The organism is Actibacterium sp. MT2.3-13A (assembly GCF_018139985.1).
In the GTDB taxonomy this organism is placed as follows: Bacteria; Pseudomonadota; Alphaproteobacteria; order Rhodobacterales; family Rhodobacteraceae; genus JAGSOU01.
Window position 1 is genome coordinate 221,117 of record NZ_JAGSOU010000002.1, and the last position, 54,660, is coordinate 275,776.

55 protein-coding genes (2 of these 55 only partly in view) are annotated in these 54,660 nt (G+C 67.9%); 24 read left to right on the forward strand and 31 right to left on the reverse strand.

Annotation, left to right across the window (positions count from 1 at the left end; genetic code table 11):
- Positions 1-405, reverse strand: partial view of an HpcH/HpaI aldolase/citrate lyase family protein gene (locus tag KCI33_RS03135; protein WP_212523293.1) — the 5' portion only. It extends 372 nt beyond the left edge of the window; the window shows 405 of its 777 coding nt (coding positions 1-405); it begins with the start codon at positions 403-405; its stop codon lies beyond the left edge, outside the window.
- Positions 406-551: 146 nt separating this feature from the next.
- Here KCI33_RS03135 and KCI33_RS03140 point away from each other — a divergent pair, with 146 nt between their 5' ends.
- From KCI33_RS03140 to KCI33_RS03155, 4 genes are all read left to right on the forward strand, one after another.
- Positions 552-1,571 (forward strand): C4-dicarboxylate TRAP transporter substrate-binding protein, encoded by a 1,020-nt coding sequence (locus KCI33_RS03140; protein WP_212523294.1) that lies wholly within the window; start codon positions 552-554, stop codon positions 1,569-1,571.
- Between the two features lie 76 nt (positions 1,572-1,647).
- Positions 1,648-2,280, forward strand: a complete 633-nt coding sequence (locus tag KCI33_RS03145; RefSeq protein WP_212523295.1) for a TRAP transporter small permease — start codon at positions 1,648-1,650, stop codon at positions 2,278-2,280.
- 11 nt (positions 2,281-2,291) lie between these two features.
- Entirely contained in the window at positions 2,292-3,692 is a 1,401-nt protein-coding gene (locus KCI33_RS03150) for a TRAP transporter large permease (RefSeq protein WP_212523296.1), read from the forward strand.
- A gap of 191 nt (positions 3,693-3,883) precedes the next feature.
- Positions 3,884-4,843 (forward strand): ROK family protein, encoded by a 960-nt coding sequence (locus KCI33_RS03155; RefSeq protein ID WP_212523297.1) that lies wholly within the window; start codon positions 3,884-3,886, stop codon positions 4,841-4,843.
- Between the two features lie 4 nt (positions 4,844-4,847).
- On the opposite strand, the gene KCI33_RS03160 is transcribed toward KCI33_RS03155, so the two are convergent.
- From KCI33_RS03160 to pcaQ, 4 genes are all read right to left on the reverse strand, one after another.
- Positions 4,848-6,203: a TRAP transporter large permease gene (locus tag KCI33_RS03160; protein WP_212523298.1), complete on the reverse strand. Its 1,356-nt coding sequence runs from the start codon at positions 6,201-6,203 to the stop codon at positions 4,848-4,850.
- Complete coding sequence (locus KCI33_RS03165; RefSeq protein WP_212523299.1) at positions 6,196-6,717, reverse strand: TRAP transporter small permease; 522 nt, start codon at positions 6,715-6,717, stop codon at positions 6,196-6,198. Before KCI33_RS03165 ends, KCI33_RS03160 begins: the two co-directional genes overlap by 8 nt.
- Positions 6,717-7,760 (reverse strand): TRAP transporter substrate-binding protein, encoded by a 1,044-nt coding sequence (locus KCI33_RS03170; RefSeq protein ID WP_212523300.1) that lies wholly within the window; start codon positions 7,758-7,760, stop codon positions 6,717-6,719. The genes KCI33_RS03165 and KCI33_RS03170 overlap by 1 nt, the downstream gene beginning before the upstream one ends.
- A 198-nt stretch (positions 7,761-7,958) precedes the next feature.
- On the reverse strand, positions 7,959-8,873 hold the full coding sequence (pcaQ, locus tag KCI33_RS03175) for a pca operon transcription factor PcaQ (RefSeq protein ID WP_212523301.1): 915 nt from the start codon (positions 8,871-8,873) through the stop codon (positions 7,959-7,961).
- A 93-nt stretch (positions 8,874-8,966) separates the two neighbouring features.
- Between pcaQ and pobA the strand changes: the two genes are divergently transcribed.
- The 7 genes from pobA to KCI33_RS03210 are packed head-to-tail and all read left to right on the forward strand — an operon-like array spanning position 8,967 to position 14,630.
- A complete protein-coding gene (pobA, locus tag KCI33_RS03180; RefSeq protein WP_212523302.1) occupies positions 8,967-10,136 on the forward strand; it encodes a 4-hydroxybenzoate 3-monooxygenase in 1,170 nt (389 codons plus the stop codon).
- Complete coding sequence (gene pcaD / locus KCI33_RS03185; RefSeq protein WP_212523303.1) at positions 10,136-10,924, forward strand: 3-oxoadipate enol-lactonase; 789 nt, start codon at positions 10,136-10,138, stop codon at positions 10,922-10,924. Before pobA ends, pcaD begins: the two co-directional genes overlap by 1 nt.
- The gene (gene pcaC, locus KCI33_RS03190; RefSeq protein ID WP_212523304.1) at positions 10,917-11,294 is read left to right on the forward strand and encodes a 4-carboxymuconolactone decarboxylase; all 378 of its coding nucleotides are present in this window, start codon (positions 10,917-10,919) and stop codon (positions 11,292-11,294) included. Before pcaD ends, pcaC begins: the two co-directional genes overlap by 8 nt.
- A gap of 38 nt (positions 11,295-11,332) precedes the next feature.
- A complete protein-coding gene (gene pcaH / locus KCI33_RS03195) occupies positions 11,333-12,061 on the forward strand; it encodes a protocatechuate 3,4-dioxygenase subunit beta (protein WP_212523305.1) in 729 nt (242 codons plus the stop codon).
- Complete coding sequence (gene pcaG / locus KCI33_RS03200) at positions 12,061-12,681, forward strand: protocatechuate 3,4-dioxygenase subunit alpha (protein WP_212523306.1); 621 nt, start codon at positions 12,061-12,063, stop codon at positions 12,679-12,681. The genes pcaH and pcaG overlap by 1 nt, the downstream gene beginning before the upstream one ends.
- A gap of 45 nt (positions 12,682-12,726) precedes the next feature.
- Positions 12,727-13,563 carry a 3-keto-5-aminohexanoate cleavage protein gene (locus tag KCI33_RS03205; RefSeq protein ID WP_212523307.1) on the forward strand — a complete coding sequence of 279 codons (837 nt, stop codon included), beginning with the start codon at positions 12,727-12,729 and terminating at the stop codon, positions 13,561-13,563.
- A complete protein-coding gene (locus KCI33_RS03210) occupies positions 13,563-14,630 on the forward strand; it encodes a 3-carboxy-cis,cis-muconate cycloisomerase (protein ID WP_212523308.1) in 1,068 nt (355 codons plus the stop codon). The genes KCI33_RS03205 and KCI33_RS03210 overlap by 1 nt, the downstream gene beginning before the upstream one ends.
- Here the strand turns inward: KCI33_RS03210 and KCI33_RS03215 are convergent.
- From KCI33_RS03215 to KCI33_RS03235, 5 genes are read right to left on the reverse strand one after another with little or no spacing between them, the layout of a single operon-like run.
- Positions 14,627-15,562: a hypothetical protein gene (locus KCI33_RS03215; RefSeq protein WP_349252169.1), complete on the reverse strand. Its 936-nt coding sequence runs from the start codon at positions 15,560-15,562 to the stop codon at positions 14,627-14,629. The two genes, KCI33_RS03210 and KCI33_RS03215, sit on opposite strands and share 4 nt — an antisense overlap.
- On the reverse strand, positions 15,559-16,068 hold the full coding sequence (locus KCI33_RS03220) for a winged helix DNA-binding protein (protein ID WP_249138878.1): 510 nt from the start codon (positions 16,066-16,068) through the stop codon (positions 15,559-15,561). The genes KCI33_RS03215 and KCI33_RS03220 overlap by 4 nt, the downstream gene beginning before the upstream one ends.
- Before the next feature lie 17 nt (positions 16,069-16,085).
- The gene (locus KCI33_RS03225; RefSeq protein ID WP_212523310.1) at positions 16,086-17,390 is read right to left on the reverse strand and encodes a TRAP transporter large permease subunit; all 1,305 of its coding nucleotides are present in this window, start codon (positions 17,388-17,390) and stop codon (positions 16,086-16,088) included.
- Positions 17,390-17,941: a TRAP transporter small permease gene (locus tag KCI33_RS03230; RefSeq protein WP_212523311.1), complete on the reverse strand. Its 552-nt coding sequence runs from the start codon at positions 17,939-17,941 to the stop codon at positions 17,390-17,392. Before KCI33_RS03230 ends, KCI33_RS03225 begins: the two co-directional genes overlap by 1 nt.
- 57 nt (positions 17,942-17,998) lie before the next feature.
- The gene (locus KCI33_RS03235) at positions 17,999-18,967 is read right to left on the reverse strand and encodes a TRAP transporter substrate-binding protein (protein ID WP_249138879.1); all 969 of its coding nucleotides are present in this window, start codon (positions 18,965-18,967) and stop codon (positions 17,999-18,001) included.
- 153 nt (positions 18,968-19,120) lie between these two features.
- On the opposite strand from KCI33_RS03235, the gene KCI33_RS03240 reads away from it, so the two are divergent.
- Positions 19,121-22,759 (forward strand): hydantoinase B/oxoprolinase family protein, encoded by a 3,639-nt coding sequence (locus KCI33_RS03240; RefSeq protein ID WP_212523312.1) that lies wholly within the window; start codon positions 19,121-19,123, stop codon positions 22,757-22,759.
- 69 nt (positions 22,760-22,828) lie between these two features.
- Here KCI33_RS03240 and KCI33_RS03245 read toward each other — a convergent pair whose 3' ends face one another.
- The 11 genes from KCI33_RS03245 to KCI33_RS03295 all read right to left on the reverse strand — a co-directional run bounded on the left by KCI33_RS03245 (position 22,829) and on the right by KCI33_RS03295 (position 34,703).
- Complete coding sequence (locus tag KCI33_RS03245; RefSeq protein WP_249138880.1) at positions 22,829-24,007, reverse strand: M20 aminoacylase family protein; 1,179 nt, start codon at positions 24,005-24,007, stop codon at positions 22,829-22,831.
- 5 nt (positions 24,008-24,012) lie between these two features.
- A complete protein-coding gene (locus KCI33_RS03250) occupies positions 24,013-24,609 on the reverse strand; it encodes a carbon monoxide dehydrogenase subunit G (protein WP_212523313.1) in 597 nt (198 codons plus the stop codon).
- Position 24,610: 1 nt separating this feature from the next.
- On the reverse strand, positions 24,611-25,504 hold the full coding sequence (locus KCI33_RS03255) for an NAD(P)-dependent oxidoreductase (RefSeq protein ID WP_212523314.1): 894 nt from the start codon (positions 25,502-25,504) through the stop codon (positions 24,611-24,613).
- Entirely contained in the window at positions 25,501-27,960 is a 2,460-nt protein-coding gene (locus KCI33_RS03260) for a xanthine dehydrogenase family protein molybdopterin-binding subunit (protein WP_212523315.1), read from the reverse strand. The genes KCI33_RS03255 and KCI33_RS03260 overlap by 4 nt, the downstream gene beginning before the upstream one ends.
- Positions 27,957-28,445, reverse strand: coding sequence for a (2Fe-2S)-binding protein (locus KCI33_RS03265; protein WP_212523316.1), 489 nt, complete (start codon positions 28,443-28,445; stop codon positions 27,957-27,959). Before KCI33_RS03265 ends, KCI33_RS03260 begins: the two co-directional genes overlap by 4 nt.
- The gene (locus tag KCI33_RS03270; RefSeq protein WP_212523317.1) at positions 28,442-29,317 is read right to left on the reverse strand and encodes a xanthine dehydrogenase family protein subunit M; all 876 of its coding nucleotides are present in this window, start codon (positions 29,315-29,317) and stop codon (positions 28,442-28,444) included. Before KCI33_RS03270 ends, KCI33_RS03265 begins: the two co-directional genes overlap by 4 nt.
- Before the next feature lie 12 nt (positions 29,318-29,329).
- Positions 29,330-30,430 carry an ABC transporter ATP-binding protein gene (locus KCI33_RS03275; protein ID WP_212523318.1) on the reverse strand — a complete coding sequence of 367 codons (1,101 nt, stop codon included), beginning with the start codon at positions 30,428-30,430 and terminating at the stop codon, positions 29,330-29,332.
- 15 nt (positions 30,431-30,445) lie between these two features.
- The gene (locus KCI33_RS03280; protein WP_212523319.1) at positions 30,446-31,408 is read right to left on the reverse strand and encodes a carbohydrate ABC transporter permease; all 963 of its coding nucleotides are present in this window, start codon (positions 31,406-31,408) and stop codon (positions 30,446-30,448) included.
- Between the two features lie 2 nt (positions 31,409-31,410).
- The gene (locus tag KCI33_RS03285; RefSeq protein ID WP_212523320.1) at positions 31,411-32,331 is read right to left on the reverse strand and encodes a sugar ABC transporter permease; all 921 of its coding nucleotides are present in this window, start codon (positions 32,329-32,331) and stop codon (positions 31,411-31,413) included.
- Between the two features lie 95 nt (positions 32,332-32,426).
- Complete coding sequence (locus KCI33_RS03290; protein WP_212523321.1) at positions 32,427-33,758, reverse strand: extracellular solute-binding protein; 1,332 nt, start codon at positions 33,756-33,758, stop codon at positions 32,427-32,429.
- A 243-nt stretch (positions 33,759-34,001) separates the two neighbouring features.
- Positions 34,002-34,703, reverse strand: a complete 702-nt coding sequence (locus KCI33_RS03295; RefSeq protein ID WP_212523322.1) for a TetR/AcrR family transcriptional regulator — start codon at positions 34,701-34,703, stop codon at positions 34,002-34,004.
- Positions 34,704-34,887: 184 nt separating this feature from the next.
- Here KCI33_RS03295 and KCI33_RS03300 point away from each other — a divergent pair, with 184 nt between their 5' ends.
- Positions 34,888-35,214, forward strand: a complete 327-nt coding sequence (locus KCI33_RS03300; RefSeq protein WP_212523323.1) for an NIPSNAP family protein — start codon at positions 34,888-34,890, stop codon at positions 35,212-35,214.
- Between the two features lie 61 nt (positions 35,215-35,275).
- On the opposite strand, the gene speB is transcribed toward KCI33_RS03300, so the two are convergent.
- The 6 genes from speB to KCI33_RS03330 form a co-directional block, all read right to left on the reverse strand.
- Positions 35,276-36,244 carry an agmatinase gene (gene speB / locus KCI33_RS03305; RefSeq protein ID WP_212523324.1) on the reverse strand — a complete coding sequence of 323 codons (969 nt, stop codon included), beginning with the start codon at positions 36,242-36,244 and terminating at the stop codon, positions 35,276-35,278.
- Between the two features lie 14 nt (positions 36,245-36,258).
- Positions 36,259-36,990, reverse strand: coding sequence for a 3-oxoacyl-ACP reductase family protein (locus tag KCI33_RS03310; protein WP_212523325.1), 732 nt, complete (start codon positions 36,988-36,990; stop codon positions 36,259-36,261).
- Complete coding sequence (locus KCI33_RS03315) at positions 36,987-37,754, reverse strand: SDR family oxidoreductase (RefSeq protein ID WP_212523326.1); 768 nt, start codon at positions 37,752-37,754, stop codon at positions 36,987-36,989. Before KCI33_RS03315 ends, KCI33_RS03310 begins: the two co-directional genes overlap by 4 nt.
- Before the next feature lie 28 nt (positions 37,755-37,782).
- Positions 37,783-38,577 (reverse strand): ABC transporter ATP-binding protein, encoded by a 795-nt coding sequence (locus KCI33_RS03320; protein ID WP_212523327.1) that lies wholly within the window; start codon positions 38,575-38,577, stop codon positions 37,783-37,785.
- Positions 38,577-39,293 (reverse strand): ABC transporter permease, encoded by a 717-nt coding sequence (locus tag KCI33_RS03325; protein WP_349252170.1) that lies wholly within the window; start codon positions 39,291-39,293, stop codon positions 38,577-38,579. The genes KCI33_RS03320 and KCI33_RS03325 overlap by 1 nt, the downstream gene beginning before the upstream one ends.
- A gap of 154 nt (positions 39,294-39,447) precedes the next feature.
- On the reverse strand, positions 39,448-40,506 hold the full coding sequence (locus KCI33_RS03330; RefSeq protein ID WP_212523329.1) for an ABC transporter substrate-binding protein: 1,059 nt from the start codon (positions 40,504-40,506) through the stop codon (positions 39,448-39,450).
- A gap of 150 nt (positions 40,507-40,656) precedes the next feature.
- Here KCI33_RS03330 and KCI33_RS03335 point away from each other — a divergent pair, with 150 nt between their 5' ends.
- The 3 genes from KCI33_RS03335 (at position 40,657) to KCI33_RS03345 (ending at position 43,264) form a co-directional block, all read left to right on the forward strand.
- Positions 40,657-41,271: a TetR/AcrR family transcriptional regulator gene (locus tag KCI33_RS03335; RefSeq protein WP_212523330.1), complete on the forward strand. Its 615-nt coding sequence runs from the start codon at positions 40,657-40,659 to the stop codon at positions 41,269-41,271.
- Positions 41,272-41,333: 62 nt separating this feature from the next.
- Entirely contained in the window at positions 41,334-42,185 is an 852-nt protein-coding gene (locus KCI33_RS03340) for a polysaccharide deacetylase (protein ID WP_212523331.1), read from the forward strand.
- Positions 42,186-42,316: 131 nt separating this feature from the next.
- Entirely contained in the window at positions 42,317-43,264 is a 948-nt protein-coding gene (locus KCI33_RS03345) for a 2-hydroxyacid dehydrogenase (RefSeq protein ID WP_212523332.1), read from the forward strand.
- Between the two features lie 22 nt (positions 43,265-43,286).
- Here KCI33_RS03345 and KCI33_RS03350 read toward each other — a convergent pair whose 3' ends face one another.
- Complete coding sequence (locus tag KCI33_RS03350) at positions 43,287-44,132, reverse strand: fumarylacetoacetate hydrolase family protein (RefSeq protein WP_212523333.1); 846 nt, start codon at positions 44,130-44,132, stop codon at positions 43,287-43,289.
- A 14-nt stretch (positions 44,133-44,146) separates the two neighbouring features.
- Positions 44,147-44,842, reverse strand: a complete 696-nt coding sequence (locus KCI33_RS03355; RefSeq protein ID WP_212523334.1) for a GntR family transcriptional regulator — start codon at positions 44,840-44,842, stop codon at positions 44,147-44,149.
- Positions 44,843-45,060: 218 nt separating this feature from the next.
- Between KCI33_RS03355 and KCI33_RS03360 the strand changes: the two genes are divergently transcribed.
- The 8 genes from KCI33_RS03360 to KCI33_RS03395 all read left to right on the forward strand — a co-directional run bounded on the left by KCI33_RS03360 (position 45,061) and on the right by KCI33_RS03395 (position 53,581).
- Positions 45,061-46,065, forward strand: coding sequence for a TRAP transporter substrate-binding protein (locus tag KCI33_RS03360; RefSeq protein ID WP_212523335.1), 1,005 nt, complete (start codon positions 45,061-45,063; stop codon positions 46,063-46,065).
- An 88-nt stretch (positions 46,066-46,153) separates the two neighbouring features.
- On the forward strand, positions 46,154-46,951 hold the full coding sequence (locus tag KCI33_RS03365) for a TRAP transporter small permease (protein WP_212523336.1): 798 nt from the start codon (positions 46,154-46,156) through the stop codon (positions 46,949-46,951).
- Positions 46,952-46,954: 3 nt separating this feature from the next.
- Entirely contained in the window at positions 46,955-48,550 is a 1,596-nt protein-coding gene (locus KCI33_RS03370) for a TRAP transporter large permease subunit (RefSeq protein ID WP_212523337.1), read from the forward strand.
- Positions 48,551-48,605: 55 nt separating this feature from the next.
- Entirely contained in the window at positions 48,606-50,120 is a 1,515-nt protein-coding gene (locus tag KCI33_RS03375) for an altronate dehydratase family protein (RefSeq protein WP_212523338.1), read from the forward strand.
- Complete coding sequence (locus KCI33_RS03380; protein WP_212523339.1) at positions 50,120-50,977, forward strand: NAD(P)-binding domain-containing protein; 858 nt, start codon at positions 50,120-50,122, stop codon at positions 50,975-50,977. Before KCI33_RS03375 ends, KCI33_RS03380 begins: the two co-directional genes overlap by 1 nt.
- A complete protein-coding gene (locus KCI33_RS03385) occupies positions 50,974-51,858 on the forward strand; it encodes an NAD(P)-dependent oxidoreductase (protein ID WP_212523340.1) in 885 nt (294 codons plus the stop codon). The genes KCI33_RS03380 and KCI33_RS03385 overlap by 4 nt, the downstream gene beginning before the upstream one ends.
- Positions 51,855-52,583 (forward strand): SDR family oxidoreductase, encoded by a 729-nt coding sequence (locus tag KCI33_RS03390; RefSeq protein ID WP_212523341.1) that lies wholly within the window; start codon positions 51,855-51,857, stop codon positions 52,581-52,583. Before KCI33_RS03385 ends, KCI33_RS03390 begins: the two co-directional genes overlap by 4 nt.
- Positions 52,584-52,660: 77 nt before the next feature.
- The gene (locus KCI33_RS03395; protein ID WP_212523342.1) at positions 52,661-53,581 is read left to right on the forward strand and encodes a DMT family transporter; all 921 of its coding nucleotides are present in this window, start codon (positions 52,661-52,663) and stop codon (positions 53,579-53,581) included.
- Between the two features lie 45 nt (positions 53,582-53,626).
- On the opposite strand, the gene KCI33_RS03400 is transcribed toward KCI33_RS03395, so the two are convergent.
- Complete coding sequence (locus tag KCI33_RS03400) at positions 53,627-54,376, reverse strand: SDR family oxidoreductase (RefSeq protein WP_212523343.1); 750 nt, start codon at positions 54,374-54,376, stop codon at positions 53,627-53,629.
- 16 nt (positions 54,377-54,392) lie between these two features.
- A protein-coding gene (locus tag KCI33_RS03405; RefSeq protein WP_212523344.1) for an IlvD/Edd family dehydratase crosses the window boundary here: on the reverse strand, positions 54,393-54,660 show its 3' portion. It continues 1,514 nt past the right edge of the window; the window shows 268 of its 1,782 coding nt (coding positions 1,515-1,782); the start codon falls outside the window, past its right edge; it ends in the stop codon at positions 54,393-54,395.

Consider the following 54,660-nt stretch of genomic DNA (forward strand, 5'->3'; position numbering starts at 1 on the left):
GGGAATCGCGTTGTAGTTCGAGGCGCGCGCCACCGCCGCCCCCATGCCGCGCGCGCCCTGCGGCGCATAGAGCGCCGCGCGCACCGCCGCGCGGGCCTGCTCGGGGGTGTCCACCATCGGGACCAGCAGGTTCTGCGCCCCAAGGTCGAGCACCTGCTTGATCATCCACTCCTCGTTCGCCGGCACGCGGACCACCGCAGCGCAGCCCTGCGCGTCCAGCGCGACCAGCTGCTCGCGGATGGCGACGATGTCGTAGGGGCCGTGCTCGCCATCGACCAGGCACCAGTCGAAGCCGGCGCCGCCAGCGATCTCGGCCACAGCCGCGCTGGCCAGATCCAGCCACAGGCCGATCTGCATCTCTCCCTTCGCCAGGGCTGCTTTCAGGTGGTTCGTGGGGGCGGGCATGGCGGGCTCCTGTGCTGAATTTTCGGCGCACCGTTTCACGCCGCGCCCGCGCGCGCAAGCCTCCGTATTATTGCGGATTGCCACCAGCGGTCAGGACGATACACTCGCGCGGACTGGGGATAGACCAACTCAATGGGAGGACACTTATGAAGAAACTGCTGGGCAAAGCGGCCCTGACGGCGCTTGCGCTGGGCTTCGCCACCGAGGCGGCCGTGGCCGAGGAATGGAATGTTTCGGTCTGGGGCAAGCGTCGCGCCTTCACCGAGAACATCGAAAAGCTGGCCGAGCTGGTGGCGCAGAAGACCAATGGCGAGTTCACCATGAACGTCAGCTATGGCGGTCTGTCGAAGAACACCGAGAACCTCGACGGCATCAGCATCGGCGCCTTCGAGATGGCGCAGATCTGCGCCGGCTACCACGAGGACAAGAACCCCTCCGTGACCGTGCTGGAACTGCCCTTCCTGGGCGTGAACACGCTCGAAGAGGAGGTCGCCGTCTCGAACGCGGTCTACGCCCATCCGGCGGCCCAGAAGGACCTGGCGCGCTGGAACGCCCGCCTGCTGATGCCGAGCCCGATGCCGCAGTACAACCTCGTCGGCACCGGCGAGCCGCGCGACACCCTGGCCAAGATGGAAGGGATGCGCGTGCGCGCGACCGGCGGCCTGGGCGATGCCTTCCGCACCGTCGGCGCGGTGCCCACCAGCGTGACCTCCTCGGAGGCCTACAACGCGATGGAATCGGGTGTGGTGGACACGGTGGCCTTCGCCCCCCACGCGCATCTCAGCTTCCGCACCATCGACCAGGCGACCTGGTGGACGGAAAACCTCAACCCCGGCACCGTCAACTGCCCGGTGGTGGTGAACATCGACGCCTATGAGGGCCTGTCGGACGCCCACCGCGAGGCGCTGGACAGCTCGGTCGAAGAGGCGGTCGACTTCTACATCGCCAACTACGGCAAGCTGCTGGAGCGCTGGGAATCGGTTCTGGCCGAGAAGAACGTGAAGAAGGTGCATTTCTCGGAAGAGGAACTGGCGCTGTTCCGCGAAAAGGCCGCTGGCCCCGCCCGCGACGCCTGGATCGAGAAGGTGACGGCCCAGGGCATCCCCGGCCAGGAGCTCTATGACCTGGTGATGAAGACGCTGGAAGATTTCCGCGCCAAGAACTGACGCCAAAGAACGGGCCGCCCGCATGTCTTGCGTGGCGGCCCTTTTCAATTACAGAACAACAAAAAAGGGGGAAAGCATGGCGGGATCTGCGGCTGTGCTGGAAGACGGCTCGGGGTTGAGCCGTCTGGACAGGGGACTATTCCGAATAGAGCGCGTGCTGGGGCTGATCAGCGGCATCGCGGTGTTCATGCTGATGGTGCTGGCCGTGATCTCGGTGAGCGGGCGCAACCTGTTCAACCAGCCTCTTCCGGGCTATGTCGACTGGATCGAACAGGCGATGCCCCTGATCGCCTTCATGGGGATCTCCTACACCCAGCGCGACGGCGGACATATCCGCATGGACATTCTGGTGGGCACCCTGAAGGGGCGCGCGCTCTGGGCGGCCGAATTCCTGACCACGCTCGTCGCGCTGGTGCTCATGGTGCTGCTGGTCTGGGGCAGCTGGGCGCATTTCCAGCGCAGCTTCGACTGGGCCGCGCCGCTGTGGAGCCGCGACAGCTCCATCGACATCGCCCTGCCGCTGTGGCCGGCCAAGCTGCTGGCGCCGGTGGCCTTTTCGGTGCTGTGCCTGCGCTTCGTTCTGCAGTTGTGGGGCTATGCCCGGGCCTTCGTGCTCGACCTGGTGGAGCCGATCGCGGTGCCGCTGGTGCAATCGGCGGCCGAACAGGCCGCCTCCGAGGCCGAAATGGTCTCTGGCGCAGATGACTGAGAGGGCGGGCAATGGAACCTATTGAAATTGGCATCTATGTCTCGCTGGGCATGCTGGTCCTGGTCCTGCTGGGCATGCGCGTGGCCTTTGCCGCGGCGCTGTCGGGCCTGGTCGGGCTGATCTGGATCTTCTGGGCCAAGAAGGGCTACGCCCCCGACGATTTCGGCTGGGCGCTGACGGTGGCGGTCAAGACCGCGGGTCAGGTGCCCCATTCCAAGGTCGCCAGCCAGGCGCTGAGCCTGATCCCGACCTTCATCCTGATCGGCTATCTCGCCTATTACGCGGGGCTCACCAAGGCGCTGTTCGAGGCCGCGAAACGCTGGGTCGGCTGGTTGCCGGGCGGGTTGGCGGTGTCCACCATCTTCGCCACCGCGGGGTTCGCGGCGGTGTCGGGCGCCTCGGTCGCCACGGCGGCGGTCTTCGCCCGCATCGCCATCCCCGAGATGCTGAAGGTCGGCTATGACAAGCGCTTCGCCGCGGGCGTCGTGGCCGCGGGCGGCACGCTGGCCTCGCTGATCCCGCCCTCGGCGATCCTTGTGATCTACGCCATCATCGTGGAACAGGACGTGGGCAAGCTTCTGCTCGCGGGGTTCATCCCCGGCGCGTTCTCGGCGGTGATCTATGGCTGCCTGATCGTGGGCCTCGCGCTGGTGCTGCCGAAATTCGGCCCGCCGGTCAAAGGCTTCAGCTGGAAGCAGCGCTTTGCCGCCCTGCCGCCGGCCTTCCCGATCTTCTTCGTGGTGCTGATCATCGTCTTCTTCATCTACAACCCGTTTGGCGGCGACGCCTGGGGCACGCCCACCGAGGGCGGCGCGCTGGGGGCCTTCGTGGTCTTCTGCATGGCGCTCTACCGCGGCATGCGCTGGAGCCAGCTGAAGGACGCGCTGCTGGAGACGGCGAAGCTCAGCGCGATGATCTTCACCATCATCTGGGGCGTCCTGATCTATGTCCGTTTCCTCGGCTTTGCCGACCTGCCCGGGGCCTTCGCGGACTGGATCACCAGCCTGCACCAGCCGCCGATGGTGACGCTGCTGCTGATCCTTCTGGCCTATGCCGTGCTGGGCATGTTCATGGATGCGATCGGGATGCTTCTGCTGACCCTGCCGGTGGTTTACCCGGCGGTGATGGCCCTGAACGGGGGCGAGATGGTCAGCGCGGCCGACAGCGCCTTCGGCATGTCGGGTCCGATGTGCGCGATCTGGTTCGGCATCCTGGTGGTGAAGATGGCCGAGTTCTGCCTGATCACCCCGCCGATCGGGCTGAACTGCTTCGTGGTGGCCGGCGTGCGCGACGACATCTCGGTGCAGGACGTGTTCAAAGGCGTCACCCCCTTCTTCGTCGCCGACGCCGTCACCATCGGCCTGTTGGTGGCCTTCCCGACGATCGTGCTCTGGCTGCCGGGACAGGTGTAACGGGGCTGAGCACCAAAACCCTCAGGGGCGCGGTTTCCGCGCCCCTGGCGACAGGGCCCCGGCACGGGCCCTTTTTCTTTTCCGGCCACGCGACACCCCGCCCCGCGCGCCCCGCATCTTGCGGCGAGGCCCCCAAGCCCCGTATCACGGGAGGGAACGGGCCCCGGCCCGCCCGGACAGGAGCCCGCGACATGCCCGCAGCCGCCCCGCTGAGCCTCGTGGCCGATATCGGCGCCACCAACACCCGCATCGCGCTGGCGCGGGGGCGTTCGCTGCTCAGCGGCGCGCTCAGGCGATACCGCAACGCCGATCACGCCAGCCTGCAAGACATCCTGCGGACCTTTCTGGAGGACACCGGCGCGCGGCCCGCGGCCGCCTGCCTGGCGCTGGCCGGGCCGGTGCACGACGGCGTGGGCCACATGACCAACATCGACTGGAACATCGACCTGCCCACCCTGAAGCGCGCCACCGGCGTGGCGCGCGCGGGCCTGCTGAACGACCTGCAGGCGCATGGCTACGCGCTGGCAGCGCTGCCCGGGGGCGCGCTGCGCCAGATCCGCCCCGGCCAGCCCGCGGCCGAGGGCGCGACACGGCTGGTGATCGGGATCGGCACCGGGTTCAACAGCGCCACGGTCTACACCGGCCCCGGCGGGCGCTACGCCACCGCCTCGGAGACCGGCCATGTCTCGCTGCCCTGTTTCAGCGCCGCCGATCTCGACATGGCGCGCCAGATCAGCGGCGGCACCCGCCATGCCACGGTCGAGGACGCGCTGTCGGGCCCCGGGCTGGAGCGGCTGCATGGCTGGCTGACCACCCATGCCGGCACCCCGCATGCGGCCAGCGCGCCCGAGATCATGGCCGGTGCGACCGCCGGCGAACCGGCGGCGCGCGAAACGCTGCGGCTGTTCGTGCGGATTCTGGGCACGGTGGCGGGCGATCTGGCGCTGGCCACCCTGCCCTTCGGCGGGATCTACCTGGCCGGCGCGGTGGGCCGCGCCGTCGCGCCCCACCTGGCCGGTTACGGTTTCGCCGAGGCCTTCGCCGACAAGGGGCGCTTCGCCGACCTCATGGCCGCCTTCCCGATCCTCGTGATCGAGGAGGACGCCGCCGCCCTGACCGGCTGCGCCGCCTACCTGGCCGAGACCGGCTGAGCGGCTAGGACAGCAGCCGCGGCAGCCACAGCGTGACCGGCGGGAAGGCCACCAGGATCGAGACCCGCAGGATCTCGGCCGCGAAGAAGGGCATCACGCCCTTGAAGGTCTCGATCATCGGGGTGTCCTTGGCCAGCGACGAGATGACGAAGACGTTCATCCCCACCGGCGGCGTGATCAACCCCAGCTCGACCACGATCAGGGCCAGGATGCCGAACCAGATCTTCAGATCCTCGGTGCTCATGCCATAGCCCGCGCCGTCGGCCATCTGGTAGAGTCCGCCGTTGACCTCGACCAGCACCGGCCAGAAGAACGGGATGACCAGCAGGATCATCGACAGGCTGTCCATCAGGCACCCCAGCGCCACCAGCGCCAGCAGCAGCAGGATCATGATCGTCATCGGCGCCAGCCCCGAGCCGGCGATCCAGGTCGCGGCCTCCTGCGGCAGGCCGGAGCGCGACATGAAGATCTTCAGCATCTCGGCGCCCAGCAGGATCAGGTAGATCATGCCGGTGGTCGAGGCGGTCTCCTTCAGCGCGTCCACCATCTCCGGCAGCGCCAGCTTGCGCTGCACGAGGCCGAAGGCCAGCACCAGCGCCACCCCCACCGCCGCCGCCGGGGTCGGGTTGAAAAGGCCCAGGTAGATGCCCCCGATCACCAGTCCGAAGATCACCAGGACCGGGATCACGCCCACCGTGGCCTCGGTGAATTCGCGCCGGTCGGGCGCGCCGCCGCGCGGCCCCGCCTCGGGGCGGACCGCGACGTAGACCGCGATGGTCAGCAGGAACAGGATCACCGCCAGGATGCCCGGCAGGAAGGCCGCCATGAACATGGTGACGATATTGGCCTCGACGATGATCGCGTAGATGATCAGCACCACCGAGGGCGGGATCAGGATGCCCAGCACGCCCCCCGCCGCCAGCGTGCCGGTGGCCAGCGCGCCCGAGTAGTTGTAGCGGCGCAACTCCGGCAAGGCGACCTTGCCCATCGTCGAGGCGGTGGCGAGCGACGATCCGCAGACCGCGCCGAAGCCCGCGCAACCGGCGATGGCGGCCATGGCGGTGCCGCCGCGCAGCCAGCCCAGCCAGGCGTTCGCGGCGCGGAACAGCGCCTGGCTCAGCCCCGCCTTCGACGCGATCGCCCCCATCAGCACGAACATCGGCACGACCGAGAGGTCGTAGATCGAGAACTGGCCATAGGCCAGCGTCTTGAGCTGGCTGAGCACCAGCAGCGGCCCGTTCAGGATCACCGTGCCGATGCCGCCCACGAGGATCATGGCATAGGCGATGGGCATGCGGATGCCGATCAGCAGGATCAGCGCGACCAGCCCGCCCAGCCCCATTACGATGGCCTCAGACACGATGCGTCCCCTTTGTCACGGTCTCGAATTCCTCCAGCAGCGTGGCCAGGGCGGCCAGCGCCAGCAGCGCCAGCGACACCAGGATCGGCAGGAAGGCCCACCAATGCGGGATCTGCAGGATCGCGGTGGTGTAGTCGTAATCCTTCTGGTCCATCATGCCGAGATACATCCGCCAGATCAGGATCACGCTGAAGACCAGCGCCACCAGCGAGCCCAGAAGGGTGAAGCCGGCGATCCAGCGCGTCGAGGCGCCGGCGGTGAAGATGTCGGCGGTCACATTCGCCCCCGTCGCCTGGCAATAGGGCAGGAAGGCGAAGGCGGCGATGGCGACGCCGATCTCGGTCAGCTCGAAATCGCCGGGAAAGGGCGTGCCGAAGACGCCGCCGATCACCGAGATCATGTTGATCGCGACAACCACCAGCAGCAGCGCCCCGCCGAGCAGCGCCCAGCCGGTGACCAGACGGCGAACGGCGCCGGGAAACCCGGCGCCGTCGGTGTGCGGCAGCGCGTCCATCAGTCGGCCGCGGCCTCTGCGATGGCGGCGCGCGCCTTGGCGACCAGCGCCGCGCCGTCGATGCCCTTGCCCTTGACCTCGTCGACCCAGCGTTCAACCACCGGCTCCAGCGCGGCGGAGAAGGCGGCGGTTTCCTCTTCGCTCAGCACGATATGCTCGTTGCCGGCCTTGACGGCGAGGTCGATGCCGAAGTCATCCGAGGCGCGCCAGATGTCGCCCACCTCGGCCAGCCATTCCGTGCCGGAGGCGTCGCGGAACGCCTTCTGGATATCGGCAGGCAGGCTGTCCCAGCGTGCCTTGTTCATCGACACCTGGAACACGGTGCCGCCAAATCGCATGTTGTCGGCGCCCTCGATCTGGTACTTGGTCTGCTCCTGGATCTTCAGCGGTGGGATGATCTCCCAGGGGATGAAGGCGCCGTCGATCACGCCCTTTTGCAGCGCCGGCGGCAGCTCGGGCACGGGCATCGCGGCGGGCGCGGCGCCGAGCGCCTCGATCACCCAGGCGCCGGTGCGGGTCGGGATCCGCATCTTCTTGCCCTTCAGGTCATCGGGGCTGTGGACCGCGGTGTCGCGCATGTGGATGCCATTGCCCGCATGGGTGTGCAGGAACATCACCTCGACGCCCTTGTAGTCGTCCTTCAGGTCGCTTTCGAACATCGCGGCCATGGCCAGGTTCGCGGCCTTGGGATCGTTGGTGAAGACGTTCGGAAGCTCGAACACCTCGGAGCGCGCGAAGACGCCAGGGGTATAGCCGTTCACCGTCCAGACCAGGTCAACCACGCCATCGCGGGCCTGGGTGATCAGTTCCGGCGGACGGCCGCCCAGCGTCATGGAGGGGAAGATCTCGATCTTCACCTTGCCGCCCGAGTTCTCCTCGACGGCGCGCGCCCAGGGCTCCAGCATCTTGGTATGGGCAGGCGCCTTGGCGCTGAGAAAATGGTGCAGCTTGAATTCATAATCCGCCGCATACGACGCCGAGGCCGCCAGCAGGCCGGCGCCGAGGCCGAATGCGAGCCGCGTGATGGTCTTTCCGAATGTCATCCTGTCCTCCCATGGTGACATCTTATCATCCCGCCCTGGCGGGCGAACGAGCAAGGGCCCCGAATGGCGCAGCGCGAGTTGAGCGGTGCGGCGTCAGACGGATTCCCCCCGGGCAAAGGCTGGACAAGCGGAACCGGAATGTAAATTGAGTAATTCACCAATTTTGTTGTCGAATACGGAAAACAACCGCCCGGGGGGTCACAGGCCCAACCGTTCGATCGCGTTCTGCACCGCGACGCCGAACAGCCGCGCGGCCGGGGTCGGCTCGGTGTCGGGGCGGGTCATCAGCCCCACCGGCCCCCGGGTCATCGCGGTGTCGAAGGGCAGCCGCACCAGCCGCCCCTCGTCGATCTCATGCGCGACCACGCCGGAGGAAATGATCCAGATCGCGTCGGTATTGCGGGTGAAGACCCGCCCGAAGGCGCCCGAGACCGTCTCCAGACGGGTCGGCAGTTCGCCCACGCCGTTGGCGATCAGGTAACGCTCCACCAGCGGGCGGATCGCGGCCCCCTCAGGCGGGTAGATCACCGGCCATTCGCCGATCCGCTTGAGATCCGGGTCCTCTAGAATGGGATGGCCCGCGCGCACCACGAAATCCACCCGCTCGTGGTAAAGCTGCATGAAGGAGATCCCCTGCATGCTGTCGGGCGCGCCCATCCGGCCGATCACCAGGTTCAACTCGCCCGAGCGCAGCCGGTCGATCAGAAACCGGTGCGGCCCGTCCACGATCCTGAGGGTCACCTGCGGGGCCAGATCGAAGAATTCGGTCGCCACCTCCGGCATCAGCCGCGCCGCAACGCTGGGCAGCGCGCCCACCGCCAGCCGCGTCTTGCCGGTGTCGCCCGCCTGCCGCACGCCGTCGAGCCCCTGCTGCAGCGAGGCCAGGCTCATCTCGGCGAAATGCAGGAAGACCTCGCCCTTTCTCGTCAGCTCGACGCCGGCGCGCGACCGGTTGAGCAGCGTGGCCCCGAGGATATCCTCAAGCTCCTTCAGCGTCTTGGAGATCGCCGGCTGGGTCAGATACAGGCGTTCGGCCGCCCGCTTCATGCTTTTTTCCCGCACGATTTCCACGAAACACTGGATGTGACGGAATTTTATCCGGCGGTCGATCACGGCTTTCTTTCCCTAATAGGAAACCTTTTCGGACATTATCTCATTTTACATTCGATTTCCACTCATTCACCTTGCCGTCAGGAGGATCAAGGGATGAGAACACAAGTCGTGATCGTGGGCGGCGGCCCCTCGGGTCTGCTGCTGGGCCAGCTGTTGCACCGCAAGGGGATCGACGCCGTGGTGCTGGAGCGCAAGACCCGGGACTATGTGCTGGGCCGCATCCGGGCGGGCATCCTGGAGCAGGGCTTCGTCAGCCTGCTGCGCGAGGCCGGCGCCGCCGAGCGGATGGAACGCGAAGCCTTCATCCATGACGGCACCATCATCTCCTACGACGACGCGCAGTTCGGTATCGACTTCAAGAAGCACACCGGCACCAGCGTCGTGCTCTATGGCCAGACCGAGGTGACGCGCGACCTCTATGACGCGCGCGCGGCCGTGGGCGCCAAGACCGTGTTCGAGGCCGCCGACGTCGCGATCCACGGCGCCGACACGGACGCACCCTATGTGACCTATGTGAAGGACGGCCGCGAGGAACGGATCGACTGCGATTTCGTCGCCGGCTGCGACGGCTTCCACGGCGTCAGCCGCCAGACCATCCCCGAGTCGGTGCGCACCGACTATGAAAAGGTCTACCCGTTCGGCTGGCTGGGCATCCTGTCGGAAACCCCGCCCGTGAATGACGAGTTGATCTACGCCAACTCCACCCGCGGCTTCGCGCTGTGCTCGATGCGCAACGCCAATCTCAGCCGCTATTACATCCAGTGCAGCCTGTCCGACCATGTCGAGGACTGGTCCGACCAGGCGTTCTGGGACGAGCTGCGCCGCCGCATCCCGGCCGAGGCCGCCGACCGGCTGGTCACCGGCCCCTCAATCGAGAAATCCATCGCGCCGCTGCGCAGCTTCGTGACCGAGCCGATGCGCTGGGGCCGGCTGTTCCTGTGCGGGGACGCGGCCCACATCGTGCCGCCGACCGGCGCCAAGGGGCTGAACACCGCCGCCTCGGACGTGCATTACCTCTATCACGGGCTGCTGCAATGGTATGAGGAGAAGGACGCCGAGGGCATCGACCGCTATTCCGAAAAGGCGCTGGCGCGGATCTGGAAGGCCGAGCGCTTCAGCTGGTGGATGACCTCGTTGCTGCACCGCTTCCCCGACCAGGACCCGTTCGACCTGAAGATGCAGCGCGCCGAGCTGGAATTCCTGCGCGACAGCGACGCGGCGCAGGCGGCGCTGGCGCAGAACTATGTCGGGCTGCCCTATTGATGCGGGTGGCCAGGCTGAACGATGTCGCGCTGCACTGGCGCGAGGACGGCGACCCGGCGGGCCGGCCGGTGGTCTTCGCCAATTCGCTGGGCACCGATCTGCGGCTGTGGGACAAGGTGATCCCGCGCCTGCCGCAGGGGCTGCGGCTGATCCGCTTCGACAAGCGCGGGCATGGGCTGTCGTCCTGCCCCGCCGCGCCCTACGACATGGAGGCGCTGATCGCCGACGCCGAGGCGCTTATCGACCATCTGGGCGTGCGCGACAGCCTGTTCGTGGGACTCTCCATCGGCGGCATGATCGCGCAGGGGCTGGCGGCGCGCCGGCCCGACCTGGTGCGCGCCGCGGTGCTGTCGAACACCGCAGCCAAGATGGGCACGGCCGAGATGTGGGCCGGCCGGATCGCCGCGATCGAGGCCGGCGGGATCGCCGCGCTGGCCGAGCCGATCCTGGAGCGCTGGTTCGGCGCCGCCTTCCGCGCGACCGATGAGCTGGAGGCCTGGCGCAACATGCTGGTGCGCACGCCGAAGGACGGCTACCTGGGCTGCTGTCACGCGCTGGCCGGCGCCGACCTGACGGAACGCACCCGCGGCTTGCGCCTGCCCGTGCTGGCCATCGCCGGTTCCGAGGACGGCGCCAGCCCGCCCGATCTGGTCCGCGCCACCGCCGATCTTGTGGCCGGCGCGCGCTTCGCGCTGATCGAGGGCGCGGGACACCTGCCGCCGGTCGAGGCGCCGGAACGCTACGCCGGAATACTGAACGCATTCATCGAAGAGGTCGGACATGTCTGAACGCTATGCCAGGGGGATGGAGATCCGCCGCGGGGTCCTGGGCGACGCGCATGTCGACCGCGCCGAGGCCAACAAGACCGATTTCGACGCGCCGTTTCAGGAGTTGATCACCGAGGCCGCCTGGGGCACTGTCTGGGCAAGCGACGCGATCACACCGCGCGAACGCTCGATGCTGACGCTGGCGCTTCTGGCGGCCACGGGCAATTTCGAGGAAATTCCGATGCATGTGCGCGCGACCGCCCGCACCGGGGCGAGCGAGCGCGACGTGATCGAGGCGTTCCAGCATGTCGCGATCTACGCCGGCGTGCCGAAGGCGAACCATGCCATCAAGCTGGCCAAGCAGACTTATGCCGAAATGGCGGAGGAGTAAGCGGGCCGCGCGGCCCGATACGGGAGGAGACGACGGATATGAACCACAAGGGCGAATATTACCAACGCGACCGGGAATGGCACCCGCCGGCCTTTGACAAGGGCTACAAGACCTCGGTCACGCGCTCGCCGCAATATGCGCTGATCTCGCTGGAAAACAGCCCCAGCGAAATCACCGGGCCGGTGTTCGGCCACAACGACATCGACCCGCTGGACAACGACCTGATCAGCAACTACGCCCAGCCCGGCGAAAGCCCGATCGGCGAGCGGATCATCGTGCACGGCCGCGTTCTGGACGAGAACGCCCGCCCCGTGCCGAACACGCTGGTCGAGATCTGGCAGGCCAACGCCGGCGGCCGCTACCGCCACAAGAAGGACACCTATCTCGCGCCGATCGACCCCAATTTCGGCGGCTGTGGCCGGACCCTGACCGACGAGAACGGATATTACTATTTCCGAACCGTCAAGCCCGGCGCCTACCCCTGGCGCAACTACATCAACAGCTGGCGGCCCGCGCATATCCATGTGTCGGTTTTCGGCGCGTCCTTCGCGCAGCGGCTGATCACGCAGCTCTATTTCGAGGGCGACCCGCTGATCCCGCGCTGCCCGATCGTGAACACGATCCCCGATCCCGACGCGATCCAGCAGCTCGTGGCCAAGCTCGACCTGAACGCGACGATCCCGCTGGACACGATCGCCTACAAGTTCGACATCGTGCTGCGCGGGCGCCGCTCGACCCTGTTCGAAAACCGGCTGGAGGGGAACTGATGGAACAGAAGCTCGACTATCTCAAGGAAACCCCCTCGCAGACCGCGGGCCCCTACGTCCATATCGGCCTCGCGCCGGGCGCCGCGGGATTCGACATCTACCGCCAGGAGCTGGGCTGGGACATCGCCGGCCCCAACGCCAAGGGAGAGCGCATCCGCGTCGAGGGCATCGTCATCGACGGCACCGGCAGCCCGGTCAAGGATGTCCTGCTGGAGGCCTGGCAGGCGAATTCGCAGGGCATCTACGCCCATCCCGAACACGACGGCGAGGTCGAGGAGGGCTTTCGCGGCTGGGGCCGGGTGATCACCGATTTCGACACCGGCGAATGGGGCTTTGACACCGTAAAGCCGGGCCCGGTGATGGGCCGCAACGGCCAGATGATGGCGCCGCATATCAACCTCTGGATCGTGGCGCGCGGCATCAACATCGGCCTCAACACCCGGATCTATTTCGACGACGAGGCCGAGGCCAACGCCGCCGACCCGGTGATCAACGGCGTCGAGTGGGAGCGCCGCCGCCAGACCCTGATCGCCCGGCGCACGGAACGCGACGGCCAGGTCGTCTATCGTTTCGACATCCGGCTTCAGGGCGGCGACGAGACCGTCTTCTTCGACATCTGACCATCCGCGCGGCCCCCAAGGGCCGCGCCGTCACATGAGGGACAAATGAGCAAACCCTGCATCCTGTGCTGCGCCATCACCGGCTCGCTGCCGACCAAGGAAAACAACCCGGCGGTGCCGATCTCGATCTCCGAACAGGTCGAGAGCAGCCACGAGGCGGTCGAGGCCGGCGCATCGATCATCCACGCCCATGTCCGCAACGAGGACGCCACCCCCAGCTCCGACCCCGAGAAATTCGCGCGGCTGAAGGAAGGGCTGGAGAAACACTGCCCCGGCGTGATCATCCAGTTCTCCACCGGCGGTCGCTCGGGTGCGGGCCAGGCGCGCGGCGGCATGCTGCCCCTGCGCCCCGACATGGCCTCGCTGTCTGTGGGCTCCAACAACTTCCCCACCCGGGTCTACGAGAACCCGCCGGATCTGGTGGACTGGCTCGCCTCCGAGATGGTGAAATACGAGATCACGCCCGAGGTGGAGGCGTTCGATCTGTCGCACATCCTCCAGGCGATCAGGATGCACGAAGAGGGCCGCCTTTACGGCAAGCTCTATGTGCAATTCGTGATGGGCGTGAAGAACGCCATGCCCGCCGACAAGCAGGTGTTCGACTTCTACGCCCGGATCATGGCCGAGCGCGCGCCGGGCGCCGAATGGTGCGCCGCGGGCATCGGGCCGAACCAAGTCGTGGTCAACGAATGGGCCATCGCGGCGGGCGGGCATACCCGCGCCGGGCTTGAGGACAACGTGCGGCTGGACCGCGACACGCTGGCGCCGTCGAACGCCGCGCTGATCCGGCGCGCGGCCGATCTGTGCGAGAAATACGGCCGCCCCGTGGCCACGCCCGCGCAGGCGCGCGAGATCCTCGGGCTGCGGCCGGCGGGCGCCTGATGGGGCCCGATCCCTTCACCCATCCCTGGCTGGGCGGCCTCTTCGCCGACGAGGAGGTCGCCGCGCCGCTGTCGGCGCAGGCGCAGTTGGCCGCGATGCGGCGGGTCGAGGCAGCCTATTCCCGCGCGCTGGGGACGGCGGGCGTCGTCGAGGCCGGTCTCGCCGAGCGCGCCGCCGCGGCAATCGAGGCCGCGACGTTCGACATGGCCGCCCTGCGCGCGGGCACCGCGCGCGACGGGGTCGTGGTCCCCGACCTGGTGAAGCAGCTGAAGGCCCAGGCCGAGGCGACGCTGCACCCAGCGATCCACCGCGGCCTGACCTCGCAGGACGTGACCGACAGCGCGCTGGTGCTGGCGCTGAAGGATCTGCTGCCGCTCTTCGACGCGCGGCTGGCGGCGCTGGAGGCGGCGCTGGAGGCCCTGATCGCGGAACATGGCGATGCGCCCCTGATGGGCCGCACACGGATGCAGGCCGCCCTGCCCGTCACCGTGGCCGACCGGGTGGAAAGCTGGCGCGCGCCGCTGGCCGATCACCGCGCGCGGCTGGCCGAGATGACCCCTCGCCTCATGCGCCTGCAATTCGGCGGCGCGGTGGGCACCCGGCACGTTCTGGGCGGCAAGGGCGACGCGGTGGCCGCGGCGCTGGCCGCGGCCCTCGCCCTCGGCAACCCGCCCAAGGCCTGGCACGCGATGCGCGACGGGCTGGGAGAGCTGGCCTCGTGGCTGTCGCTGGTCGCGGGCACCTTGGGCAAGATCGGGCAGGACATGGCGCTGATGGCGCAGCAGGGCATCGACGAGATCCGGCTGTCGGGCGGCGGCGGCTCCTCGGCCATGCCGCACAAGCAGAACCCGGTGCGCGCCGAGCTGCTGGTCACGCTGGCGCGCTACACCGCGACGCTTCTGCCCGGCATGCACCACGCGCTGGTGCATGAGCAGGAGCGCTCCGGCACCGGATGGGCGCTGGAATGGCTGGTGCTTCCGCAGATGCTGATCGCCACCGGACGGGCCCTGGCCGTGGCCGGCGAAACCGTTGCCGCGATCGAGCGCATCGGATCGCCCGCGCCCTAACGCGCCTCCGGCGCCCACCGCAACAGGCGCGGCAGGATCAGGGGCGTCAGATACATCGGCACCTGGTAGCAGCCGACGAACAGCAGCAGCGCCTCGACCGTCTCGGGCGGCAGCGCGGCGAGGAAGATCGCGAGGTTGCGGTTTCCGGCGGCGACGGCCAGCCCCGCCGCCTGCGCCCCGGGCATCACGCGGCGGCTGCCCCGCCACATCCCGTAGGTCAGGCCGATGTTCAGGGCGAACGCCAGCGCCATGTAGCCGATCAGCCCCGGATCGAGCGCCAGCGCCGCCGGCCCCACCGCCGACATCAGCCCGATCACCACCAGCCCCATGACCAGCGCCATCGCCCCGTCGATGGCCGGCCCCGCGGCGGGTGCGGCCAGCGCCGGAACCGCGCGGCGCAGCCAGAACGCCAGCCCCGTCGCCAGCGCGATCACGCCCAGCAGCCGCGCGGCCCCGGCAACCACCGAAAGCACATCGGGAAAGACCGGCAGCAGCAGGAAGACCGGCACCGCGCTCAGCGGCAGAAGCGCGGTGCCGAGGATCAGCTGCCGCATCGCCACGCCCGCATCCGCGCCGCACATCGCCGCCAGCCCCGGCGTGCCGGTGATCGGCGCCCCGGCCAGGACCAGCACCACGCCCGTCGCGGCCACCGTGCCCAGCCCCCCTGCCCCGCCCAGAACGGCGCAGGCCAGCAGCGGCAGCGCCAGTTGCAGGACCAGCGTCACCGCCACCGCCCGCGGCAGACCGCTGCGCGCGGGCAGCGCGGCGGCGGGGCCGAGGCGCAGCGCGGCGAGAAACAGCATCAGCGCGATCAGCGGCACGATGGCCGGCGCCATGACCCGCGCCAAGGCCGGCCAGACGATGCCCAGCCCCAGCCCCGCGATCAGCAGCCAGCGGCCATGCCGGGCCAGCCCGGCGAGCGCGCGGGTCACAGCGCGGCCGCCGCCCGGGCCGCCTGGTCATAGCTGCCCGACAGCGCCCGCAGCAGCGCGGCCAGCCGGGACATCTCGTCGGGGTCCATGCCGGCGGCGGCCACGCCCTTGACCAGCAGCGCCTCGCGCACCTCGGCATAGCGGGCGCACAGCGCCGCGCCCTCGGGGGTGATCGACACGGTTTTCTCCTTGCCCTTCTTGCCGGCCGCGACCAGCCCCCGCTCGCCCAGCTTGCGCAGGGCGTAGTTGACCAGATGGGTGTCCTCGACATTGAGCACCAGGCAGATATCGGCCAGCGTCTTGGGCCGCTCGCGGTGGTGCACCAGATGCAGCACCAGCACCTCAAGCGGCGCCATCCCGGGCGCCCCCGACGCCGCCGCGCAGCGCGTCATCCAGCGCTGGAAGGCGTGGTTGGCCATGGTGATGGCGAACTCCACCTCGGACAGTTCGGGCAGTTCCGAATTGGCCAGATGGGCCGAGCTGACGACAGGTCCGACGCGGCGCATGTTTTCTCCCTCCCCGCTCATTTCGACAACATCGTCCCCGGCAGCCACAGCGCGATCCCGGGGAACAGCGTCAGCAGCGCCACCGCCAGCACCAGGAGGCCGAAGAACGGCAGCGCATAGCGCGCGATGGCGAAGATGTCCCGGCCGGTGATGGTCTGCAAGACGAAGAGGTTGAAGCCCACCGGCGGGGTGATCTGGCTCATCTCCACCACCAGCACCAGGAAGACGCCGAACCAGATCGGGTCGATCCCGGCCTGCGTCACCATCGGCAGGATGATGGAAACGGTCAGCACAACGATGGAAATGCCGTCCAGGAACATCCCCATGACGATGAAGAACACCGTCAGCGCCGCCAGCAGGGTGAAGGGCGACAGGCCCATCCCCCCGATCCAGGCCGCCAGCTGGCGCGGGATGCCGGTATAGCCCATGGCCACGGTCAGAAAGGCCGCGCCGGCCAGGATGAAGCAGATCATGCAGGTGGTCACGGTCGCCGCGCGCAGCGCGTCGAAGAATCCGGCGCGATCCATCGCGCCGGTCGCCCAGGCCAGCAGCAGCGCGCCGGCGACCCCGATCACCGCCGCCTCGGTCGGGCTGGCGATACCGGCGTAGATCGAGCCGATCACAGCCAGGATCAGCCCCACCACCGGCAGCAGCCGCGCCATGGCGCGCAGCGCCTCGCCGCGGCTCGTCGCGGGCTCGTCCTCGGGCATGCGGTCGCGGTTGAAGGCCGACCAGAGCATGATGTAGCCGGAGAACAGCGCCGCCAGCATCAGCCCCGGCACCACGCCGGCGAGGAACAGCCGCGCGATGGATTGCTCGGTCGCCGCGCCATAGACGATCAGGATGATCGAGGGCGGGATCAGGAAGCCGAAGGTGCCCGAACCGGCCAGCGTGCCGATCACCATGCGCGGGTCGTAGCCGCGGCGGGTCAGCTCCGGCACCGACATGCGCCCGATGGTGGCCGTGGTCGCGGCGGACGAGCCCGAGACGGCTGCAAACAGCGCGCAGCCCAGAACGTTGACATGCAAGAGCCGTCCCGGCAGCCGCGCGGTGAAGGGCGCAAGCCCCGAGAACATTTCCGCCGACAGGCGCGACCGCACCAGGATCTCGCCCATCCAGATGAACATCGGCAGCGCGGTCAGGTCCCAGACCGTCAGCCCACCCCAGACCTTGGTGGCGAAGACGAGGCTCACCGGCGCAGAGGAGGCCGCGGCCATCGCCACGAGGCCCACCGCGATCAGCGCGAAACCGACCCACAGGCCCGCGGCCAGCGCCCCGAAAAGAACGACGATCAGAAGCGGGGCGAGAAGCGACAGATCCATCAGCCATTCTCCCCGCGTGCGGCCTCGGCCTGCTCATGGGCCGGCGTTTCGCCGCGCGCCAGCGCCGCCATCGCATCGAGCAGCGCCACGCCGAGCAGCGCGAGCCCCAGCGTCATCACGCCTTGCGGCAGCCACAGCGGCACCTTGACCATGCCGTAGCTGAGCGAGCCGAAGCGCCAGCTGTCCAGCGTCTGCACCGCGCTCGACCAGGTGGCGAAACCGGCCAGCCCCACGGCGCAAAGGGTCACGGCCAGCCCCAGCAGCCGCGCCGCACCCGGGGCCATGGCCCGCGTCAGCAGCGTCACCCGCACATGCCCGCCCGCGCGCAGCGTCCCGGCAAGGCCCAGGAACACCGCCCCGATGAACAGGAAGGCCCCGATCTCGGCCAGCGAGGGCACGGTCAGCCCCGGCGGCGGCGCACCGATGGCACGGGCGGCGCGGTCGATCAGCCGCCCCGCGATCTGGATCAGCACCAGAACCGCGATGGCCGCGAAGGTCAGCGCGGCCAGCGCCAGCGCCGCGTCATAGAGCCGGTCGAGAAGACGACGCATGAGCCCCTCCCAGGATGAGGAAAGGACAGGGCCGGTCCGGCCCCGCCCCGGTCAGGCTCACTTGGCCGCGGTGTAGGCGTCGATCAGCGCGGCGCCCTCGTCGCCGGCGGAGGCCAGCCATTCCGCGGTCATGGTCTTGCCGATCTCGGCCAGTTCCGCCTTCAGCGTGTCCGAAGGCGCGGAAACGGTCATGCCCTTTTCCTTGAGCGTGGCGATCTTGGCGGCGGTCTCGGCCGCCGACATCTCCCAGCCGCGGGCCTCGGCCTTGGCGGCGGCGTCCCTGACGGCGGCCTGCTGATCGGCCGGCAGCGCCTCAAGCGCGCGGCTGTTCACAATCACCATGTTCTTGGGCAGCCATGCCTGCGTGTCGGTGTAATGGGTGGTGAAATCCCAGGCCTGGCTGGAGACGCCGGTCGACGGCGAGGTGATCATCGCGGCCACGCGCCCGGTGGCGAAGGCGGTGGGGATGTCACCGGTCTCGATCTGGGTCGGCACCGCACCCATCAGCTGCGCCAGACGCTCTGTCGCGGTGTTGTAGGCGCGGAAGGCGGCGCCCTGCAGATCGGCGGTCGAATTGACCGGCTCTTTGGTGTAGATGCTCTGCCCCGGCCACGGCACGGCATAAAGCAGCGTCAGACCCTGCGCGGCGAGCTTTTCCTCGACCAGCGGGCGCGAGACATCCCACAGCGCGCGGGCCTCGTCATAGCTGCTGGCCAGGAAGGGGATCGAGTCGACGGCGAAGACCGGGTCCTCGTTCGCGAGCCGCGACATCAGGGTCTCGCCGATCGGCGCGAGGCCGCGGCGCACCGAATCCTTGATCTCGGGATGGGCGAAAAGCGCGCCCGCGGAATGCACGGTGATGGTCAGCGCGCCGCCGGTGGCCTCGGACACGTCGGCGGCGAATTGCTGGATGTTCTGGGTGTGGAACACGCTGTCGCCATAGGGCGTGGGCATGTCCCAGTTCTCCGCCGCGGCGGGAAGGGCCAAGGCCGCGCCGACAAGGGCACCGGCAAGCGGTTTGAGCATGTGAAAGGTCATTTTTCTTGTCCCTGTTGGTTGCGGTGGCGAACTGATTGACGGGCCGGCCACCCCGGACCCGACACAGGCAGCTTGACCACACACTTGCATTTTGTCAATAATTTGTAAGCGAGAACGCAAGCCAGAGCCGGGAGGATCACGATGGGCGATCAGGCAGAGAACGGACAAGTCACCCGGCGCTGGGATTTTTGGATCGACCGCGGCGGCACCTTCACCGATGTCATCGGCCGCGCCCCCGAGGGCGAGCTGACGGCGCTGAAGCTGCTGTCGGAAAACCCCGAGGCCTACGAGGATGCCGCGATCGAGGGCATCCGGCGCCTGCTGCGGCTCGCGCCCGGCGCGGCGATCCCGCCCGGGCGCGTGGGCACGGTGCGGATGGGCACCACGGTCGCCACCAACGCCCTGCTGGAGCGCAAGGGCGACCGCACCCTGTTGCTGATCACCAAGGGCTTCCGCGATGCGCTGCGCATCGCCTACCAGGACCGCCCGGACATCTTCGCCAAGGAGATCATCCTGCCCGAGCAGCTCTATGAGCGCGTGGTCGAGGTGGAGGAGCGCGTCCGCGCCGACGGCACGGTCGAACGCGCCCTCGACCCCGCCTCGGTGGCCGGGGCGCTGGCGCAGGCCAGGGCCGACGGGATCGACGCGGTGGCGATCGTTCTGATGCACGCCTGGGCCGCACCGGAGCACGAGAGGATGCTGGTCGACGCCGCCCGCGCCGCGGGCTTCGGCCAGATCTCGGCCAGCCACGAGGTCTCGCCGCTGATCAAGCTGGTGGGGCGTGGCGACACAACGGTTGTCGATGCCTATCTGACGCCGATCCTGTCGCGCTATGTGGCGCGGGTCGCCTCGGCGCTGGGCGCGACGCCGCCGGACCAGCCGGGGCCGACGCTGCAATTCATGATGTCCTCGGGCGGGCTGACCGCCGCCGACCGCTTCAAGGGCCGCGACGCGATCCTGTCGGGCCCGGCGGGCGGCGTCGTGGGCATGGCACGCACCGGGCAACTGGCCGGCCATGACCATGTGATCGGCTTCGACATGGGCGGGACCTCGACCGATGTGGCGCATTTCGACGGCAATTTCGAGCGCGCCTTCGAGACCCAGGTCGCGGGCGTGCGGATGCGCGCACCGATGCTGCGCGTCCACACCGTGGCCGCCGGCGGCGGCTCCATCCTGCATGCCGAGCCGGGGCGCTTCCGCGTCGGGCCCGACAGCGCGGGGGCCGATCCCGGCCCCGCCTGCTATCGCCGCGGCGGGCCGCTGACCGTCACCGACGCCAACGTCATGCTGGGCAAGCTGAACCCCGAATTCTTCCCCGCCATCTTCGGCCCCGATCAGGACCAGCCGCTGGACCGCGACGCCGTCGCCGCGCGTTTCGCCGAAATCGCCGGGGCCGAGGGCAAAAGCGCGGAGGAGGTCGCCGAGGGCTTCCTCCAGATCGCGGTGGAGAACATGGCCAACGCGATCAAGAAGATCTCCGTCCAGCGCGGCCATGACGTGACGCGCTACCTGCTCAACGCCTTCGGCGGCGCGGGCGGGCAGCATGCCTGCCTGGTGGCCGACGCGCTGGGCATGACCCGCGTGCTGATCCATCCGCTGTCGGGCCTGCTGTCGGCCTACGGCATTGGCCTCGCGCGCGTCACCGAGGCGCGCCAGCAGGGGCTTGAGGTGGAAATGCAGCAGGGCGCGCTGGAGGGCATCGAGGCATCGCTCGCCCGGCTGACCGGCGAGGTGCGCGCGGCGCTTTCCGCCCAGGGCGTGGCCGAGGCGGCGATCGGGCTGACCCGCCGGCTGCACCTGCGCTATGCCGGCACCGACACCGCCCTGCCCGTCCTTTGGGACGGCGACATGGCCGGGGCACGGGCACAGTTCGAGGCCGCGCATATGTCCGAGTTCGGCTTCACCGACCCCGACGCGCCGCTGATCGTCGAGGCGACCGAGATCGAGGGCCAGGCCGGCGACGCCGACGCCGAGCCGGAACCGGCCGCCGACCTGGCCGAGGGCGCGGCCGAGGCCGAAACCCGCGTGCCGGTCTATTCCGGCGGGCAGTGGCACGACGCGGCGGTGGTCCGCCGCGCGGCCATGACGCCCGGCCGCAGCGTCACCGGCCCCGCGCTGATCATCGAGGCCAACCAGACCGTGGTGGTCGAGCCCGGCTGGCGCGCCGAGGTCACCGCCCGCGACCACATCCTGATGACCCGCGTCACCGCCGCCGCGCGCCAGCGCGCCGCGGGCACCGAGGCCGACCCGGTGCTGCTGGAGGTCTTCAACAACCTGTTCATGAACATCGCCGAGCAAATGGGCGTGGCGCTTCAGAAAACCGCGCGTTCGGTAAACATCAAGGAACGGCTGGATTTCTCCTGCGCGGTGTTCGACGCCGAGGGCGCGCTGGTCGCCAACGCGCCGCATATGCCGGTGCATCTGGGCTCCATGGACCGCTCGGTCGAGACGGTGATCCGCCTGAACCGCGGCCAGATCCGGCCCGGCGACGTCTATGCGCTGAACGCCCCCTACAACGGCGGCACCCACCTGCCCGACATCACCGTGGTCACGCCGGTCTTCGACACGGCAGGCAAGGACATCCTGTTCTGGGTCGCCTCGCGCGGCCACCATGCCGATGTGGGCGGCATCGCGCCGGGCTCGATGACGCCGCGCGCCACGCGGGTGGACGAGGAAGGTGTCCTGATCGACAACTTCAAGCTGGTCGAGGACGGGCGCTTCCGCGAGGGGCCGCTGCGCGAATTGCTGGCCGACCACCCCTACCCCTGCCGCAACCCCGACCAGAACGTCGCCGACCTCAAGGCGCAGGTCGCCGCCAACGCCCGCGGCGTGGCCGAGCTGCGCCACATGATCGAAGGCTTCGGGCTGGACGTGGTGCAGGCCTATATGGGCCATGTTCAGGACAACGCCGCGGCCGAGGTCTCGCGCGTGATCGGGCGGCTGTCGGACGGGGCCTACGAATACCCCACCGACACCGGCCAGGTGATCAGGGTCAAGGTGACGGTGGACCGCGAGCGCGGCGAGGCCACGGTGGATTTCACCGGCACCTCTCCGGCGATGGCGAACAATTTCAACGCGCCCGCGCCGGTGACGCGCGCCGCCGTCCTTTACGTCTTCCGGGTGATGGTCGAGGCGCCGATCCCGATGAACGCGGGCTGCCTGCGCCCGGTAAAAATCGTGGTGCCCGAGGGCTCCATGCTCGCCCCGCGCTACCCCGCGGCGGTGGTCGCCGGCAACGTGGAGACCAGCCAGCATGTCACCAACGCGCTGTTCGGCGCGCTGGGGGCGATGGCCAACAGCCAGGGCACGATGAACAACCTGACCTTCGGCAACGAACGGCACCAGTATTACGAGACGATCTGCTCGGGCAGCCCGGCGGGGTGGATGAACGACGGCACCGGCTTCGCCGGGACCGACGGGGTGCATGTGCACATGACCAACTCGCGGCTGACCGATCCCGAGATCCTGGAGCTGCGCTACCCGGTGGTGCTGGAGGAGTTCGGCATCGACGCGGGTTCGGGCGGCAAGGGCACCTGGTGCGCGGGCGACGGCACCACGCGGCGCATCCGCTTCCTCGAGGCGATGGACCTCGCGATCCTGTCCTCGCACCGCGAGATCGCGCCGCGCGGCATCGGCAGCGGCGGCCCGGGCCGCGTGGGGCGGACGGAAATCCACCGCGCCGACGGCACCGTCGAGGTGCTGGCCGCCGCCGACCAGACCCATGTCGCCCCGGGCGACGCCGTGGTCATCGTCACGCCGACGGCGGGCGGCTGCGGCTAGAAAAGGCGGCGGGGCGCCGGCCATCGCCGACGCCCCCGCGATCCATGCGGAAACCTGGGCCGCCGCGGCCTAGGCCGGGCGGTTCCCGGCGTTCAGCGCCCGCGCCGCGACCTCGCAGAAATACTGCGCGCCCAGCGTCAGGATCTCGTCGTTGAACTGGTAGTTCGGGCTGTGCAGGTTGCGCCCGCCCTCGGCCGGTCCGTTGCCGATCCAGATATAGGCGCCGGGGCGGTCGTTCAGCATGAAGGCGAAATCCTCGGCCGCCATGCTGGGCGGCAGGTCGGTGGCCACGGCCTCGGGCCCGACGATGCCCTGCGCGGCCTCCAGCGCCAGCGCGGCGGCGGAGGCGGCGTTGATGGTGGCAGGATAGCGGCGCAGGTAATCGAACTCCGCCTCGGCGTGATAGGCCGAGGCGATGGCACGGGCGCGGTGGCCCATCTCCGCCTCAAGGAAATCGCGGGTCCCGGGCGCGAAGGTCCGCACCGTGCCGCGCAGCACGATCCGCTCGGGGATGACGTTCAGCGTGTCGCCGGCGTGGATCTGGGTGATCGAGATCACCGCCGGATCGACGGGCGCGACGGCGCGGCTGATCAGCGTCTGCCAGGCCATCTGCACCTGCGCGGCCAGGGTGATCGGGTCGATCCCCTCATGCGGCATGGCGCCGTGGCTGCCGCGCCCGATCAGGCGCAACTCGAACGTGTCGAAGGCGGCCATCACGGGCCCGGAATGCACGGCAAAGCGCCCGGCCTCCAGCCCCGGCCAGTTGTGCATCGAGAACACCTGATCGACCGGGAAACGCGCGAACAGGCCGTCCGCGATCATCTCGCGCGCGCCGCCCTCGTTCTCCTCGGCGGGCTGGAAGATGAACACCACCGTGCCCGGCCCCGGCGGGTTCGCCGCCATGTGCTTCGCCGCGCCCAGCAGCATCGTGGTGTGGCCGTCATGGCCGCAGGCATGCATCTTGCCCGGGGTGGTCGAGGCATAGGGCAGCCCCGTCGTCTCGGTCACGTCGAGCGCGTCGATATCCGCGCGCAGGCCGACGGTCCAGCCGTCGCCGTTGCGCAGGATGCCGACGACGCCGGTGCCCGCGATCCCCTCATGCACCTCCAGCCCCATCGCGCGCAGTTCGCGGGCGATGAAGACGGCGGTGCGATGTTCCTGAAAGGCGGTCTCGGGATGCGCGTGCAGGTCGTGGCGCCATTGCGTGAGCAACGGCAGCATGGCCTGGATATCGTCTGCAATACGCATCGCGGTCACCCGAAGATGAGGGTCAGGCCGATACCGAGGGCGAGGCCGACAAGAAGCCAGGCCACGCGGTCGATCAGCGGAATATGCCCAGCCGCCGCGGGCGCCGCGGCGGGCGCCGCGCCGGCGGCAGCACCACCTGCCGGGGTGGCGGCAGCCTGTTCGCCGCCCGTCAGCACGCGCGAGAATCCGGCGAAGAAGTCGTCGGCCGTCTTTTTCGCGACGCCTTGGATCAGGCGGCCGCCGACGCTGGCCAGCTTGCCGCCGATATCGGCGTCGGCGACATAGCTCAACCGCGTGCCGTCGCCCTCGGGCGCCAGCGTGATCCGGGCCTCGCCCTTGGCGAAGCCCGCAGGCCCGCCCTGACCGCGCCCGCGCAGCGTGTAGGAGACCGGCGGGTTCAGGTCGGCCAGTTCCACCTTGCCCTTGAAGGTGGCCGAAACCGGCCCGACCTTGGCGACCACGGTGGCGGTGAACTCACGCTCGCCGGTCTGCTCCATCGCCTGGCAGCCGGGGATGGAGCGGCGCAGCACCTCGGGGTCGTTCAGACCTTTCCAGACCGCCTCGGGGGCGGCCGGGATCAGGGCATCGCCTTCGAACCGCATCTCAGGCCCCCGTCATCTGGGTATAGACGCGGTAGAGCGCCTGCGTTCCGTCCTCGCCGAAGCCGCCGTCGACGAGGCGCTGGTAGAGGCCGCGCGCCAGCGTCAGCCCGGGCAGGTCGATCTGCATGCGCTCGGCCTCGGCCAGGGCGATGGACATGTCCTTGACGAAATGGTGCACGAAGAAGCCCGGCGCGTAATCGCCGGCCACCATCTTCGGCCCCAGCCCGTTCAGCAGGAAGCTCGACGCCGCGCCGGTGCCGATCGCGTCGAGCACCGCGGTCTGATCCAGCCCGGCCGCCTTGGCGTAGGAGAGGCTCTCGCTCACCGCCAGCATGGTCGAGGCGATGGCGATCTGGTTGGCCATCTTGGTGTGCTGGCCGGCGCCCGCGGCGCCCATGTGCACGATCTTGCCGCCCATCGCGTCGAAAAGCGGCATCGCCTTGTCGAAAGCCGCGGCGTCGCCGCCGACCATGATCGCCAGCGTGCCGGCCCGGGCGCCCACGTCGCCACCCGACACCGGCGCGTCCAGCGCCGCCAGCCCGCGATCCGCGGCCGCCGCGGCGATGCGCTGCGCCAGTTCCGGGCTGGAGGTGGTCATGTCGATCAGGATCGCACCGTCGCGGGCGCGCTCCACGATGCCGCCGGGCGCGAGGTAGACTTCCTCCACGTCCTTGGGGTAGCCGACGATGGTGATCACCACGTCGCAGGCCGCGGCCACGTCGCCGGGGCTGTCCTTCCAGACCGCGCCCCTGGCGACCAGGTCGTCGGCCTTGGCGCGGGTGCGGTTGTAGACGCAGAGATCATGGCCGGCGGCCAGAATATGCCCCGCCATGCTCTGTCCCATGATCCCGAGACCGATGAAGCCGACCGTCATCTTTTCCGTCGAAGCGTTCATGCCCTGCCTGTCCTTCCGTCTGAGTTGCCTGGCGTTCCGTGAGTGGTGGTGTCGTGAGCGGTGGTGCCAGGGTCTGAAAAAGAGGTTCCGTAAGTGAAATTGCCGGCGCCGCGCATCAGTGCGCGCATGCGTTGCGGCGACAGCGGCATCTGCTCGGCGGTCACGCCGAGGGGCGCCAGCGCATCGTTGACGGCCCCCGCGATCACCCCGATCGAGCCCATGATGCCGCCCTCGGCCATGCCCTTGATCCCCGCCGGGGTCTTGCGGTTGGGGGTGTGCATGGGGAGGATCTCGATATTGGGCAGCTCGCAGGCGGTGGCGACCAGGTAGTCGGCCAGCGTCGCGGTCAGGTTCTGGCCGCTCTCGTCATAGATGACCTCCTCGAACAGCGCGCCGCTCAGCCCCATGCCGACCGCGCCCTGCTGCTGGCCCTTGACCACCAGCGGGTTGAGCACGGTGCCGCAATCCTCGGCCACGACATAGCGGGCGATGGCGATGCGCCCGGTGGCCGGGTCGATCTCGACCTCGCAGGCATGGGTGGAGTTGGAATAGGTCATCGCCGGAGGGTCGTAGGTGAGCGACACATCGAGGCCCGGCGCGATGCCCTCGGGCAGCGCGGTGGGGTCGAGATAGGCGCGCCGCGCCACGTCGGCGAGGCTGACGCCGGTGGCCTGCCAGGCGTCCTCTAGCCGCCGCTCGACCTGGCCGTCCTGCAACCGAAGCCCCTGCGCATCGTTGAGGTTCAGCATGCCGGCGGCGATGGCCAGCACCTTTTCCGCCGCCTTCTGCGCGCAGAGATAGAGCGTCCCGCCCCCTGCCGTGGCGCCGCGCGCGCCGCGGCTGCCCATGCCGTAGGGCGCGATGTCGGTATGGCCCATGTGGACATTCACCATGTCCGGGGTCACGCCCAGCCCCTCGGCCACGGCCTGCGCCAGCGGCGTTTCATAGCCCTGCCCCGAGCCCATCACGCCGACCGAGGCATTGACCGCGCCCGACGGCTCGATCCGCACCCAGGCGGCCTCGTGCCCCGAGCCGGGGATGCCGGCGGCCTTGTAGAATTCCGAGCCGTAGGTGGTGGATTCGACCACCGTGCACAGGCCCAGGCCCAGCAGCCGCCCCTCGGCCCGCGCCTGCGCCTGGCGGGCGCGGAAGGCGGGCACGTCGATGGCAGCGACCGCCGCCTCCAGCGTTTCCAGCGGCGTGACATCCTCCAGCACCTCGCCGGTGGGCATCGTGAAGGGCAGATCGGCGGGCCGCACCGCGTTGATCCGGCGCACCTCGACCGGGTCGAGGCCCAGCTCGCGCGCCACCGCGTCGATCGTGCCCTCCATCACCCAGCTGGTGATCGCCATCGGCGCGCGCATCGGGCCGTTGCCGCACTTGTTGGTCAGCACCACCTTCACGTCGAAGGCGTAGTCGCTGATCCGGTAGGGCCCGGTCAGGATCATCGCGATCACCCGCGCCATATAGTTGGCTGGGTAGAAGCAATAGGCGCCGAAATCCTCGGTCAGGTCCAGTTCCAGCCCCAGGATGCGGCCGTCGGCGCGCACCGCGGCGCGGGTCACGCAATGGGTCTCGCGGGCATGGCTGGCCGAGGTCAGGTTCTCCAGCCGGTCCTCGCGCCAGCGCACCGGGCGGCCGAAATGGCGCGACAGCGCCGCGACGGTCAACTCCTCGCGATAAAGCGCGATCTTCTGGCCGAAGCCGCCGCCGATATCCGGGCTGATCACCGTGACTTGGGTCTCGGTCAGGCCCATGCGCGCGGCCAGCTGGCTGCGCATCGGATGCGGCGCCTGGGTGCCGATATGCATGGTCAGATGCGACCGGCCCGCGTCCCAGTCGGCCAGGCAGCCGCGGGTCTCCATCGGCACATGGGTGTGGCGGTGCAGGTCGAAGCGCGCCTCGACCACGCGGGCGGCCTCGGCCCGGCGGGCGACCGGGTCGCCGGCGCGGAAGCTCTGGTGCGAGACCAGGTTGTCGGGCAGCGTGTCGTCGACCAGCGGCGCGCCGGGGGCCAGCGCCGCCGCGGTGTCGGCAACGCAGGGCAGCGGCTCATAGCTGACCTCGACCAGCTCGGCCGCGTCCTCGGCGACATAGCGGTCACGGGCCACGACCACCGCCACCGGGTCGCCGTGGAAGCGCACCTTGTCGATGGGCAGGGTCGTCATCTCGACCGGGTGCAACCCCTCGATCGGCGGCGCGAGGCGCAGCGGCGCGGTCCATTGCGCCAGATCGCGGCCGGTGAACACGCCCAGCACGCCGGGCAGCGCGCGGGCGGCCTCGGTGTCGATGGCCGCAATCCGGGCGTGGGCATGGGGCGCGCGCACGAAACTTACCTGCAGCGCGCCAGGCAGCACGACATCGTCGAGATAGCGGCCCTTGCCGGTCAGAAACCGGCGATCCTCCTTGCGGGGCAAGGGCTTGCCGATATGGGTGAACGGCGTCTCGGTGGTCATGCGCCCCGCCCCCCGCGCATCGCTTCGGCGGCCTTGAGCACGGCCGTCACGATATTCTGGTATCCCGTGCAGCGGCACAGGTTGCCCGACAGCACATCGCGCACCTCGGCCTCGGAGGGCGCGGGGTTTTCGCGCAGATAGGCCTCGAAGGTCATCACGATGCCCGCGGTGCAGAAACCGCATTGCAGCCCGTGCTCCTCGTGCAGCGCCTGCTGCAGAGGGCTCAGCGTGTCGCCCTCGGCGACCGCCTCGATGGTGGTCAGCTCGTGGCCCTCCAGCTGCACCGCATAGGTCAGGCAGGCGCGCGCGGGTCGGCCATCGATCAGGATGGTGCAGGCACCGCAGACGCCGTGCTCGCAGCCGACATGGGTGCCGGTGAGGTTCAGATCCTCGCGCAGCACGTCCGACAGCAGCTTGCGTGGCGGCACGACGAGGTCATGCGCCTCGCCGTTGACGACGAGGGAGATCGGCACGGGCGTGCTCATGCGGTCACCCCTGCCCGCTTGGCGGCGCGCAGGAAGGCGCGCGCGGTCAGGGTCTCGACCAGCTCGCGGCGATAGGCGGCGGGCACCTGCGGATGATCCTCGGGGGTGATCGCGGCGGCGGCGGCACGCGCCAGCCGCGCGGCGGTCTCGGCGTCGGGCAGGCAGCCGATGGCCTCCTGCTCGACCCCGGTCTGGCGCTGCGGCACCGGACCGACCCCGCCGAGCCCCAGCCGCAGCGCGCAGATCGCCCCCGCCGGATCGAGGCGCAGGGTCAGCGCCACGCTGACGATGGCGAAATCGCCGTGGCGGCGGCTGAACAGGTCGAAGGCCGAGCCCTCGTCCGCCAACTGCTGCGGAAAGCGCACTGCCGTCACGATCTCGTCGTCGGCCAGATCGACCGTCATGATCGACTGCACGAACTCGTCGGCGGGCACGCTGCGCTCGCCCTTGGCCGAGCGCAGGACGACCTCGGCCCCCAGCGTCACCGCGACCAGCGGCAGCTGCGCCGCCGGGTCGGCATGCACCAGGCTGCCGCCCAGTGTGCCGCGCTGGCGGATGGCGTAATGGCCGATGGTCGCGGCGGCCTCGGCCAGCAGCGGCAGGTCGCGCCCGATCTCCGGGGCGGAGGCCACCCGGTGATGGCGGGTCAACCCGCCGATCTCGATCACGCCCCCGGTGTTGCGGACATAGTCCAGCTCCAGCAGGTCGTTCAGGTCGACCAGGTGCGCCGGCCGCGCCAGCCGCATGTTGAGCATCGGGCCGAGGCTCTGCCCGCCGCTCACCGGCTTGGCATCGGCTCCGTAACGCGCCAAGAGCTCCAGCGCCTCGCGGACGCTGGCGGGTCTGTGGTAGGTGAAGGGGGCGGGTTTCATCGCGGGGCTCCGTTACCAGATCAGGGTCTTGCCGCTGTCCTTGTCGAAGACGTGCAGCCGGTTCAGATCGACCGAAAGCGCCACGTCATCGCCGAGCCTGTGGCTGAGATCCTTGCCGACGCGGAAGAACAGCTCCTCGCCGTAGAAGTCGAAGCCGAGGAACTGGTCCGAGCCCACCGGCAGGACCGAGTTCACCTTGCCCCGGATGACCGAGCCCTCGCCGCCCTGCGCGGTCTCGTCCACGTCCTCGGCCCGGATGCCCAGGCGCACCTCGCGGCCGTTGCAATCGGCCAGCTTGCGCGCCGTCGCCTCGGTCAGGGTCAGCGCCAGATCGCCACGCACAAAGCGCGCGGTGGAGCTGTCGGTGACCTCGATCGTGCCGTCGATGTAGTTGATCGGCGGGTTGCCCAGGAAGGAGGCGACGAAGGTGTTCTGGGGCCGCTCGTAGATGTCGTCGGGGCTGCCCACCTGCTGCACCACGCCGTCGCGCATCACCACGATGCGGTCCGCCAGCGTCAGCGCCTCGGCCTGGTCGTGGGTGACGTAGACGAAGGTCGTCTGCATCGCCTGATGCAGTTCCTTGATCTCGGCGCGCATGGAGATCCGCAGCGCGGCGTCGAGGTTCGACAGCGGCTCGTCCATCAGGAACACCGAAGGCTCGCGCACCATCGCGCGCCCCAGCGCCACGCGCTGGCGCTGGCCGCCCGACAGCTGCGACGGGCGCCGGTCCAGCAGATGCGCGATCTCCAGCTTCTGGGCGGCGTCGCGCACCCGGCGGTCGATCTCGTCGCGCGGGGCTTTGCGCATCTGCAACCCGAAGGCGATGTTGTCATAGACCGTCTTGTGCGGGTAGAGCGCGTAGCTCTGGAACACCATGGCCACGTCGCGCTTGTGCGGCGGGGTGTAGTTGACCAGCATGTCGTCGAACATCAGCCGCCCGTCGCTGACCTCTTCGAGGCCGGCGATCATGTTCAGCGTGGTCGACTTGCCGCAGCCCGAGGGCCCCAGCAGAACCAGGAACTCCTTGTCCTGGATGTCGAGATTGAGATCCTTCACGGCATGGAAGCCGTTGGCGTATTTCTTCTCGACGTTCTCGAAACGGATACGAGCCACGGGGTCTTTCCTTTCCTAGCCTTTGACGGCGCCGGCGGTGAGGCCGGAAACGATGTAGCGCTCGAAGATCACGGCGACGATGACGGGCGGCACGATGGCCAGCACGCCGGCGGCGTTGATGAACGAGAAACTGATGGTGAAATCCGAGGTGAAGGCGGCCAGCACGATGGGCAGCGTCTGCGAGGCCTCGGTCTGGGTGAACATCAGGGCCAGCAGGAACTCGTTCCAGCTGGTCAGGAAGGTGAACAGCACCACCGCCACCAGCGAGGGCAGCGACAGCGGCAGGAACACCCGCACCAGCGCCTGGAAGCGCGAGCAGCCATCGACGCGCGCGGCCTTGTCCAGCTCATCCGGCAGGCCCTCGAAATACTGGACCAGGATGAACACCGAGAACGGCACGGTCACCGCCAGGTAGGTCAGCACAAGCGAACCGATGGTGTCGAGCATCCCGAGGTTCTTGATCACCAGGAAGAACGGCACCACCAGCGCGATGTCCGGGATCACCCGCGTGATCAGGATGAAATAGACCGAGGCATCGCGCCCCCAGAACCGGATCTTGGCCAGCGCATAGGCCGCGGGCACGCCCACCAGCAGGTTGAGGATCACCACGAGCGTCGCGACGAGGAAGCTGTTCCACATCGCCGGCAGCAGGTTCTTGGCCGTCGAGGGGATGAACCCACCCGAGGCCGGGTCCTGCCCGCTGCGGGTCTCGTAGGTGATCTCCTCCTCCTCGGTGGCGCTGAAGATCGCCTCGAAGTTTTGCAGAGTCGGCTCGTCGGGGATCCAGTGCGGCGGGACCGAGACGATCTCGGCCTCGGTCTGGAAGGACGAGGAGACCAGCCAGGTCACCGGCGCCAGCACATAGATCGTCAGCACGATCGCGCCGGCGAGGATCACCAGGGTCTGGGCCAGCCGCGCCAGGCGCTGGCGGCGGCGGTAGTCGATCCCACCGGGTTGGGTCAGGGTTTTGTCGGACATGCTCAAACCTTCCGGCCAAGGGTGCGGATGAAGGTGTAGGACAGCGCGAAGGTGACCAGAGCCAGCACATAGGACATGGCCGCGCCGCTGCCGAAGGAGAGGTTGCGGAACGTCTCCACATAGATGTGCCAGGACAGCACATGGCTGGCGTCACCCGGCCCGCCCTCGGTGAGGATGAAGAACAGGTCGAAATGCCGGATCGCCATCATCGTCTCGTAGATCATCACCAGCATGAAGCCGGGCTTCATCGCGGGCAGCGTGACATGGACGAAGCGCTGCCAGACGCTCGCGCCATCGACGCGCGCGGCCTGGTAGAGATCCGAGGGGATGGATTTCAGCGACACCAGCAGCAGGATGGTGGCCAGCGGCACCTCCTTCCACACGAAGGCGTTGGCGATGAGGAAGATCGTCTTTTCCTGATCGCCCAGCCAGATCATGTATTTGTCAATGAAATCCATCTGGTAGAGGATGCCGTTCAGCGCGCCATAGCCGGAATCGTAGATCCATTTCCACATCAAGGCGTTGGCGACATAGGGAATGGCCCAGGGCACCAGCAGGATGGTGGACAGGATCCGCCGGCCGCGGAAATCCTGGTTCAGCAGCAGCGCGACCAGCAGCGCGATCACCGCAATCGCCGACACCGACACCACCGAGAATGTCACGGTGCGCGCCACCGACACCCAGAACAGGTCGTTCGTGAACAGGTCGGTGTAATTGTCGAACCACACGAAGGGCGTGCGGTTCGGGCGCGTCAGCTTGATGCGGAAGAAGCTGAGATAGAGCGAGTAGAGGATCGGGAACACCGCGACCCCCATGAGCACCGCCATCACCGGCGCCAGGAACAGCGCGGCGCTGCGTTCTTCGTAGCCGAACAGGCGGCGCATCCGCCCCCTGCCCGATGGTGGGTTTACGACATCAGTCACGTCTCTGGTCCTGCCTCTGCCCGCTGCGCGGGCCCCCTCGAAAGCACCCGGCGCAGGGCTGTTGACCCTGCGCCGGGGCGGTTTGTCCGTCAGCCTCAGTAGCTGTCTTTCAGCTCATCCCAGAGCGCGGCAGATTTGCCGATCGCAGAGGCGACGTCGCTGTTGCCGAGGATCGCCGCCTGCCAGGCAGAGCCGTTGGTCTCGCTCCATTCGCCGAACCAGGGCGTGACCACGTCCTTCTTCAGGGCCAGCGCCTGCTGGGCCTTGATGATGTCGACGTCGCCGTATTTGCCATAGGCGTCGCGGATCTCGGGATCGTCGAACAGCGGCTTCACGCCGAAGCCCGCGCCGATGTCCATGAACAGCAGTTTCTGGAACTTATACTCGCCGTTGGCCTTGCCGCCGAACCATTCGATCAGCTTGGCGGCGTTCTCCGCGCGCTGCTTGTCCTGGGCCGACTGGGTGGCCATGCCGTGGAAGCGCATCCAGCCCACGGTGTTGTGGTCGCCGTTGGCGCCCTTGGGCATCAGCGCCTGCTTGACGTGGCCGGCGATCTGCGACTGCGCCGGGTCGTTCAGCATGCGCAGGCGGTATTTCGCGACCATCGCGAAGGCGTGGTTGCCCGAGGCGAAGGCCTTCAGGCCCGACAGTTCGCCGGTCTCGACGCAGGCGGGCGACACGATGCCGTGCTTGTTCACCGCGTCCACGACCCATTGCAGGGCTTCGATCGCGCCGTCCTTGTCGTGCTGCATGATCGACTTGCCGGCATCGTCGGTGAAGCGGCCGCCATGCGAATAGACCAGCGACGACATGAATTCGATCAGCCAGCTTTCCTGCGCCATGGCCAGCATCATCGGGTATTCCGAGATGCCCTTCTCCTTCATCACCAGCGACTGCTCGACCACCTCGTCCCAGGTCGCGGGCGGCGCGTCGAAGCCGGCCTCCTTCAGCTTCTGCTCGTCATAGAGGAAGGCCATGAAGTCGGTGTAATAGGTCAGGCCATACTGCCGGCCGTTATAGGTCATCGAGTCGGTGCAGAAATCCTCGGCCTCGGCGTTGTAGGCGGTGAGGAAGTCGAAATCGTCGATCGGCGAGATCCAGCCGGCCTCGGCCCATTCGGGCAGCCAGGCGTCCGACACCCACATCATGTCCAGCGGCGCGCCGCCGACGAATTTGGTGACCATGCCCTCACGGTATTGCGCCCAGGGCGAGTTGCCGTAGTTGACCGCAATGCCGGTGGCGTCGGTGAAGGCGTTGATGTGGCTCTGCACGGTGTCGACCGCGGCCGACCAGGCATGCATGTTGATCGCCTGGGCGCCCTGGGCGCCTGCGATGCGCGCCGGAGCCGCCAGCGCGACCGCGCCCGCCGCGGCGGAGGTCCGCAGAAAGTCCCGCCGGCCGATATGCGATTTGATGAGTCGTGACATGTGTTGTTCCCCTGTTCATCTGTCGGGCCCCGCCGCCGCCGCAACGGCGCACCGCGAGAAACCATCCCTGCCGAGAGGCCAGACGGCCCCTGAGAATCGACGTTAGTGCGTGAATTCTTTGTCGTCAATTGACGACTTATTTTCGCAAGAAAATTTCGCCAACAGGACGCACCTGCGGCACGCCAACCTCGGAAGTGCGGATTCCCTGTGCAGAAAGGCAACCGCGCGGGGGCACGCAGGGCCTCAGGAGAGATCCTCGTTATAGGCCTCAACCATCGGGGCGAAGCCCGACAGGAACATGCGCACATGCATCGCCACGACCTTGTCTTCGGGGATGCGCCAGCTGGCCTTGTAGATGTGGCGCCGGATTGCGTAGTGCGAGATCGAGCCGTGCAGCGTCCAGGCCATCTCATGCGTGGCCGAGCGCTCCTTGGGCAGGGTGACGCCCAGCTCATGCGCCGCCTCGCGCATCAGCACCTCCAGCAGTTGGGTCACGATGCTGGCGATGTAGTCGGGCGCCATCGACGCGTCCGACAGCGACGCATAGAGGAACAGGCGCAGCCATTTGCGCGTCAAGGTTGTCTCGAGATAATCGACGTAAAAGCGTCTGAAACGGGTCTCGACCGGCACGCTGCGGTCCTGCAGATCGACGAACCAGCTGGCCTTGAACGCGCCGAGGATCTCCTGCCGGTAGACCTCGGCCAGCAGGTCCTCCTTGGTCGGAAAGAAGCGGTAGAGCAGGCGCTGCGACACGCCGCAGGCATCGGCCAGGCGCCGCGTCTGTCCCGTCAGCCCGTTCTCGGCGAAGAAATCCGAAGCCGTCTCGAGGATCTGGGCCCGCCGTTCGGCATGCGGCAGCCGCGCCGCGCCGCTGGCCGCCGGCTCTTTCTTGGCGCGACCCGCCTGGCGCCCCTTTTCCCGCAATGCATCGGATTTCGCCTTCACGCCTTCACCCCTTTTCCGGCCGCTGCTTGGCTTAGCCCAATCCCCCCATGACGCCAAGGCATGTTCCTCGGTTCGACTGTCATTGAGGGGGACACCTTGTCGTCACCTGATGACTTATCTATTGCATTCCCGCGAGGATAGCGACTAGCCTTTTTGCAGGCGCACCACGGGCGCGCAGCGACGAATGAACGGGAAAACCATGATCTACGAAAAACGCACCTATCGCATCACCGCGGGCAAGGCCCCGGAATTCCTCAAGCTTTACCAGGCCGAGGGTCTGCACATCATCACCAGATACGCCAAGCTGATCGGCTGCTGGGTGACCGACAGCGGCCCGCTCAATTCCGTCGTGTTCATCTGGGCCTATGACGACTACGGCCACCGCAGCGCGCAGCGCGCCAAGCTGGGCGCCGACGCCGAATGGCAGAGCTTCGTGCCCAAGATCCTGCCCTACCTCGATTACCAGGAGAGCGTCTTTCTCCAGCCCGCCGCCTTCTCGCCGCTGGGCTGAGAAATCGGGGGGGCCATCCGGCCCCCCTTTTTCCTTGCCGGTCCGTCGCGGCGGCGCGCGGCTATTTCTGCGTCAGCCCGCCCGCGATGTTGCACAGCATCTCGAACATCACCGACACGCCGAGGAAGGCCGTCCCCCCGGAACTGTCGAAGGGCGGCGAGACCTCCACCAGATCGGCGCCGGCGATGTTCACCCCCGCCAGCAGACGCGCCACCACAAGCGCCTGGAACGAGCTCGGCCCGCCGACCTCGGGGGTGCCGGTGCCCGGCGCGAAGGCCGGATCGATGAAGTCGATGTCGTAGGAGACATAGGTCGGGCGGGTGCCGACGATCTCCTTCGCCTCGGCCATGACATCCTCGGGGCCGCGGGCGTGGAATTCCTCGATCGCGATCACGCGCACCCCCACGCTGTCGGCGAAGTCGCGGTCCTCGCTGTCATAGGTGGTGCCGCGGATCCCGATCTGGACGACGCGCCTGGGGTCCAGCAGCCCCTCCTCGATGGCGCGCCGGAAAGGGGTCCCGTGCGTGTATTTCGTGCCGCCGAAATAGCTCTCGAACAGGTCGGTGTGGCTGTCGAAATGGATCATGCCCAACGGCTCGGGCTTGCCCAGGGCACGCAGGATCGGCAACGAGCACAGGTGGTCGCCGCCCGCCGTCAGCGGCACGATACCCGCCGCCCGCACCTTTTCGTAGAAGGCGGTGATCCGCCCCATGCTGTCGTGAAGGTCGGCGGGGTTGGGCGCCACGTCGCCGAGATCGGCGCAGTTCACCATCTCGAACGGGCGCACCCCCGTCGCGCCGTTCTGGGCACGGATCATGGTGGACATGTCGCGCAGCTGGCGCGGGCCGTGCCGAGGGCCGGGGCGGTTGGTGGTGCCGCTGTCCCAGGGCGTGCCGATCAGGCCGACCTGCACATCCTTCAGCCGCGGGTTGTCGAGATCGACATGCGGCAGGCGCATGAAGGTGGGCACGCCGGCGTAGCGCGGCAGGTCGAAGCCGGAGACGGGATGAAAGAACGGATCGCTGCTCATGTCTGAGTCCTTTGTCAGTGCATCACGCTGCCACCGTTCACGCCGAAGCATTGACCGGTGATGAAGCGGCTGTCGGGGCCGGCGAGGAAAAGCGCCATCGCGGCGATCTCCTCGGGCTGGCCGAAGCGCGCAAGGGGGGTGTCCATATCCTTGGCCAGCTGTTCGGGGCTCATGCTGCCGGGGCTGGTCATGTCGGTCTCGACCGAGCCGGGGGCGATGGCGTTGACCAGAACATGCGGCGCCAGTTCGCGCGCCAGCGTCCGGGTCAGGCTGATGATCCCGCCCTTGGAGGCGGTGTAGGCCACCATGTGCTCGCGGCCCAGAAGGCCGAGGTCGCTGGCGATGTTGATGATGCGGCCCGCGCCGCCGCGCCGGACGAATTCGCGCGCGGCCAGGAAGGTGCCGCGCAGGTTGACCGCGATCACCCGGTCAAAATCAGCCGCCTCGGTCTCGGCCAGCGGGCTTTCGCGCAGGATCCCGGCGTTGTTGACCAGGATCTCCACCGCGCCCAACTGCGCGTTGGCCGCATCGAACAGCGCCTCGACCTGCGCCTCGTCCGAGACATCGGCATCGACGGCGATGCCGTCGGACAGGGCCTTGATTTCCGCCAGCGTCGCCGCCGCCGCCGGGTCGGCATGGTGGCAGATCGCCACCCGCGCCCCCTGCCCGGCCAGCGCCAGCGCGATCGCCCGCCCGATCCCGCGGCTCCCGCCGGTGACCACGGCCACCTTGCCCGAAAGATTCATGACATCACCTCGCCGCGGTCGACGTTGATCGCCTGGCCGGTGATGTTCGCGCCGCCGCTGCTGGCCAGGAACATGTAGATATCGGCCATGTCGGCGGGCTCCATCAGCCCGTCGATGGCCTGGGCCGACATGATCTCGCGCGCGACCTCCTCCTCGCTGCGGCCGCTGCTGCGCGCCAGTTCGCGCAGCGAATTCATCGCCGGGCCGGTCTTGACCCAGCCCGGGCAGACCGCGTTGACGCGGATCCCGCGCGGGCCCAGTTCCTGCGCCCAGGCGCGCATCAGGCCGAGATTGGCGTGTTTGGTCGCCACATAGGCCGAAAAGCCCGGCACCGCCGTGCGCGCCCAGATCGAGGCGGTCAGGATGATCCGCCCGCCCTCCGGGATGCGGCCGATCAGCGTGTCGGTCACGTTCTGGGTGCCGGTGATGTTGATCGCGACGATCCGCTCGAAGGTCTCGTTGCCGGCCGGATGATCTCCGGTCAGCGGCGTCGGACGCTCCAGCCCGGCGTTGTTGACCAGCACGTCCACGCGCTCGATCCCGCGCAGCCGCTCGGTCACCATCGCGGCGTCGGAGATGTCGCACCGGATCGGCGTGACCCTGCCCGGCATCCGCTTCGCCGCCTCGAAGATGGCGTCGGTCGAGGACAGGATCGTCAACTCGGCGCCGGCCCGGGCGAAGCCCATCGCCACGCCGAAACCGATGCCGCTGCTGGCGCCTGTCACCAGGACCGATTTGCCGGTGAAATCGAATGTCACGCTCATGCCGTCGGTCCCCCGCTCTTGCCCATGCTCATTCGGCGTGCCGCCCCTCTTCGCGCATCAGGCGCATGAGGCGGGCCTCCAGCTCTCCATAACCGTCGAGCTTGACCACCCGCTCCTTGTCGGCGATGCGCCGGCCTCCCTTGAAGGCCGGGATGATCTCCTCCTTCAGGCGGCCGGGATGACTGGAGAGAAAGATGATCTTGTCGGCAAGAAAGATCGCCTCCTCCAGGTCGTGGGTCACGATGACCATGGTGGTGCTGGTCTTTTCCGCGACGTCGATCATCAGCTCCTGCATCAGCCAGCGCGTCTCGGCGTCGAGCGCGCCGAAGGGCTCGTCCATCAGCAGCACCTCGGGATCGTTGGCCAGCGTCCGCGCGATCGCGACCCGCTGGCGCATCCCGCCCGACAGCTGCGAGGGGTAGGCATCGGCGAATTTGCCCAGGCCCACGAGGTTGATGAAATGCGCCGCGCGCTCGCGCCGTTCGCCGGCGGGCACGCCGTTGATCTTCATGCCGAATTCGACGTTGCGGCGCACCGACAGCCAGTCGAAGGAGGTATAGGCCTGGAACACCATGCCGCGGTCGCGGCCGGGGCCGTCGACGGCGTGGCCGCCGATCACCACCTCGCCCGCGCTGGGCGTCTCAAGCCCCGCCATCATCCGCAGCACGGTGGACTTGCCGCAGCCCGAGGGGCCGAGCAGCACGCAGATCGAGTTGCGCTCGACATTGAACGTGATGTCCTGCACCGCCAGCAGCTCGCGCCCCCCGCCCAGGTCGAAGGTCTTGGAGACATTTCGGATTTCGAGAATGCTGTCGCGGTCCATCAGCGCTTTTTCCTCAGATAGGGGAACATCCAGCGGTGCAGCGCCGCGAACGCGAGGTCGAACAGCAGCCCCAGCGCGCCGATCACGATGATGCCGGACAGGATTTCGTCGGTTTTCAGGAAGCGCCGCGCGCGCATCATCATCGCGCCGATGCCGGTGGTGGAGGCCACGATCTCGGCGATGACGAGATAGGTCCAGGCCATGGCCAGCATCTGCCGCATGGCGACCACGATATCGGGCAGCACCGCCGGGAACACGACCTTCATCACCACGGTCGAGCGGCCCGCGCCCAGCGTCAGCGCGGTTTCCACCAGCTCTTCGCGGACGTTCTTGGTGTGGTCCATGATCAGCGTGATCAGGAAGAAGATCACCCCGATGAACAGCAGCGCCAGTTTCGGCGCCTCGCCGGTGCCGAACCACATCAGCAGGATCGGGATGAAGGACGGCGCCGGCAGGTAGCGCCAGGCCGACACGAAGGGGGCGAAGATCGCCTCGACCGCCGGGAAGCTGCCCATCAGCACCCCCAGCGGCACCGCGACGGCGCAGGCCATGGCGAAGGCCCCCAGCACCCTGCCGATCGAGATCAGCACGTCGCCGGTGAACCCGCGCTCGATGAACAGCTGGTAGGTGGTGGCGAACACCTTTTGCGGTGCGGGCACCAGCAGCTCATTCACCATGCCGGTGGAAGTGGCAAAGACCCAAATGGCGAAAAACACCACCCAGATCCCGATAGCGGAAAGAAAGCGCTGCCGCCTCCCCACCGGATGCCTGAGCTGAAAAAACCGCTTGGAACGACTGTCAGGGGACAAGGACCATACTCCGTGACGTAGACGGCCAGGGGGCGCGATGCGCCGCGCCCCCTGCCCCTGTTCAATGTGCCGCAAGCGACTGGCGGTAGCCCGAGGCCACGAGGTCGCCCATCAGGCTGCAATCCACGCCCTTGGCGGCATCGACGGTCTTGTCCATCAGGCCCAGCTTGACCCACCACTCGTTGGTCAGCGCGATCGAGTCCACCATCGAGCCATTGGCCATCCCGAACGGACCGTCGCCCTCCAGCACGCCGCACAGACGGGCCGATTCATCGAAGTCCATCATGTAGATGCCACCCTCGAAGCTCTTGCCGTTGGTGCCGATGACGTAGCCGATGTCCTCTTCCGGCCATTGCAGGAAATCGGCCATCAGCTTGTTGGTCTCCTCGGTGTGCTGGTTCCAGTAGCCCAGCCCCTCCCAGCGCGCCTTGAGCACGGCGAGCGCCACGTCGCGCTTCTCTTCGATGAAGTTCTTGTTCATGTAGAGGGCGTCCATGAAGATGCCGGTCTTCAGCACCTCCGGGTTGCCGGTGTTCACGACGCTTTTCGCGCCGGGGCTGGCCTCCAGCACCTTGGAGATCCAGGGCTCGTACATGTAGGCCGCCGACAGATCGCCCGACAGCATCGGCCCCACGGCCTCGTCGGCGTTCAGGTTCACCCATTCGACCTGGCCCGGGGAAATGCCCACCGAATCCAGCCAGATGCCCATCAGCAGGTGGCCGATATAGGCCTGCGGCGCGGCGACCTTCTTGCCGGCCAGGTCCGCGGTGTCCACCTCGGGGGCCAGGATCACATGATCGACGCCGTAGGACGGGTTGAGGAACGCCACGTTCACCACGTCGGTGCCGCGATCCACGATCAGCGGCGTGTAATCCGCGGTGCAGCCGTAGACGTCGATCTGCCCGGCCGCCAGCGCCGAATGGCCGCCCAGCGGGTCTTCGAAGATGGTGATGTTCAGGTCATGATCCGGGAGCAGGTCCTTCTGGCGCGCGACTTCCAGCATCGCGTATCCGGGCCAGGACACGCAGACCCCGACATTGACGGTTTCGGCGGAAACAGCGCCCGCGCCGCCCCCCACCGCGATGGCCGCCGCAGCGGCGATGTTCAGACATGGGCGCATGGTCTTACCTCACTGTTTGGTTTGCTTGGCTTTGTCGTTTCCCAAAAAATCGTATCGGATAAAATTTTTTATTCAATAAAAATTTATGCTGCGCTAAAGTTCCCTCATTCCGCCCGCCAAGCCCCGGGCAGCAGCAGTTGGGAGACCTCCGTGACCACCCTTCGAGCACGCCAGAAGGAAGACCGGCGAAACCGCATCGTGTCGTCGGCAAAAACCCTTTTCAGAAAGCACGGATACGAAAAGACCACGATCGAAGGCATCGCCGAGGCCGCGGGCGTATCGGGGGTCACGGTGCACAACTATTACGGCACCAAGGCCGGCGTGCTTCTGGCGCTGGTGATCGAAAGCGACAAGCAGCTGATCGAGCGGCTGGAAGACTCGTTGTCGCGCGACGAGGATGACCTGATCGAACTGACGATCCAGTTCGCCCGGCACATCCTGGACCATGCCATCGCGAATCTCGACAAGGAGATCTGGCGCCAGGTGATCGCGGCGGTGACGACCAGCGCGGGCACCCAGTTGACCAAGGCCTATTTCAAGCTCGACCAGCAGCTCGCCTTCGTGCTGGTGCGCCGGATCGAGGCGCTGCAGGCGGCCGGAAAGATTCCCGAAAGCGTGAACGCCGTGCATCTGGGCAAGGCGCTGTTCCATCTTGAGAACGCCCGTTTCATCCAGTTCATCTCGTCCGACGACTGCACCCAGAAGGACATCGAAGAACGCCTGCGCAACGACCTGACCGCCCTGTTCGCGGTCCGCGCGGCATGACGGCCGCGCCCGCCCTCCGGCCCGCTGGCGGCCGCCCTGTCACGCCCATTAAGGAGTAACCCATGTTCCTGCACCCGATCGACTGGCCCGAGGGGAAGCGCTGCGCGGCGGCGGTGACGTTCGATATCGACGCCGACTCGCTGATCCGCACCGCCCGCCCCGAGGACGCCGAGCTGCGGCTCCAGCCGGTCTCGATGGGGCGCTACGGGCCCACGGTCGCGGTGCCGCGCATCCTTGAGACCTACCGGCGGCTGGGGCTGCGCCAGACCTTCTTCATGCCCGGCTGGGTGATGCAGACCTATCCCGCGACGGTGGAGGCGATCCTCGAGGGCGGGCACGAGATCGGGCATCATTCCTGGTGCCACGAGGACCCGATGGAGCATTCCGACGACCGCGAGGCGGAGCTGTTCGAACGCGCGCTGGAGGTGCATGTGCGAATGACCGGGCGCAAGCCGCGCGGTTACCGCGCGCCGGTCTACAGCCTGACGCCCAGGATGGTCGATCGGCTGATCGCGCATGGCTTCCTCTACGACAGCTCGATGATGGCCGACGACCTGCCCTATCTGGTCGAAACGCCCGCCGGCAGCCTGATCGAGATCCCGCCACATTGGGGCACCGACGACTGGCCGCCCTTTGCCCATTTCGGCGAGATCGACTACCTCATGCCGGTGCGCGCGCCCAGCGACGGCATCCGCGCCTTCACCGAGGAATTCGACGCCGCCCATGAGGCGGGCGGGTTCTGGATGCCGGTGCTGCATCCCTTCCTGACCGGGCGGCTGGCGCGCTGGCGCGAGTTGGAAAGGCATCTCGAACGCTATGTCGCGCTGGGGGACGTCTGGTTCGCCCCGCTGGAGGACATCGCCGCCCATGCCGCAACGCAGGCCCCCACCCTGCGGCGCGAGCGCGTCGGCTGACCGCACCCTCCCCGGCCCGTCTTGCGCGACGGCGGTTCAGCGACGATAACGGGCCGGTCGAGGGCGAAAGCCGGCCGCAGAGCCGCCGCCGCGCCACTCGACCGCGGAGCAATGGACAGGGAGAGACGATCATGGCCGGCCCCGAGCTGATTGCGATCGGAAGCTATTTCGACTGGGACATCGCGGCGATGCAGGCCGCCTACACGGTGCACGCCGTGGACAGCCCCGAGGCGCTGACGGCACTGCCCGAGGCGCGGCGCCGCGCGGTCCGGGCGATCGCGTTCAAGGGCCACGCGCCGCTGGGCGCGGCGCAGATGGACCTGCTGCCCGGCCTCGGCATGATCGCCAATTACGGCGTCGGCTTCGACGCGATCGACGTCGCCGCGGCCCGCGCCCGCGGCATCCGGGTCAGCAACACGCCCAACGTTCTGAACGACGACGTGGCCGACCTGGCCGTGGCGATGCTGCTGGCGCAGTCGCGCAGGCTGATCGAGGGGTCGGACTGGGTGCGCTCCGGCGCCTGGCCGAAACAGGGCGAACTTCCGCTGAACCGCAAGGCCAGCGGCCGTCGCGCGGGCATCGTGGGGCTGGGCCGCATCGGGCGCGAGATCGCCGACCGGCTGGCCGCCTTCAAGATGGAGATCCACTATCACTCCCGCACACCCAAGGACACGCCCGCGGGCTGGACCTACCACGCCGACCCGGTGTCGCTGGCGCGCGCCGTCGACGACCTGTTCGTGGCGCTGGTCGGCGGGGCCGAGACCACCGGTTATGTGTCCCGGGAGGTGATCGAGGCGCTGGGCCCGGACGGGGTGATCGTCAACATCTCGCGCGGCTCGACCATCGACGAGGCGGCACTGCTGGACGCGCTGGAAAGCGGCGCGATCCGCGGCGCGGGCCTCGACGTGTTCCACAACGAGCCGAACATCGACCCGCGCTTCCTGAAGCTGGACAACGTGGTGCTGCAACCGCACCAGGGCTCGGGCACGATCGAGACCCGCAAGGCGATGGGCGAGTTGCAGCGCGCCAATCTCGCCGCCTTCTTCGCCGAAGAGGCGCTGGTCACGCCCGTCACCTGAGTGACGGGCGTGCCAATTCCGCTCAGCTGGCGGCGACGGCTTCCTGCCGCTGCGCGCCGAGGCCCTCGACCTCGATCTCCATGACGTCGCCGGGCCGCAGGAAACGCTGCGGCTTCAGCCCCATGCCCACGCCCGAGGGCGTGCCGGTGGCGATGATGTCGCCCGGGCGCAGCATCATGAACTGCGACATGTAGGAGATGATCTCGGCCACGCCGAAGATCATGTCCGAGGTGTTCGAATCCTGCATCACCTGGCCGTTCAGGCTGAGGCGCAGGTTCAGGTTCTGCGGGTCGGCGACCTCGTCGGCGGTCACCAGATAGGGGCCGGTGGGGCCGAAGGTGGGGGCCGATTTGCCCTTGATCCACTGGCCGCCGCGCTCGATCTGGAAGGCGCGCTCGGAGACGTCGTTGATGGTGCAATAGCCCGCCACATAGCTCAGCGCGTCGGCCTCGGAGACGTAAGAGCACTCGCGCCCGATCACCACGCCCAGCTCGACCTCCCAGTCGCTCTTCTCCGAGCCGCGCGGGATCACCACCGGATCGAACGGCCCGGACAGGGCCGAGGTCGCCTTGGAGAAGATGATCGGCTCTTTCGGCGGCTCGGCGCCGGTCTCGGCGGCATGCTTGGCGTAGTTCAGGCCGATGCAGTAGAAGTTCGGCACATCGGCCAGGCAGCTGCCCAGCCGGCCGGGGTTCTCGACCACCGGCAGATCGTCGATGGCGATCTGGCGCAGCGCGTCGAGCGCCTCCAGCGAGACCCCCTCGCCGCTGAAATCGCCGACCCGCCCCGACAGGTCGCGCACCGCACCGCGGTCGTCGAGAATGCCCGGTTTTTCCTGGCCCTCAGGCCCGAAACGCAAGAGTTTCATCCGCTCTCCCTTTGTCAGATGTCAGATATGTTGGTGGAATCCGGTATCCGGCCCGCCCGACGGGCGTCGCGCTCCTCGAACAGGTCCGAGATATTGATCAGGATGTGTTGGACGTGGCTTTCGATCTCGCGCGCCACGAACTCGGTGTCGCGCGCCTTCAGGCCGCGCACGATCTCGCCATGCTGATGCAGCGCGCGCGCGCGGTCGCTGCGCTGGCTGGCCGACAGGTAACGGGTGCGCCACAGCCGCGCGATATAGGCGCCGTGGGTCTCAGCCAGCGCGGGGTTGTGCGAGGCCTCGGCGATCGCGCGGTGAAAGGCCATGTCGGTTTCGAAGAAATCCAGAGAATTCGCGTCGCCCGATATCTCCAGCATCTTGTCCTGGAGGGCCGCGATCCGGTCCAGTTCCTCGGCCGTGGCGTTGGCGCAGGCCAGCTTGCCCGAAAGCACCTCCAGCGCGCTCATCACCGCGAGGTCGTCGGTCACCTCCTTGAGCGAGGGATCGGCGACCACCGGGCTGCGCGAGGGGCGCAGGATGACGAGCCCCTCCTTGGCAAGGATTCGGATGGCCTCGCGCATCGGCGTGCGGCTGACACCCAGCTCGGCCGCGTTGTCGCGTTCCTTGATGCTGGTCCCTGGCGCGAGTTTCCCCAACAGGATGTCGCGGCGCAGAGAATTCGCAATTTGCTCAGGAAGCGTATGAGTGCTCATTTTCTCGTCTTTGTTCAATCCGTTACCCAACGCACCTTATCAGCCATCCTCGATCCTTGGATATAGGTCCCTTGATAAATTTTGGTATACCAAAAATCGTTGATTGTCGAGATTGACTTGGTTAGCCTGCCCGGGCGTTCGGTATACCATCCCCAAAACACCAAGGGTGGCGCCGACCCCAAGCACATTTTTGTGCCTTGTTCAAAGGGAGGAAGACTATGACCTGCAAGACCTTGCTGATGTCGGCTGCCATGGCCGCCGCCATCGCCGTGCCCGCAACCGCGGAAACGCTGCGAATCCAGACTCATTACGCGCCGGAAACGGTCTCGGGCAAACTGGCCGCGCAATTCGTCGACGACGTGGAGACCATGTCCGGCGGCGATATCGACATCGAGATGTTCTACTCGTCCTCGGTCGTCAAAACGGTGGAGACCTTCGACGCCGCGGCCAACGGGATTCTCGACTGCGACATGACCGGCGGCGCCTACCAGACCGGCAAGAACCCCGCCTTCCAGTTCGTGGGCGACATCATGGGCGGCTACGACACGCCCTGGCAGCAATACGCCTGGCTCTACAACGGCGGCTTCGAAGCGGCGGATTCGCTCTACAACCAGTTCAACATGAAGCTGGTCGGCTGGTGGATCTACGGCCAGGAATCGCTGTCCTCCTCCAAGCCGATCGCCGGCCCCGCCGACCTGGTGGATTTCAAGTTCCGTTCGCCCCCGGGCCTGGAGACCGAGATCTTCGCCGAACTGGGCGCCAAGCCGATCGTGATGGATTTCACCGAGATCTTCACCGCGCTGGAAACCGGCATCATCGACGGCACCGATGCCTCGGGCCTGGCCAACAACGTCGGCCTCGGCCTCTATGACCTGGTCAAGCACGCCACCTATCCCGGCTTCCACTCGATGCCGTCGGACCACCTGGCCTGCCGCCTGGACAAGTGGGAAAGCCTGAGCGAGCAGCAGAAGCGCATCATCGACACCGCGATGCAGAAGCTGTCGTTCCAGATCGCGCTGACCTTCGAAGTGGCCAACAACGAGGCCGCCGCCAAGCTGCGCGCCGAAGGCGTCACCCTGCATGACTGGTCCGAAGAGGATCGCGCCTCCTTCCGCGCTGCGGCCCAGAAGGCCTGGCAGACCTGGGCGGACAAGACCCCCGAGGCCCGCGCCCTGGTCGACAGCCACATCGCCTTCATGACCCAGCTGGGTCTGATGAACTAGTAACGCCTCAACGGCATTCGAACAGGGCAGCCCCCCGGCCGGGGGGCTGCCCATCCTTCCCTGCACCGAGTTTGAGAAAGGGCCCACCATGCACAGGTCCGAGTCCGTCAAGGACATCATCTGGCCAACCGCCTTCATCATCTGCCTCGGGTATCTGATGTGGTACTTCCCGCAGTTCATCGTCCTGCTCGGCTGGGCGAACGATGCCATCGCATCGCAGAACCCGCCGGCGGACGCGCTGGATTTCCTGATGCTTTTCGGCGCGATCGCCACGCTTGTCGTGGGTATCGTCAAGGCCGACACGACCATCGGCGAGGGAGTTGTCGAGACGCCCTTCGACCGGGTCAGCCTTTTCCTCGGCCGCGCGACCATGATGCTGATCGTGGTCCTCGTCGCGGTCATGACCTACGAGGTCATCGTGCGCTATGTGTTCGAGCGCCCGACGCTCTGGGCCAACGAACTGTCGCTGTGGATGGCCGGCTTCATCTTCCTGCTGGCCGGGCTTTACGCCATGCAGCAGCGCAGCCATATCCGCATCTACCTGCTCTACGACGTCATGCCCCGCTGGCTGCAACGGCTGTGCGACATCATTTCGGCCGCGCTGATCGTGGTCTTCGCGCTGGCCATGGTTTACGGCAGCTACAACGAGGCGCATGCCAAGTTCCTGCGCTGGGAAACCTTCGGCACCGCCTTCGACCCGCCGATCCCGGCAACGCTGAAACCCATGATCCTGCTGCTCATCCTTCTGGTGGCGATCCAGGCGGTGTTCAATCTGATCGCCGACTGGAACAAGCTGCCAGAACACCATGCCATCATCGACGAAGAAGAGGTGGAGGACATCATCCACAGCGTCGAGGAACATTCCCACAAAGTCGAGAAAGGCTGATCAATGTTCGATATCGGAACCATTTCGACAATCCTGCTGGTGTCGATGCTCGTTCTGCTGGCCATCGGCATGCCGCTGGGCTTCGCCTCGGCCATTCTCGCCGTCGGCGTGCTGGTGATGAAATTCGGCCCCGACCTGCTGTTCGGAACCTTCGGCACGGGGCCGCTGAACATCCTGGCGCAACGGGTCTACGGGCTGCTGACGGACTATGTCCTCATCTCCATCCCATTGTTCATCTTCATGGCGAACCTGCTGGAACGCTCTGGCATCGCCAGCGAGATGTACAATTCGCTGAACGTGTGGCTGTCGCGCACCCGCGGCGGGATCGCGATCGTGACCTCGATCATGGCGGTGATCATGGCCGCCATGTCAGGCATCATCGGCGGCGAGGTGGTCCTGCTGGGCCTGATCGCGCTGCCGCAGATGCTGCGGCTGGGCTACAACCAGAACCTCGCCATCGGCACGATCTGCGCCTCCGGCTCGCTGGGCACCATGATCCCGCCCTCGATCGTTCTGATCATCTACGGCCTGATCACCGAGACCTCGATCAAGGCGCTGTTCACGGCCAGCTTCCTGCCCGGCTTCATGCTGGCATCGTTCTTCATCATCTACATCGTCCTGCGCACGCAACTGAACCCCTCGCATGCCCCCCTGCCCGAGCCCGTGCCCGGTGAGCCGGCAGGCCGCGAGAAGGGGCTGCTCTTCGGTACGTTCCTGCTGACCCTGATCGCGGGCTTCAGCAGCGTGCTCTTCCTGCGCGCGGTGTTCCTGACCGTCACCGGCCAGAACACGGCCGCCGAAGGGGTCGATTCCATCGCCTTCGGCACGGCCGATTACGTCGTGAAGTTCGGCGTCGCCACCGCGGTGGCCCTGGCGCTGATCTTCTTCGTGGCGGGCCGCGAGCGACTGGCGCAGTCCTGGAGCATGGGCAAGGGCCTGGTGGCGCCGCTGGTGGTGATCGGCGTCGTGCTCGGCTCGATCTACGGCGGCATCACCGGCATCACCGAGGCCGCCGGCATGGGCGTGATCGCGGTCGGCGTGATCGCCGCCATCCGCGGCGAGATGAGCGTCCACCTGCTGTTCGAAAGCCTCAAGCGCACGCTGAAATCCACCGGCACGATCATCTGGGTGACGATCGGCGCCACGGCGCTGGCCGGTGCCTACACCATCGCGGGCGGGCCGACCTACATCGCCAACACGATCATCGGGGCGGAACTGCCGACCATGGGCATCATCCTGATCATGATGGTGATCTTCCTGTTCCTCGGCGCCTTCATGGACTGGGTCGGCATCGTGCTGCTGGTCATGCCGGTGTTCCTGCCGATCGTGCTGCGTCTGCCGGTCGAGGAACTGGGCGTGTTCGGCAATCTCGATCCGCGCCATGTGGCGATCTGGTTCGGCGTCGTGTTCACCATGAACATGCAGGTCAGCTTCCTGTCGCCGCCCTTCGGACCGGCCGCGTTCTACCTGAAATCCGTGGCGCCGCCGCATATTTCGCTGACCGACATCTTCCGCGGCTTCATGCCCTTCATCGGCATCCAGCTGCTGGCGCTGTCGGTGCTGCTGATCTGGCCGCCGATCGTGTCGCTATTCCTGTAAACTGGGCGGCGGGCCGCACGGCCCGCCCCCGATCCCTTTCATTAGGACCCGAGACATGACCTCCCAAACCCAGACCTCCCCCGCCACGATCCGGCTGGACGCGGCCGACAATGTCGTCACCGCCGTGCGCCCCCTCGTCGCCGGCGAGGAGGGCGCCACCCAGCCCATCCCGCGCGGCCACAAGATGGCCACCGAGTTCATCGCCAAGGGCGGGCGGGTGCTGAAATACGCACAGCTCATCGGCTATGCCGCCGCGGATATCGCGCCCGGCCAGCATGTGCACACTCACAACCTCGAATTTCGCAACGTCAGCCACGATTACGAATTCTCGACCAACCTGCGTCCGGTCGAAAAGGTGGCCAGGCCCGACACCTTCATGGGCTACCGGCGCGACAGCGGCCGGGTCGGCACGCGCAACTACATCGCGGTGCTGACCTCGGTGAACTGCTCGGCCACGGCGGCGCGGATGATCGCGGCGCATTTCACCCCCGAGGCGCTGGCCGCCTATCCCAACGTGGATGGCGTGGTCGCCTTCGTGCATGGCACGGGCTGCGGCATGGCCGGCTCCGGCGACGGGTTCGAGGCGCTGCAGCGCGTGATGTGGGGCTATGCCCGCAACCCCAATGTCGGCGGCGTGCTGATGGCGGGCCTGGGCTGCGAGATGAACCAGATCGACTGGCTGATCGAGGCCTACGGACTGACCCCCGGCCCGCTGTTCCAGACCATGAACATCCAGGACGTGGGCGGCATCCGCAAGACGGTGGAGCTGGGCATCAAGAAGATCGAGTCCATGCTGCCCATCGTCAACGAAAACACCCGCACCGAATGCCCGGCCTCCGAGCTGATGGTGGCGCTGCAATGCGGCGGGTCGGACGCGTGGTCGGGCATCACCGCCAACCCGGCGCTGGGCTATGCCTGCGACCTGCTGGTGGCGCAAGGCGGCACCGGCGTGCTGGCCGAAACGCCCGAGATCTACGGCGCCGAGCACCTGCTGACCGCCCGCGCGGTCAACCGGGATGTCGGCGACAAGCTGGTCGGCCTGATCAACTGGTGGGAGGATTACACCGCCCGCAACCTGGGCAGCATGGACAACAACCCCAGCCCCGGCAACAAGAAGGGCGGGCTGACCACCATCCTCGAAAAATCGCTGGGCGCGGCGGCCAAGGGCGGCACCACGCCGCTGACCGGCGTCTACAAATATGCCGAGCCAGTGACCGCCCGCGGCTTCACCTTCATGGACAGCCCCGGTTACGACCCGGCCTCGGTCACCGGCCAGATCGCCTCGGGCTGCAACCTGGTGGCCTTCACCACCGGGCGCGGCTCGGCCTTCGGGGCGAAGCCCTCACCCTCGATGAAGATCGCCACCAACACCGAGATGTACAACCGCATGGTCGAGGACATGGACGTCAACGCCGGCCGCATCCTGACCGAGGGCGCCAGCGTCGAGGAGGTCGGGCGCGAGATCTACGAGATGCTCCTGCGCATGGCCAGCGGCGAGAAGAGCAAGTCCGAGGCGCAGGGCCTGGGCGACTACGAGTTCGTGCCCTGGCAGATCGGCGCGGTGATGTGATGGCGGCACCGGGCGCATTGCGGGCGGGGCTGATCGGCGCGCATATCGGGCGCACCCGCCTGCCCGCCGCTTTGCGCATGATGTGCGAGGAAAGCGGGCTCGATTTCGCGTTCGAGCTGATCGACACCGCCGACCGGCCGGAGTTCGATTTCGAGGAAACCGTGGCCGCCTGCCGCGCCGCGGGCTGGAAGGGCGTCTCGGTCACCCACCCGCACAAGGCGCAGGCCGCCGACTGGGTGGACGGCGCCATGGCCGCGGGGCTGCGCGGGCTGGGGGCGTGCAACACCATCACCTTCGGCCCGCCGCTGCGCGGCTTCAACACCGACTACACCGGATTCCTCTCCGCCTGGCGGGCGGAGCGCGGGGCCGCCCTGCCCGGCCGCGTGGCGATGGCGGGCGCCGGCGGCGTGGCGCGCGCACTCGGGCCGGCGCTGGCCCGGCTTGGCGCGCGCGAGATCGCGATCTGGGATGCCCGCCCCGAAAGGGCCGAGGAACTGGCGCAGCGCATCGGCCCGGCGGCGCGCGCGGTGCCCATCGCGCAGGCCGCCGAGATCGCCGCGGCCAGCGACGGGTTGGTCAACGCCACGCCCCTGGGCATGGCCGAATATCCCGGTTCGGCCTTTCCCACCCCCCTGTCCGGCGCGCCTCAATGGGCCTTCGACGCCGTCTATACGCCCACCCGGACCGCCTTCGTTCAGGCGGCGGAGGCGGCCGGCGCACAGGTGATCACCGGCTTCGCGCTGTTCAAGCACATGGCGCTGCGCACCTTCGAAGCCTACACCGGCCTGCCGCCCGACGCCGCGCGGATCCTGCCCCGGCTCGACTACCTCATACCTGACAAGGAGTTGACGACATGAGCAAACCGACAATCGGATTTATCGGCCTGGGCCTGATGGGCTCGGCCATGGTGGAATGCATGCAAAAGGCGGGCTATGACGTAACCGTTCTGGGCCACCGCGACCGCACCGGCATCGAGGCAGCGCTTGGCCGCGGCGCGACCGAGGCCGCAAATGCGCGTGAAGTGGCGGAGAACTCCGACATCGTGATGTTCTGCATGGGCACCTCCGCGCATGTCGAGTCCCGCGTCTATGGCGAGGACGGCGTGCTGGCCGGCCTCAAGGACGGCGCGATCGTGATCGATTTCGGCACCTCGCTGCCTGGCTCCACCAAGAAGATCGGCGCCGATATGGCCGCCAAGGGCGCCACCTATCTGGACGCGCCGCTGGGCCGCACGCCCGCGCATGCCAAGGAAGGCAAGCTGAACATCATGTGCTCGGGCGACAAGGCGGCCTATGACAGGGCCAAGCCGGTGCTCGACGCGCTGGGCGAGAACGTGTTCCACCTCGGCGAGCTGGGCACCGGCCACACGATCAAGCTGATCAACAACTTCTTCGCCATGACCACCGCCTGCGCCATGTCCGAGGCCTTCGCCCTGGGCGACAAGGCCGGCGTGCCGCGCGAAAAGCTTTATCAGGTGATGTCGGCCGGCCCGCTGCATTCGGGCATGATGGATTTCGTCAAGGCCTTCGCCACGGAGAAGAGGATCGACCTCGCGTTCTCGATGAACAACGCCGCCAAGGACGTAGGCTATTATCGCAGCATGGCCGAGGAACTGGGCGCGGCCTCGCGGATGTCGGCCTGCGCCGCGGACACCCTGGCCGAGGCGATCGAGGCGGGCTGGGGCGACCGCATGGTGCCCGAGATGGTCGACTACCTCGCCGGGAACATCCAGAAATGAGCCGCCTCATCGGAAAACGCGCCTTCGTCACCGCTGCCGGCCAGGGGATCGGCCGCGCCATCGCCGAGGCATTCGTGGCCGAGGGCGCCGAGGTCACGGCGACCGACCTGAACGGCGGCTGGCTGGGAGGCATCGGCGCGGCGCATGCCTTTGCGCTGGATGTCACGGACAAGGCGGCGCTTCAGGCGGCCGTGCGCGAGGCGGCGCCGGACCTGCTGGTCAACTGCGCGGGCGTCGTGCATTCGGGCTCCATCCTGGAGGCCACGGATGACGAGTTCGACTTTGCCGTGAACCTGAACGTGCGCGCGCAGATGCATGCCATCCAGGCGGCGCTGCCCGGCATGCTGGGCAAGGGCTGCGGCGCGATCGTCAATATCAGCTCGGTCTGCTCGTCGATCCTGGCCGCGCCCAACCGCTTCGTCTACGGCACCACCAAGGCGGCGGTGATCGGGCTGACCAAATCGGTGGCGCTGGAATATGTGACCCGGGGCATCCGCTGCAACGCGATCTGCCCGGGCACGGTGGACAGCCCCTCGCTGCACGAAAGGCTGCGCGCCACCGGCGACTACGAAAAGGCCAAGGCCGATTTCATCGCCCGCCAGCCGATGGGCCGGATCGGCACGCCGCAGGAGGTGGCCGCGCTGGCGGTCTACCTGGCAAGCGACGAATCCGCCTTTACAACCGGACAGGCGCATGTGATCGACGGCGGCTGGGCCGCCGGCTGAGGCTGAAACGGCCGGGGCCCTGCCCCGCTGCCGCGCGCCATCCCGGCGCGCGGACCTACTCTTGGGACTGAACCGCGATGGCTCCGACATATCTCCAGCCGCCGCGCCCGGACCGCAAGCCGGCCAAGGCGCGCGAGGACCGGCCGCTGGCCGGCGTCCTGATCATGTGCGGCGCGGTCCTGTTCTTCACCGGCATCGACAGCTCGGCCAAGTGGCTGATCCTGTCAGGGCTGCCGGCGCTTCAGGTGGTCTTTGCCCGCTACGCGGGGCATTTCCTGGCCTCGCTGGTGGTGTTCCTGCCCCGCGAGGGGCTGTCGGCCTTCCGCTCGCGCAATCCGCTGCTGCAATTCCTGCGCTCGGCGCTGCTGCTGGGCAGCACCGCGCTGAACTTCACCGCGCTGACCTATCTGCCGATCACCGTGACCACCGCGATCTTTTTCGCCGGGCCGATCGTCGTCTCGCTGCTCAGCATCCCCATCCTGGGCGAGCGGGTGGGCATCCGGCGACTGATGGCGGTGTTGGTGGGCTTTTCCGGCGTGCTGGTCGTGCTCCAGCCCTGGGGGGCGGAATTCCACCCCGCGATGTTCCTGTCGCTGGGCGCGATGAGCTGCGCCTCGCTCTATTTCGTGCTGACGCGCCTGCTGGCCGGCACCGAGAGCAACGCCACCAGCCAGCTGTGGTCCAGCGGCCTTGCCACGCTGGTCTTCCTGCCCTTCATGCTGAAGGTCTGGATCTGGCCCGAGACGATCACGGGTTATGTCGTGCTGACCCTGATCGGCACTTTCGGCGTGCTGGGGCATTCGCTGGTGACGGTGGCGCACAGGCTGGCAGACGCATCGGTGCTGGCGCCGGTGGTCTATCTGCAACTGCTGTTCGCCACGGTGGCGGGGGTGCTGCTGTTCGCCACGCTGCCGACGCTGTGGACGCTGGTCGGCGCGCTGATCATCGTCGGCTCGGGCATCTATATCTGGGCGCGCGAGCGGCAGCTGAAAAAATAAGGGCCGCCCGAAGGCGGCCCTTGCGATCGAAGCAATCGGGGCTGCTCAGCCGCGCCCGATATAGGGCATCGCCGTCGCCATCACCGTCATGAACTGCACGTTGGCCTCCAGCGGCAGGCGCGCCATGTGCAGCACCGAGCTGGCCACATGGGCGGCATCCATCACCGCCTCGGCCCGGATGGAGCCGTCAGCCTGCGGCACGCCCACGGTCATCGCCTGCGCCATGTCGGTCAGCGCGTTGCCGATGTCGATCTGGCCGCAGGCGATGTTGAAGGCCCGCCCGTCGAGGCTCAGCGTGCGCGTGAGCCCGGTCACCGCGTGCTTGGACATCGTGTAGGGCGCCGAACCCGGCCGCGGCACATGCGCCGAGACCGAGCCGTTGTTGATGATCCGCCCACCCTGCGGGTCCTGCCGCCGCATCAGGCCGAAGGCCGCCCGGGCGCACAGGAACATGCCGGTGATGTTCACGTTGCTCAGCGCCAGCCAGTCCTCGACCGCGATCTCGTCGATCATGGTCGAGGGCAGGCCCATGCCGGCATTGTTGAACAGCACGTCGAGCCGCCCCCATTCGTCGGCCAGCCGGCCGAAGCCGGCGTCCACGGCCTGCGCGTCGGTCACGTCGAGGGGCAGCACCAGCGCGCGCGCGTGGCCCTGCGCGGTCTCCTCCAGCGCCTCCGCCCGGCGCCCGACCAGCGCCACGCGCCAGCCCTCGTCCAGGAACAGCCGCGCGGTGACCCGGCCGATGCCGCTGCCCGCGCCGGTGATCAGGATGCTCTGTGCGGTGTCGTTGCTCATCAGGGTCCTTTCCCGGTCAGTGGTTGTCGCGCGGCAGGTCCTTGGCCACGCGGTGATAGCAGGTGGCAAGCTCCAGGCAGCCGCCATCGGCCAGCTGGCCGACATGGGTGCGATAGATCTCCTGCCACGGCGTCTGGTGGTGGATCTCCGGCGCGGTCCAGGCGGCGCGGCGCGCCTCCCATTCCGCGTCGTCGACCAGCGCGTTCAGCGTGCATTCGTTCAGATCCAGACGCACCCTATCGCCGGTTTGCAGCAGCGCGAGGCCGCCGCCGACCACCGATTCC

What these genes read in the sequence shown, in the direction of transcription:
- KCI33_RS03320 (WP_212523327.1), bottom strand. Translation starts at nt 38,577, where the DNA reads ATGGACCGCGACAGCATTCTCGAAATCCGAAATGTCTCCAAGACCTTC.
- KCI33_RS03165 (WP_212523299.1), bottom strand. Translation starts at nt 6,717, where the DNA reads ATGGACGCGCTGCCGCACACCGACGGCGCCGGGTTTCCCGGCGCCGTT.
- KCI33_RS03250 (WP_212523313.1), bottom strand. Translation starts at nt 24,609, where the DNA reads ATGCGGTTCGAAGGCGATGCCCTGATCCCGGCCGCCCCCGAGGCGGTC.
- KCI33_RS03340 (WP_212523331.1), top strand. Translation starts at nt 41,334, where the DNA reads ATGTTCCTGCACCCGATCGACTGGCCCGAGGGGAAGCGCTGCGCGGCG.
- pcaH (WP_212523305.1), top strand. Translation starts at nt 11,333, where the DNA reads ATGAACCACAAGGGCGAATATTACCAACGCGACCGGGAATGGCACCCG.
- KCI33_RS03155 (WP_212523297.1), top strand. Translation starts at nt 3,884, where the DNA reads ATGCCCGCAGCCGCCCCGCTGAGCCTCGTGGCCGATATCGGCGCCACC.
- KCI33_RS03400 (WP_212523343.1), bottom strand. Translation starts at nt 54,376, where the DNA reads ATGAGCAACGACACCGCACAGAGCATCCTGATCACCGGCGCGGGCAGC.
- KCI33_RS03270 (WP_212523317.1), bottom strand. Translation starts at nt 29,317, where the DNA reads ATGAAACCCGCCCCCTTCACCTACCACAGACCCGCCAGCGTCCGCGAG.
- KCI33_RS03145 (WP_212523295.1), top strand. Translation starts at nt 1,648, where the DNA reads ATGGCGGGATCTGCGGCTGTGCTGGAAGACGGCTCGGGGTTGAGCCGT.
- KCI33_RS03330 (WP_212523329.1), bottom strand. Translation starts at nt 40,506, where the DNA reads ATGCGCCCATGTCTGAACATCGCCGCTGCGGCGGCCATCGCGGTGGGG.
- KCI33_RS03245 (WP_249138880.1), bottom strand. Translation starts at nt 24,007, where the DNA reads ATGCGTATTGCAGACGATATCCAGGCCATGCTGCCGTTGCTCACGCAA.
- KCI33_RS03370 (WP_212523337.1), top strand. Translation starts at nt 46,955, where the DNA reads ATGTTCGATATCGGAACCATTTCGACAATCCTGCTGGTGTCGATGCTC.
- KCI33_RS03280 (WP_212523319.1), bottom strand. Translation starts at nt 31,408, where the DNA reads ATGTCCGACAAAACCCTGACCCAACCCGGTGGGATCGACTACCGCCGC.
- KCI33_RS03365 (WP_212523336.1), top strand. Translation starts at nt 46,154, where the DNA reads ATGCACAGGTCCGAGTCCGTCAAGGACATCATCTGGCCAACCGCCTTC.
- KCI33_RS03220 (WP_249138878.1), bottom strand. Translation starts at nt 16,068, where the DNA reads ATGCGCCGCGTCGGACCTGTCGTCAGCTCGGCCCATCTGGCCAATTCG.
- KCI33_RS03205 (WP_212523307.1), top strand. Translation starts at nt 12,727, where the DNA reads ATGAGCAAACCCTGCATCCTGTGCTGCGCCATCACCGGCTCGCTGCCG.
- KCI33_RS03345 (WP_212523332.1), top strand. Translation starts at nt 42,317, where the DNA reads ATGGCCGGCCCCGAGCTGATTGCGATCGGAAGCTATTTCGACTGGGAC.
- pcaG (WP_212523306.1), top strand. Translation starts at nt 12,061, where the DNA reads ATGGAACAGAAGCTCGACTATCTCAAGGAAACCCCCTCGCAGACCGCG.
- KCI33_RS03290 (WP_212523321.1), bottom strand. Translation starts at nt 33,758, where the DNA reads ATGTCACGACTCATCAAATCGCATATCGGCCGGCGGGACTTTCTGCGG.
- KCI33_RS03140 (WP_212523294.1), top strand. Translation starts at nt 552, where the DNA reads ATGAAGAAACTGCTGGGCAAAGCGGCCCTGACGGCGCTTGCGCTGGGC.
- KCI33_RS03240 (WP_212523312.1), top strand. Translation starts at nt 19,121, where the DNA reads ATGGGCGATCAGGCAGAGAACGGACAAGTCACCCGGCGCTGGGATTTT.
- KCI33_RS03300 (WP_212523323.1), top strand. Translation starts at nt 34,888, where the DNA reads ATGAACGGGAAAACCATGATCTACGAAAAACGCACCTATCGCATCACC.
- KCI33_RS03395 (WP_212523342.1), top strand. Translation starts at nt 52,661, where the DNA reads ATGGCTCCGACATATCTCCAGCCGCCGCGCCCGGACCGCAAGCCGGCC.
- KCI33_RS03255 (WP_212523314.1), bottom strand. Translation starts at nt 25,504, where the DNA reads ATGAACGCTTCGACGGAAAAGATGACGGTCGGCTTCATCGGTCTCGGG.
- KCI33_RS03385 (WP_212523340.1), top strand. Translation starts at nt 50,974, where the DNA reads ATGAGCAAACCGACAATCGGATTTATCGGCCTGGGCCTGATGGGCTCG.
- KCI33_RS03260 (WP_212523315.1), bottom strand. Translation starts at nt 27,960, where the DNA reads ATGACCACCGAGACGCCGTTCACCCATATCGGCAAGCCCTTGCCCCGC.
- KCI33_RS03390 (WP_212523341.1), top strand. Translation starts at nt 51,855, where the DNA reads ATGAGCCGCCTCATCGGAAAACGCGCCTTCGTCACCGCTGCCGGCCAG.
- pcaD (WP_212523303.1), top strand. Translation starts at nt 10,136, where the DNA reads ATGCGGGTGGCCAGGCTGAACGATGTCGCGCTGCACTGGCGCGAGGAC.
- KCI33_RS03170 (WP_212523300.1), bottom strand. Translation starts at nt 7,760, where the DNA reads ATGACATTCGGAAAGACCATCACGCGGCTCGCATTCGGCCTCGGCGCC.
- KCI33_RS03310 (WP_212523325.1), bottom strand. Translation starts at nt 36,990, where the DNA reads ATGAATCTTTCGGGCAAGGTGGCCGTGGTCACCGGCGGGAGCCGCGGG.
- KCI33_RS03230 (WP_212523311.1), bottom strand. Translation starts at nt 17,941, where the DNA reads ATGCGTCGTCTTCTCGACCGGCTCTATGACGCGGCGCTGGCGCTGGCC.
- KCI33_RS03355 (WP_212523334.1), bottom strand. Translation starts at nt 44,842, where the DNA reads ATGAGCACTCATACGCTTCCTGAGCAAATTGCGAATTCTCTGCGCCGC.
- KCI33_RS03235 (WP_249138879.1), bottom strand. Translation starts at nt 18,967, where the DNA reads ATGCTCAAACCGCTTGCCGGTGCCCTTGTCGGCGCGGCCTTGGCCCTT.
- KCI33_RS03375 (WP_212523338.1), top strand. Translation starts at nt 48,606, where the DNA reads ATGACCTCCCAAACCCAGACCTCCCCCGCCACGATCCGGCTGGACGCG.
- speB (WP_212523324.1), bottom strand. Translation starts at nt 36,244, where the DNA reads ATGAGCAGCGATCCGTTCTTTCATCCCGTCTCCGGCTTCGACCTGCCG.
- pobA (WP_212523302.1), top strand. Translation starts at nt 8,967, where the DNA reads ATGAGAACACAAGTCGTGATCGTGGGCGGCGGCCCCTCGGGTCTGCTG.
- KCI33_RS03265 (WP_212523316.1), bottom strand. Translation starts at nt 28,445, where the DNA reads ATGAGCACGCCCGTGCCGATCTCCCTCGTCGTCAACGGCGAGGCGCAT.
- KCI33_RS03315 (WP_212523326.1), bottom strand. Translation starts at nt 37,754, where the DNA reads ATGAGCGTGACATTCGATTTCACCGGCAAATCGGTCCTGGTGACAGGC.
- KCI33_RS03150 (WP_212523296.1), top strand. Translation starts at nt 2,292, where the DNA reads ATGGAACCTATTGAAATTGGCATCTATGTCTCGCTGGGCATGCTGGTC.
- KCI33_RS03350 (WP_212523333.1), bottom strand. Translation starts at nt 44,132, where the DNA reads ATGAAACTCTTGCGTTTCGGGCCTGAGGGCCAGGAAAAACCGGGCATT.
- pcaC (WP_212523304.1), top strand. Translation starts at nt 10,917, where the DNA reads ATGTCTGAACGCTATGCCAGGGGGATGGAGATCCGCCGCGGGGTCCTG.
- KCI33_RS03210 (WP_212523308.1), top strand. Translation starts at nt 13,563, where the DNA reads ATGGGGCCCGATCCCTTCACCCATCCCTGGCTGGGCGGCCTCTTCGCC.
- KCI33_RS03225 (WP_212523310.1), bottom strand. Translation starts at nt 17,390, where the DNA reads ATGGATCTGTCGCTTCTCGCCCCGCTTCTGATCGTCGTTCTTTTCGGG.
- KCI33_RS03360 (WP_212523335.1), top strand. Translation starts at nt 45,061, where the DNA reads ATGACCTGCAAGACCTTGCTGATGTCGGCTGCCATGGCCGCCGCCATC.
- KCI33_RS03380 (WP_212523339.1), top strand. Translation starts at nt 50,120, where the DNA reads ATGGCGGCACCGGGCGCATTGCGGGCGGGGCTGATCGGCGCGCATATC.